Source organism: Lysinibacillus sp. VIII_CA (assembly GCF_049943995.1).
Taxonomy (GTDB): Bacteria; Bacillota; Bacilli; order Bacillales_A; family Planococcaceae; genus Lysinibacillus; species Lysinibacillus pinottii.
Genome location: NZ_JBNFXM010000006.1, coordinates 173,015 through 224,617 on the forward strand (window position 1 = coordinate 173,015; position 51,603 = coordinate 224,617).

Genomic DNA, 51,603 nt, shown 5'->3' on the forward strand with positions numbered 1-51,603 from the left:
GCTCAAAGTTACTAAAATAGTTTAACTCGTTCTTAATAATTTCTCTTACATTGCCTTCGGTTACATTAGATGAGATAATGAACCCTTTTTCACCAAACTGTGAAATGTGGCGCACGACATGCTCTGTTTCCTCTCTTATGTAACCTTGTACGTGAGCCTCTTGTCGAAGTTCTTTGTGGAATAGTGATATTAATTCATTTTTATCCATGAGCGACCCTCCTATATGTATTAAATTTTTTCTATTGAATATTTTTCCATTAATTAATCTATTGATTAGTATCAATTATCGTAAAAACGCAAGTGTTCGGCATCTTACCCAACCAGTCTTATCATTAACTCATAGTCTCTAATAATCACTAATTTCCCTTCAGTGTTTAAAGATGATTTATACGCTCATCCCTTAAAAAAGATGCACCCCGTTAAATTTGTTCGCGATTTTCATAATATACCGCCTCCTTCTCATGAACATTATTTTATCAGATTTTTCCAAAATATACACTGATAAATGACAGATTTCATACACTATAAAATCCCCCAAAAAGAAAAAGTACAATTCTTCTGCAGAACAATACTAAATAACCAGTCGTCAAATAAATTCCGACAACTGGTTAGGTGTATACTTTTTCGACTGTATTCTATCAGCAATTTTCACTTCTACCTGTAAAGGATACTAAACATTAGTTTTCAACAGGACGACTTTATTTCATTAATCCCACTCGTTCATCTACTAGTATTCCTATTTTATTATCAGATTAGCCGTTTCACTTGGATGGTTAAGAGGAAAATGATGACCATATGGAACAAAATCAATCTTACCAAGATGTGAAGGAGCCGAATAGCCTCTGTCATAATCCCCCCAAATAATGTGAAGATTAACCTTTGTTACTTCATTGAAATCACCTTGAACGTTTTTCAATAGTAAACTATTAAGCTGAACCGTAGTATTTAAAATTCTAGGAGAAGTAAAACTGTTACTTAGTTTCTCAATATAATGTTCAGGGATGCTCTCCGTACTTTCAAATAAACCATTACTTAATAAATAACGCTCTATCAAATTAGTAGTTGCCAATTTCAATGTCCATTTGTTCATAAATTGAGGAACATTTATCGATTTAGCATTTTTTTTAGCAACAGGTGGCTGAAGTAAAGTAATTGTATACTTCTTATCTATGTACTTTTGTTCTAATGCTTTCAGCAGAATATACGCACCAAACGAATGGCCAATTAGATGGGCACCACTAGTAGCTTTCTCCAATAACTTTCTCAATACATTCAAATAGATATTTAAAAGATTTTTCTCTCGTTTAAAAGGAGAACGTCCCAAACCTGGAAGGTCCATAATCCATACAGGTCGACCCGTTTTTTCATGAAGCTCTTTCCCTAAAGGAAATAAATCCTCTCCATCACTTAATAAACCATGTAATAAAATAAATGGTTTACCCTCTCCTTGTAATTGGTAAAGGGTATTGTTGTCACATAATGTTCGCTCAAATAAATGATGATGCTCACCATTTTGATACATCAATCGATAATCCAGATCAGCTACTACGGCTGGGAAAAATTTCATTACATTTGTCTCCTTAAACCAATCTTCTCCCATAATCTTTTTCGCTGAACCATTTGAAAATGTTCGATTTGTAATAAAGTTCAGCCCATCAGCAGGAATTTGGGTTATTTTGCTTACGCCACTATTCATTATTGTTTTCATAAGCGGCATGGGAACAGAGATTTTTGGTGCCCTCATATTCATACTTTCCGACATAACACTTAATAATTCAGCAATGTTCGGATCGTTCTCTTTGTCTTCAACAAGTGTATATGTTTGAATAGCCGGCTGCTCCAATTTGAAAACCTGCACAATAAACTTCGCAAACTCATCGTTTGAAATCAGTGGCAACCTATATCCCTTACCACCAGGAATCACTGGCATGAGCCCTCTTCGCATACTTGTCACAAGCAAACCTAATCCTGCTATCTGCTCTGTACTCCCTGTTTTACTACTACCGACCACAGTTGGCGGATTAATGACAGACAGCGGGTAACCTACTGCTGAGGCCTGCTGACGGATATAAAGATCTGCTAAAAATTTTGTTTTCTCATATGGATTTTTTATTTTTAAATAATTGTTTCCTTCTTTAAACACATCAATTGCAATCTTGCTATTTTTATCATCAAAGGGACTCATATAGCCTACAACATGAATAAATTGCTGCAAGCCCTTCAATTGATGAATACTTTTAGCGAATTCACTAATATGTTTGGCGCCATTTAAAAAGACGGAAGATGCCTCTTTGCTTGTCGATTGAATATCCATGGGGCCTCCTGCGTGAATAATTACATCCGTTTTCAATACCAACTCCTTATCTTCAGCACTTAGACCTAAGTCTATTTTTGTCAAATCACCTTCAATAAAGTGCATAACTGCCTCTTTTAAGATGCCTCTTTCTTGATAAATGCGTGTTGCTTTACTTTTCGATCTCACTAATAGAAGAATTTTAACATGCTCTTTGGCTAATTCCTTCACTAATTGCTTTCCTATAAAACCTGTTCCACCCGTTAAAAATACTGTTTTCATAAAAATCCTCCTTGTAGTACTGATCAGTACTAATTTGGTGTAAAAAAAATGCTTCTTTTATCGAAGCAAGTTAAAAAAATGATCTGCTGTTTTCATAATTACAGTTGCATCCTCCAGTGTTTCTGAAATAAATAGCGCTCCTTCAAGATTTGTAATAAAAAGAGATGCAACCTCGTCAATATTAATTGTCTTTCTAAATTCACCATTCTCTACCCCTTGTTTAAGTAATAGAGAAACTTTCGTTTGTAATCCTTGAAAAAAAAGACCTATTTTCTCTTTTACTTTAGTGGCATTTGTTGGACTTTGAATATAGAGCGTAATAAACGGACAGCTCCCCTTATATTCCCTCGTCTGAACCCCTTGTGATAATTGCTTTAAAAACAGTTGGATACGATCTTCAACTAATAATTGGTTTTGAGATAGTAAGTCATCAATTGCAGATTGATACATTTCAATCCAATAATCCACGACCCCTTCCAACAATTCTTCCTTATTAGAAAAGTGATAATACACATTAGACTTTGAAACTTTGCTTACACGAACTAATTCATCCATGCTAGTATAAGCAAACCCTTTTTCTAAAAATAATGTTGCAGCGACTTCAATCACACGTTTTTGATTCATTAATTTTACCTTTGTCATAATTAGTACTGTACAGTACTACAATGCGTATTGCAAGTATTTTTGTTAGTTTAATAAAAAAATTGATTAAAAAAGCTATACTTTAATTGATTTTACTGCTAATAATTTCATTTTTTTGGGGGAAGCTTGTTGTGGAGTTTTATTTAATAGATTTATTATTGGTGACTGTCGCCTTAATTTCTTCAAAAAACAGATTTTGAAAAAGCTGCCGACTGTAAAATACAGACAGCAGCTTTCTTTAATAATTTTTATGACTTTATTGTTCCTTAATACATTAACTTATTTCTACAATGCAACTACCTATAGACGTTGAATTGATAAGATGCATTACCCTGTATTTCAACCAAAGATGTTATTATTTGTCTCATGTTTTTATAATGTAATTTTATTTCGACTTCAGAAAATTCTTTAATACACTAGATAATTAAAATTTGATATCTATTGAATTTTATTAATTACACTTTGGAATATACCTTCTTTTATTTCATCAAGTGAAGCATACCCATAAGATTTCGTATAAACGGCTACAGCCTTTTTATGACTAAGACAATATTGCTTTAACGAACGATGAGACAATGTACTTGTAGAACTCTTCCTCGGTGACGAAGTGAGACTGATATTGCTGGTGAATCAGCTCGCTCATCTGAAAGCCGTAGCACGTCGAGAGAAAAGACATGGCGGCAAGACGCGCATCATGACTGGCTATGATTTTTTTCTTCTGCAGTCGTTCAAAATATTCAACGAGCAAAGAGTGCAGCTTCACTGGTGGTTCTGCCAGCACTCTGTCTAATTCAGGAAATATGCCTTTTTCGCGGATGCCAATCAAAATAATATCCTTATTTTTATGGAAAAACAAGCGGTACTGCTGGCTTACATTCAGCAGATCAACTTCCGGATTATCGGTCGCTTCCTCCATTAACAGCTTCTCAAATTGTGGGATATCCGAATGCCTTTCAATGATGGCTTCCAGTATGCCTTGCTTGCTTCCAAAGTGCCGGAAAATTGTAGATTCATTGACTGTAGCTTCCGCTGCGATGGCTTTAGTGCTTACTCCCCGATAGCCATTCTTTTTTATGAGCCGTGTCGCGGCCTCAATGATTCTGTCTGAAGTATGCATTGTATTACTCCTTTTGCATATGTTAAACCCATTATACAACAAGTTATACATAGACAATAGGGTCGGGGTTCATCATCTTCGTAAACGTTTATTTAAACTCCTCTCTTTTCGCTCATGTGTGTTCTCTTTTCAGCAGATTTACGCCAGCATTTCTCAGATGTCTTGGCGTCATCCCGAAATCAATAAGTGCAGCCGGGTTCGGAATCGGCGGCAGCAGTTTTACCCCTGTAATTGGACAGATTTCATTTTCATTGAATTGATGCGGCTGTCTAACAGCGTATTGCATGAGCTCCTTAGCGGCAGTAGCAAATGTTGTGGATAGCTGTCCATACTTTTCAGACTGTCAACGAATGTCCCTTGCTTTTTCATGATTGCGGCAAAAGACACGACAAATTTCTCATTAATGACAAGCCCAAAAAATCTCCTTTCGAAGTTTCGATTTGAAAGGTTACCAGTTTCATGTTTGTAGCGCCTCCATCCATGTAGTGTGGTGTTGTTCAGTTATTATCATATTACATAATAGAATGAATGCACGCAAGTGCTCGCTTGCTTTTTGTTTTCCATTCTCTATAATAAAGATATAGGGTGACTAACCTCAATAAACATATATGTAAAGGGGAATTGTTATGCAGTATAAAAGTATTATCCAAAAACCTCGGGTTAAATTTTTTGAAGTCGCAGATGGCGTCTTTGCCGGTATTTCGCCGTATCGTGGTATCAGTTGGGCCAATGCTGGGTTTATCAACAAAGGGGAAGGTCTGGTGTATGACACGTTCTTTGATCTGTTCCATGCGCAAGAAATGCGAGAGGCTTTTAAGGAAGTAAGCAATGGCGGCTCTCCCGCCTACGTGGTGAACTCGCACTATAACAGCGACCATACTTGGGGGAACAAAGTGTTTGAAGAAGCCTGCATTATTATGCACAAGGAAGCGGCCAGGGAGCGTCTTTCTGAAAATATAGCTTGGATGGATAGCGTCATCAAAAGAGGGAAACATTCTCCAGAATCGACTCAGGGAGAGCAGTTTTTTGCAGCGGAATTTGAAGGATTCGACCTGGAGGGCGTAGAATGGGTGCACCCGAATATAGAGTTAAAGGACGATATTAACATACGGCTTGGCGATACTGAAGTTATGATTTACAATGTAGCTCCGGCCCACTCTGACAGTGACTTGCTGTTGTGGATGCCAAAAGAAAAAGTGCTGTTCGCCGGCGATGTCGTGTTTAACGGTTGTACGGCATACAGTGAAGAAGGAACCCTCAACTGGATTAAAGTACTTGATCGCATTATTGATGACATTCAACCTGAAATCGTTGTTCCAGGGCATGGCGCCATATGCGGCCTGGATTTCGTGAAGGAACAGAGAGACTACCTCTTGAACGTGATAAGCGAGTTCAACAAGCATTACAATGACGAGATTGATTCCTTGTCCCTAACTAAGGAAATCGATATTTCTCGCTTCCTTCATTGGATTCAGCCAGAACGTTTATATGTTACGGTAGATATTCTCTTAAAAAGCAAACGCGGGTTGCCATCTCTTCCAAATTGGAACGAGGTTCCTACAAAACTGGAAGACATGAAAGCTTTTTTATCCGAGAAATATGGCAATCGAATTAAGCCATGGGACCCTATGAGCGTGTGGCAGGAATAGAGTATACATCTGCAGAGGCGATTGGATTCGTACATCTCTTACCACAACTAATTCAAGGAACTAACTACCTGTCTCACTGTTAGGCATTTCTATAAAGCTTGAAAATTTTTCTGATTACGAGGCAATTACCAGTATGATTAAGATTAAAGGAGGAAGCTTTAGACTTCTCGGAATTACATATAAAAAAGCTATCCCCCTTGGATAGCTTTTTTATATGTAAAATGCAAAACAACACCTAAAGTGGATAGATGTCACTTCTGTTAACTCTCTTGGAATTTCTGCATTCAGGTGTTCCGTAGCAATTACACTTGCAGAAACTGGTTGTACCCCCTCGTCACTAGAGAAGGAACGAATGACCAATGAAATATCTTATGGGCCTGAGGTAAAAAATATCACACTCTCCTAAAAACGTATTAATATCCACCAGAATAATTTGTGGCTTTAGGAGAAAGTTTGATTAGAAAATCTCATAAATCCATATTCCATGATAAATGAAAAGACTCTCTTCTGAAAATAAGTTCACCAAAAGAGAGTCTTATTAAGCAATATCTATGTTGTTCAACAATTGCGCCCGATTGTTGAACATAAGTTCTTCTTTAAACATAAGACCAATTTTAATTTTTTTCTCCTTATAGTTTGAAAGGTGTTCATAAGGGTTATATAACACTGTAGCGAAATACTTAAAATACAAAATAGGAGATGGATAGTATGAGTTTTATTTGGTTTTTAATAATCGGCGGGATTATCGGTTGGCTTGCAGGAATAATTTTAGGAAAAGATATTCCAGGTGGCATTATTGGTAATATTATTGCAGGGATTATCGGTGCTTGGATTGGTGGGATGCTTCTAGGAAGTTGGGGTCCTAAAATTTCTGATTTCTACATCTTCCCTGCTCTCATTGGAGCCATTATACTAGTGTTCATTGTAAGCTTAATAATGAAATCATTGCGTCAAGCGTAGTACGCTAAATTACTTCGTTTAGTTTTTATTTCAAGACGGTTAAATGAATCACATGTAACCGACTATAAATGCTGACTTTGTTTATAATAAAAAGGCGGTCCTCCACAAACTTATCTGTGGAGGACCGTTTTTACTTTGATGCTAATTTATGAATTTGTTCTTTATCACGAACTTCTCCATTTACTATGTGCCTTACCATATAGGATTATTTAGCAAGCTCTCTGAAACACTAATATCATCTTCTGTATAATTAACTAAACTAATCTTTCACTCTCCAACATTTTAACATCCTCGCCTTCTCCAATTAATTATATGGAGAAAATAAAAAATGGAACCTGATTAGTTGATGTATACATATCGTTTCATTTCCGCAAAGTATCCCGCCGGCTATATCAAGGATTAAGAACTTTAAAGCTCCCCTTTCCAACAGATACCTACAGGGGGACTTTCGCTCTTTTTTAACACCAGATTCTTAAAAAGGAGAACCCTAAACAGGCTCTCCCATTCGTTTATATATTTGATTGTAGATGTTGTAATTTTACCATACTCGTTTTCACAACATAGCCCTTACCATGAATGACGGTAAGGGTTTGAAACATTTGGGGTATATTGTAATTAATTATTTGATAAATTTCATTCGCTCTTCAAGCGGTCGGAAATCTTTTTCACCTGGTGTTACCGTTGGGTTACCGAAGGGCATTTGTGCAATAAGTTTCCAATTTTCAGGTATATTCCATTCTTTTTTCACTTCATCATCAATTAGTGGATTATAATGTTGTAAAGAAGCTCCTAATCCCTCTGCTTCCAAACCTGCCCATACGACCAATTGATGCATACCTGATGCTTGATTTGACCAAATTGGAAAGTTCTCAGCATAGGGTGCAAATTGCTCCTGAAGCGATTTAACTACAGCCTGATCTTCAAAGAATAATACTGTGCCATAACCTGCCTTAAAGGAATCCATTTTTTGTTGAGTTCCTGAAAAATCTTGATCGCCTACTACTTTTCTTAATGTTTCAGTAGTGATGTCCCATAATTTATTATGTGCGTCACCAGATAATACAACAATACGAGCTGTTTGGGAATTAAATGCTGACGGAGTATATTTCACAGCAAATTCTACAATTTCTTTAATTCTTTCATCCGATATTTTTACCTCTTTACTAATTCCGTAGTAAGAACGTCTTTCTTTAAGTGTAGTGTAGAAATCTTTTGTCATCATTTTTTCCTCCTGAAATTTAAATTGTACCTGGCGCTTCGAGATTTTTACTTACCAAAACTTTTTTAAAATTTTCAAATGGCCATTTTATTTCTAAGACCTCCACCAAGTAAAACAAACTGGACTTGTCCGTCACTCCTACTTTTAAATCAAAAAAGAATTGAAAGTTATATAATCACGTTTAATGTTCAAAAATATATTACCCAAACAAAAGTAAGACTATTCAGGGGTAAATTGGAGAAAAGATTCAATCATTTTGTTTAATCAAAAATCAACAGTACAATAGATGTTCTGTGAAAGTTGTTACTCCTAGTCCATCTCATCAATAATGATTAATCGTTAAATAACGATAGCTTAAGAAAAGTTAATTTTTTTCGGTATATAAATAAGACCTCAAAGTTTAACTCTGAGGATTAAGTGTTAAAACCATTTCGTTTTATAAAGGAATGTGCGATTACTGATTTACTATATCTCTTAAAGTCTTATTCTAAAATCTATATAACAGCCATAATTTCCTCATCTTTTCCTCAACAAAATCAACTACTTGTTTCGCCTTCTCGTTTTCCAGCATCACCTAATAGTATGTGATGATACTCCGGAATTTACCTTCCTCCTGTTATTGACGAGTACGAAAGGGGAAAAATGGCTCCTGGCTACCAACTAAACCAATAATTAATAAAAATTTAGTAAGACAGGTCCTCCACTTCAATGGCAGCAAAGATATTAGAGTAATGGACATAAAATGTACCTGTACTACTTAAGCCTCTTGCTAAACAGTTAATGTCTCAAACTCCTTTTTCACACTAATTCCACAAATGAAAAAAAGTTTGCAACGTCTATAGTCCGTGATTCCTCACTTCATGACGTTGCAAACTTAATGGATGATGGTTATTGAACCATCCTTTAAACTTATTTTGTAATACGTGTACCTGCTTTTCCATCTAATGCAGCTACTGCTTGATCGATTGAACAAATGATTGACTCTTTCCCTAATTTTGCAAATTCTATAGCTGCTTGCATTTTTGGTAACATACTACCTGCCGGGAATTGTCCTTCTTTAACATACTGTTCAGCTTCTGCCACAGTAATGTGGCTTAGCTTTTGCTCATTTTCTTTACCGAAATTAATATAGACATTTGGTACATCTGTTAGCATCATGAAAACTTCTGCATTCACTTGTTGTGCTAGCTTTAATCCTGAACGGTCTTTGTCAATGACTGCTTCAATACCATGTAATTGACCACTGTCTTCACGATATACAGGTATACCGCCACCACCAGATGAAATAACAATCGTTTCATCAAGTAAACGTTTAATTTCATCGATACCATGAATCACTTTTGGTTCTGGTGAAGGGACAACTCGTCTATATCCTCGCCCAGCATCTTCTGCCATAGTAAAGCCTTGTTCTTCTAAACGATGCGCTTCTTCTTCTGAAAAAAATACACCAATTGGTTTAGTCGGATTTTTAAAAGCTTGATCATCCTTGTCGACTTCAACCATCGTTAGCAATGTCACTACATTTGTAGCTATGCCACGTTCTTTCATATGGTTTTTTAAAGCTGTTTCCATCATATAACCAATGAAACCTTGTGATTCTGCGTTGCAGACATGAATTGGTAGTGGTTCGACTACATTTTTCGCAGCTTCATTTTGGGCAATGATATTCCCCACTTGCGGACCATTACCATGTGTAATGACGATGTTATGACCCGCTTCTCGAATTTCTACCATATGGCCTGTTGCCGACACTACATTTTTGAATTGATTATCATAAGTTGCTTCTTGTTTCGGCTGTAAAATAGCATTACCACCTAAAGCAATAACTACACTTTTCCCCATTTCTTTCACTCCTTAGTTAATGACAAGTAAATGCCATATAACGTATCCATTCCAGATGATGATCCTACTTTTATAAGCCTGTTCATGCTTTCTAAAGATGGATCATGTTGCAATGCTGTAATCTTCGAACTAAATACACCGTCTATAGCACAGGTTAAGAAACGCTTACTGACAATGGTTGTTAAAGGTTCCTTGATTAGAGCTTTTAGTGTTTCTAGATGTTTAGGTTCGATAAAATTTTTAATAAAATGTCCGTACAATATGCCGACTAGTATATCATCACCAGTTGGTGTTAAACCTTGTCCACGCCCAATAAAGTAACGGAATGTCTCGTCAAGATTTTGGGTTGGATCTTGTAATTGATTAATTAAGGATAATACACGTGCTCGTTCAAAATCTGATGATTCATAGGATGTAAATGAAATGTATTTAAAATTTTCTTTCAATTTATTTATATTTGCATGTTCAAAATCCATATATAACGGTAGTATTTTTATATTAAACACCATTTCGAAGCGGTTATGAAAAAGACGATTATTCCGAAATATTAATGTATCGCCTACCTTAATATTGGTTTTTACTGTTTGTCTCGTTTGAGGATCAAGCAAGATCCCGAACGGAAATGTCCCATTTTCATCGGTACCAACAAATATCAATTCTCCATCTTGATCAACCATATTTAAACCTTTTTCAAACATACTGTGCACGGTAAAGGTTTTTCCTTCATTCAATAATTGAAGTGCGATTGAACCAACCGCACTTGCTTGTAAAATCATCCTTTAAATCCTAGCTTTTCAGCATATGCTGTGATAGCTTTCTCAAAACATTCGATTGGCGGATGTACTGTACCGGCACCAATTTGTCCGTACCCCGCAATTTTATGGGCAATACCAGTGTTGATAACTGGTGTGATCCCTGTTTCAACAACTTTCCGTGCATCAATACCTAAACATGCGCCTTTAAAGTCCCAAGTTGGGATGACAAAGTTTGGATTTTCGCTAATACAGATTTCAGTCATTTGATTACTTGTTTCAAGCGCATCATTAAATCCACCCGAACCAACAAAGCGTGTTACGGCAGGTGCTGCAATCATCGCCATACCTCCGACACCAATTGTTTCTGTAATCGCTGAATCACCGATATCTGTGTTGGCATCTTCTGCTGAGTAGCCAGTGAAATATAATCCTTGCGGGGTATTAACAGGACCAGTAAACCATTCGTCTCCCATACCGGCAATACGAATACCAAAGTTTTCACCGTTTCGGCACATTGCGGTAACAACTGTACCGTGTTCGATTGTCCGTGCTGCATCCATCATCGCTTTTCCAGTCGCCATAGCAATATTTAAGAAAAATTGGTCTGTGTCAGCTAAGAATTGGATTACTTCTGTACGTTGATCTTTTTCAACGTCATCTAATGAAGCAATTACTGGAGATAGTTCTTTTAAAAATGCAAGTGAAGCTGCAATATTTCGCTGGTGGAACTCATCTCCCATAGCAATAGCTTTAGCAATCAATACGTTGACGTTCAAGCCTCCATCAATTCTTTTTAAGGCTTTACTTAATACGGGACCTAATACATCTTTCATCCAGTGTAAACGATTGATGACTTGCTCATTATAAGCGCCGAAACGTAATACTGCGCCAATCCCTTCGTTCATTTGACAATACGCTTCGTTACCACTCTCCTTGTTAATAACAACAAGGACTGGCATGTTAGGTGAAGTAATACCACCCATTGGTCCAACCGCATTCACATGATGACATGGAATGAATTTGATTTTATCGTTTTCAAGTAATTCACGTGCATTCTTTTCGTCTTCTGCCCATCCTTCAAAAAGGATGGCGCCAACACAGGAACCTTGCATTGGGTCTGTCATGTTTTCATATTTAATTGGAGGTCCAGCATGTAATAACACGTACTCTTCTAATTCAGGAATCACAGATTTAGCAGGTACAACATCCGTTAAAAATGGTGCTGCTGCTATGATCTTTTGGATAACGGCTTCGTTCGCTTCATTTATTGTTTTGTATCCCATTAGATTGTGCCTCCTTCATAATAGTTTAAGAATTGAAGTACTTTCATTAACTTCTCATCGCCACCAGCAATTGGGCGCCAGTTAAATTGAACACACTCTGAGCCACTGTTTTGAACAGCTTCCGTAAAGCTTTTTAGCCCAATATTGATAACGCTAGGTTTCATATTGATGAAGGACATGATTTTCTCATCCACTACTAAGCTTTCTTCTGTATAGTCAAATTTTTGTACATCAGTAATTGGTTGTTCCACTTTACCACCTACAAGTTGGATAGCTGTGCGGACCATTTGATCATTGGTTTTACAAATAATTGCACCACTCTCTTTTAAAATGGCAATTTGTTTATCGTAACCTTGAATATCCTGTGCTGTACCTACAACCGTTGCAAGCACTGCAAGCTGACGACCTTCTTGACGTGCATTATCCAAAATACGTTTGATGGTTGGTGCTAGCTCACTAGCCATATCTTCATGACCACCGTTACCGATTACGTTATCAATCATAATGACTGCAGTATCAGGGTCATTCATAGATTTTTCAAGCATTTCGATACGTTTTTCAGGGTCAATCATCGGATGTGGTTTACCTTTTGTATAAACATCATCACCTAAATCAATGATTTCATGAGTGTTTGTTTTTAAAACATAGCTTTCGCTTTTCTCTTCAGTCATTGTATCTTTAAAAGCATCTCTCACTAGCATAGCCGCTTCAGATGCTAATGTACCACCTGAATAATAACCTTTAATACCAACTTGTGATTCTTTTAATACAACGTTAACATCAGCTGTTGTCGGTTCAAAATTCGGTTTATCACCATTTGATAATTGGACAGCTACAACTGCTGCTTCTTCAAGTGTATAAGCATGATAGATGTTCTCTTCTTGATAGGAAGGTTTGTCACCTAAAAATAGCGTAACCACTGGTTTATTAATATTTCTTAATAAGTTTAATACTTTGCGTTGTACTTCCTCTGCAGGTGGTTTGGAGATCACTGTAATAACTTTTACTTTTGGATCTTGATTTAACGCTTTGATGCTATCTAACATCGTGATAGCACCAACCTCCGTCGATAAATCACGTCCACCTGTTCCAAGAGCATTTGTAACACCTTTACCATAACGGTCAATAATTGTAGTGACTTCTTGAATCCCTGTTCCTGATGCCCCAACAATACCGATATCGCCTTCGTTGACGTTATTTGTAAAAGCAATGGGGACACCGTGAATAAGGGCAGTACCACAGTCTGGACCCATCACTAATAACCCTTTTTCATGCGCTTTTTGTTTTAGTTTCACTTCGTCTTCTTTCGAAACATTGTCACTAAACATGAACACATGTAAACCTTCGTTCAATGCGTTTTCCGCTTCCATTGCGGCATATTGACCAGGAATTGAAATTAACGCTAAATTTGGATTGTTCGCAAGCTCCATTGCACGTTTCCAGTTATGAGCTTCTTGACCTTTAGACGTATTTTGTGAATCTGAATCACCTTTTAAAGCGATTTCTACTTCTTCTTTCACTTCGTCTACTTTTTCTTCCTGCTCTGTATCTACAACGATGACGATATCATTTGGCTTTGCTTTTTCTAATTCATCCGTGCCTAAGCCAGAAGATTTAAAAATGTCCTTATTCGCTGGTGTTCCCATCATGATCGATACTTTGTTTACACCATCAATTGCAGACAACTTGTTGGATAAAAGCATTAACACGATGGAGTCTTTATAAGTGTTTTCTTTTATAATTGTGTATAACATGATGAACCTCCAATTTTATTATTCTGCAAATCTATTTTTTCCATGATAACGATCGTAATGAACGTCGTCTGACACAAGATAGTTGTAAATGTCGTCTACGATTTCAATACCTTCCTTATCATATTCCTTACTTCTTAATATACCGCGTTCACCTGGATAATAAATTTCTCCATAGCCCTCTGCCGCAGGCTGTGCTTTTAATTCATTGAGCATAGTTGTAATTTGTAGCTTGAAAGCATCCAAATCTGTGAAATAGGCAGGGTTAATGACGATATGAATTTGACCTAAATCGCGTCCTTTAGTTAAGTCTTGATACATAGAAGATACATGGATACCATGTGGGACTCCTAGAAGACTACCTGATAAAATATCTACCATCATCATCAAGCCGTATCCTTTTGGACCTGCAATTGGTAGGAGTGCATGAACATCTCTTGCATTCGTTGTAGGTGCACCAGTAGCATCCACAGCCCATGTGTCTGGAATCGATGCATTTTTACTTCTTGCATCTAAGATTTTGCCCCATGCTTGGACAGTAGTCGCCATATCAAATGTAATGATGCGGTCATCAGCAGATGGTGCACTATAAGCAATCGGGTTTGTCCCAAAATAAGGTTCAGTTCCGCCAAACGGTACGACCATTGGATCTGATTGACACATACTTAGAGCAACCATATCTTGTTCTGCTGCCATTTCAACAAAGTAACCTAAAGCACCACTATGTGAGATATTTTTCATACCAACAACGGCAACACCTGATTTTTTAGCCATTTCAATCGCTTTTTCCATCGCTTGTTTTGCTATTTGGTGACCTGGACCATTATCCCCATTAAAGATCGCAGATGCTGGTCCTGTTTGTTCAAATGTGTAGTTGGGATTGTTTGTAATCCCGCCTTTTGCAATTCGTTCAGAATAGTATTCAACACGTACAGCACCATGTGAATGAATACCTCTATGATCAGCGTATGTTAATACGTCTGCAACATCATGTGCCGCTCCTTCATTTAATCCAGCTTTTATAAACTTTTGCTTCATTAAATTAAATAGTTCTTCTTTAGATACACGCATCTTGTTTACTCCTCATTTAATTAATATTTTGTTTCGCATTCTGAATAATCAGAATTTTATTTTAGAAATTTTTTTGTAACTAAGATGCCTAATTTATCTTTGGTTCACTATCGGAGATAATAGACTCCCTTTTTATAAATCAATATCTCTATTTGCATCTTTAGAATAAATGTATGAGAATGGTTCATCTAAACCAATTGCATAGGTTGCTTGTGGTACATAAGCGCCCATAAAGATATAATCACCTTTATCAACCGGCATCCATTCATTGTCTAAGTTGTACATGCCTCGCCCGCTTAAAACATAAGCGCCGTGTTCTTGAACGTGTGTTTCAATGTAACCATGTGAAGCACCTGGTTTGAATGAAAGAATATGAATGTTCATATCATAGCCAATTTCTTTTGGTAATAAGTCTTGAATTAATACTTCTTTCATACCTTCATATGCCTCTTGTTCGATGTCGTGCACATTACCTGTAACGACTTCTGGCGTAAACCCTTTAAGAGGTTGTCCTTTAAGAGGTTGATAACGTTTTTTGTATAAGAATAAACGGCTATCTTCACCGTTATTATTATTTTCAAAAGTTAACTGTAAGTGTGGAGGCACATATAAATACCCACCTTCAGTTAATTCGTATTTTTTACCATCTGCAAAAGCATTGATTTTGCCATAAACAACGTATACAAAAGATTGAATACCATCACCAGCGAAGCCCGCTTTGTTTCCACCTTGGTTTTTTACTGTTACTAAGTAATCTACAAATCTTGCACCTAAACGCGGGGACCCTAAAATTGTGACGTCACAATCTTTGAAGCCAGGTACAACATTATTAACTAGGCCATCTGGTGTGATTACCGCATAATTGTCTTTTTTAATGACAGAACGTGTTTCTAATAAACCTTCTCTGTATCCTTGAACTTGATTTAAGTAACCCATAAGTATCTGGCTCCTTTTTCATTATTTTTATTCTTTGTATGCTAGTTCATAAAGTACATCACTTAATACTTCAATACCTTTAACAAGGTCTTCTATCTTCGTTTCTTCACTAATGTTGTGACTAATTCCACCAATAGAAGGTACAAATAACATTGCCGTTGGAACATATTGTGCAAAGATTTGTGAGTCATGTCCTGCACCAGATGGCATCACTTTATATTGATTCCCTACATTGTTCTTTGCTGCTTGTTCAATGATTTGAACAATTTTTTTGTCCATCAATGTTGGTGCTTCATCCATCCATAAATTAATGTCATAAGTCATGCTATTTGCTTCAGCGACTAATTTAATTTTGTCTTCGATTTCTACTGCAAAATCATTTAATATTTGCTGATCAATATGACGACAGTCTACTGAGAACGTAATTTCACCAGGAACTACATTTACTGTGTTTGGTACAAGTGTGATATGACCAAACGTTAATACAAGTGGTTCCCCAATTTCTCTAGCACGTTTTGTTAAATTTGAGACAATTTCACTATAGGCAACAACTGTATCGCGACGTAATGACATTGGCGTAGTACCAGCGTGGTTTGCTTCACCTTTTAAATTGATCGTGAAGCGTTTTTGACCAACGATGCCATTAACAACACCGATTGTTTTGTTTTCTGTCTCTAGCACTTTGCCTTGTTCAATATGAATTTCAACAAATGCTTTGATGTCATTACGAACGTCAGTAGTTTTACGATAATCAAAGCCTGATTTACGCATCGCGTCTTCGAACTTAATGCCCTCAGCATCTGCAATTGTGTCAACATCCGATTTTTTAGCTAAGTTAAAGAAGTTTTTGCTACCCCAGAATGTGTAAGGGAATCGACTGCCTTCTTCTTCTGCAAGAGATAATACTTCTAATGAGCGTAGTGGTTGGCCGTGTTTAGCTTTTAAATATTTCACAGCCACTAGTGCAGCTAAGATACCGAATTGGCCATCTAGATGACCGCCTTCAACTACTGTGTCGATATGTGATCCTGTTAAAATGGTTTCTTCCGGATATTTACTGCCAACCAGACGCCCAGTTAAGTTCCCGATATCGTCAAAGCTTGCTTCTAATCCTTCTTCTTTGAATGTTTTTTCCAGTTCACGAACTGCATCATTCCATTCTTGAGAATATAAAAGGCGTGTAATTCCACCTTGTTCTAAGCCACCAAAACCTGTAAATTTCTTATCTAACATTTCAAAAGTTGATTGAATATCCATACCTCTTTCACTCCTTCCTTCTACACTTTTATTATAGGTCCTCCCCCATAACCATTCATTGACACAATGAACAATAATGGATAGTCTTTTTATGCACTTTAGACAAATAGATATGGATAAGGAGCAAGTAGCTGTCGGAGTAAAAAAGAACGCTTTTTGCTATCGATTATGGAAAGGCTTTAAGACGGGGTATGAGTGGAGTAAATCATCCATTCTATCCTTACTAAAAAACAAAAACCACATAGTAAATCTATGTGGTATAGTCCCTATTAAAATGATTAAAGGATAAATCATGAACCTTACAAATAGGAGCAAGCCAGTTATATCGTATTGGCTATTGAAAGGTTTCTGACTCATCCCCGGTTTGATTAACGGCTGCTGCTGCAATCGGGATAGATTGTGGAGAAATCACTTTTGCTTTGCTTCCCCCAGCAGTGTTAGCTGCTATTAGCATAAACGCGAGATGCCAATCTGCTTCCCAGTAGCTGCCTGTAAGCTTTCGAATAGTGCATGATTATTTACAACCGATTCCGTTAGAAAGACACCCATCCATCCAAATACTGGACTAACAAATGGGAAGAATTCATCCGTTTTGGCAGGTCGGGTCCTAGAGAAGTGCTAAGCCCAGAGAAGTCAGAAAGATTGGCAAAAGTCATTACAAGTACGATTGTAAGATTCCGCCTTTACTATTTCGAAATAAAGAATTATACGTATATTAACCTTCAAAAATAGTATACAATCAGAGTGATAGGTTATCCTTGTAGCGTTTTACAAATATATTTCTTATTATTTTGGTCTTTTTCTAACAAATATAAAGGAGATGATCCTTATGACAACATTAAAAGAAATCATGTCTGTCCAACAATTTTCTGATTTAACATTATTAAATGATGAGGGAGATTTAGATAGAGAAGTAGAAATGGTCGATATTACGGAAACACCAGATATTAAAAATTTCACAGCACCTCATTCATTTATCGTCACTACGGGTATGTGTTATCAACACGACCAATCCGGATTAAAGGATCTCATTCTAGAATTAAATGATATACAAGTTGCTGGCATAGGCGTTAAATTATCGCGTTTTTTAGAAAAAATTGATGATGAAGTAATAGAATTTGCAAACAAGTTAAAATTCCCCATTATTAGAATCCCTGATAGTTGGAATCTCGGATCCATTACACATCATATATCATCCTATATCTTGGATGAAGAAACTGAAAAGTTATATTTTGCATTAGATATCCAACAAGAATTAAATACCATGCTGATGAGAGGTTTGAGCTTGGAAATGATGATTGAACGAATGAGCAGACTTCTTAGAGTCCCTGTGATGCTCTTAAATCCTTTTCATCAAATTAAAACGATGAGCCATCACTTCCAAGAACAATCAGAGCAAATTCAAAAAAATCTTAGTTACTTCAAAAGATGTGTTAATTCCAAGCAAATTTCACCTAATAATAAAGCATCTTTCCAAGAGGAGCATATTATATTTGAAGTTCCAGCATTTAAATATTTCCCGTATTATTTGATGGTTTCAAATGTTAATACGCTCACCTATCCATTTAGTTTGCTTGCCATAGAACAAGCCGTCAATACACTCAGTCTCGCCATTTATAAAAACAGTAAAATCAAAGAAGCGGAACAACAAGATGTCAACCGATTTTTCGAAACATTGATGTCTGAGCATCCTGATAATCTTATTTCAGTCAAACAGCACCCTGAGTTTTTAAAAAAGCACCATATTCACCCATCCAATTTCTATCAAGTAATCGTTTGTGCGATTGATCAAGAAAGGGATGTGGAAAATAATATCTATTTGAATGAACGTTATCAAATGACTTTTGAGTGGCTAACACATAAATTTACTGACATTGATCCTTCTATCAGTGTTTATAGGTCTCCAGGTAATCATCGATTTACGATCCTATTACAAACTAAACATCAATATTATTTAGATTACTGCAAATATATCCAAAAAGAGTATCATAAACTTTTTAATAGTACACTGTCATTCGGTATTGGTAATGAAGTGACTGAATTCTCACAGTTACCACTCTCTTATTTTGAAGCGAATGAAGCTTTTGATCATAAGTCTGAAAGTAGTAAAGTGGAATTTATTGAACTCTATAAATCTAAAAGTGTAGAAGAATTGTTACAACTCATTCCAGCCAATAAATTAAAACCGTTTATCACGTATACACTAGGTTCATTAGCCTATCCAAAATCGACGAAAGAAAAAGAACTAAAGCATACATTGAAAATCTATTTGGCGAATCATTGTGATCTGACAAAGACCTCTGAAGATATATTTATTCATCGGAATACAGTAAAATATCGTATTAAAAAATGTGAAGAGATTTTAGGTCAGTCTATCGAATCGCCTGATATTTCATTGGATCTACGATTAGCATTATTTGCCTCAGAGAAAGTAAATTTTTAAACTTAAAAATCCCGCTAAAAAGCTGTTATGAATGCTTTTTAGCGGGATTCTTTTTACCTATTTTACCATTCAATGTAGCAGCTCCTACTCAAGCTATTATCAATAAACCGACACGCTTATTCGATTGAATCCACATTTAAATGAAGCTGCTTTCACAACGGTTCCACGAGCATCGTCGCTTTTAGGCAGCAATAACAAAACTACCTATCAGCGGGAGATGTATTAAATCTCCGCTAATAGGTAGCTTTACTTTATTCATTAGTTAGGGGATGGGTTGCTTTCTTCTCTTTCAACATCACGACCAGGAAGAATAAAATCGCTGCTGCTGCAAGAAGTATTGCTGCAATATAGAATGCTAATACTTTTGAACCAGTGATATCACCAATATAACCTGTAAGAGTTGGCGCAATAACTGATGAAGTCATTCCAAAGAAGTTAAAGATACCTAGTGCTTTGGCCATGCTGTTGGAAGGTACTGAATCCGTTACATATGTGATTAAAACTGGATCAATGGCAAGTTTACCTAATAAACCGTATAAAATTAATGCTGCATAGAGGACAGAAGGGTTAGGTGCAAATACGGTTAAACTAATAGTTACGGCTGCCCCAATTAACAAGAAGATTATTAATTTCTGACGCATATGTGCATTTTTATCAATATACTTAGAAAATATCAATGCACCAGGTACTGCTGTGACTGCAACTAAAGCAGCTACATATCCTACTGAACCTTGTTCAAATCCTTTTTCTCCGACAAGGAATGATGGTAACCATGTCACTATCATGTAATAACCATAACATGTTGCAAAATAGACGAAGTAAATAACTAATTTTTTTATCGAGAATAATTCTACGCCTTGAGATACTGTGGCTTGTGCTGTTATTTTATCTTCGGATGTTTCGTTTGTAGCTTTTTTGTCTTGTTTAACAAATAAGATAAACACAAATGTTACAGCTACTATTAAGACTGCTATCATATAAAGCATGTAATTCCATTGGATTTCAAGGCCACCTACTAACACAGATGAGCCTACTAGACCAATAACCATCCCTAATGCCGAACCACTGTTGATGATCGCATTAGAAAAGCTTTTCTTATCTTTTGGCATATATTTAGCGGATAAAGAGAAGGCCGCACCATAGTATGAGCCAGTCGAAAGACCTGCCATTAAGGCGCCTACATAAACTTGAGTGATTGTCGTGCTTGATCCAATGACGAATGCTGCTAATGCAAATATGATAAACGCAGGGATCAATACTCGTTTTTGTCCAAATTTATCAACGAGTATTCCTGATGGAATTTGCATACCCGTATAGGCAAAGAAATAAATAGAAGCAATAAGTCCTACTTGAGTATCGCTAATATTACCAAGCGATTCTTGAATTTGTGGATATATTGGTGTAAGTATTGTACGATAAATCCAAATAGCTACCCAACCTAAACACAGAGTAAAAATGATTTTTTTGTAATAATTCGGGTCATTCTTAACTGTTTGTCCCATAATATGACACTCCCATTTTTCTTTTTTTTTACTTATGTAGTGCTTAATTTAATTTTAGGTGATGAGTACGTAAATAACATTGTTCACTTTTAACAAAAACAGAACCAGCATTGCACATTTTAGACAAAAGCCAATGTTTGAATTGTTTATAAATGCATGACTTATGGCATTCTTATTTACCGATTCCTACTCAGTGCTTTTGTATCTACAAACTTTTCTCGGCTCGAATAAACAAAAATAAGCCCGACTACCCTATAGGTAATCGGACTGATCGCCATCCTCGTGCAAACATCTTTGCTCAAATCCTATTTTGTAAAATGGAATTTTTCTCATGTGACAATCCTTTGTGATCGCAGAAAAGATTCCACCTTGTAGATAATGGATCATCAAGGAGGAATCTTTTTACTATGAAAACTAGTTAATCAACAGACGTGATCGTTAATTTAATGATGTTTATGCGCAATAAAGCCTATTGGTGTGGGACCTGCGAACCCTAACATGACGAAATCTCTACTAGAATTATTAGTCATTCCGTGCTTTTCTCCTGCACGTGAAACGACAACATCACCAGCTTTAATTTGAACCATTTCACCACATTCTGGATAATAATCAGCTGTCCCTTCAATAACAACCCATATATCATCCGCTTTCTCGTGTGAGTGAAGTGGCAAAGTTTGTCCTGGACGCATACACCATATAGCTCCAACAGTATTAGGTGTTTCATAAAAAATATGTTTTGTCGCTTCTTCTTCTCTAAACTCTTGAATATCAGGCCAATGGAAAATACGATTTTTTAAATCTTCTCTTGCTAATTGTTTTAATGTCATAGTATTTTCTCCTTGTTTCGAATTTCAAACTATACCCACGTCATTTAGCGTTTATTAGAAATTGATTATCTGCGAATAATATTTTGAGGTTTTCCCTCTAAAAAAGCCATGGTGTTATCAAATGCAATTTTAGCACGCAGTTCCATTGCCTCATTTGTAAGGAAGCCTACATGGGGTGTTAAAATAACATTTTTGGCTTGTAATAGTTTATAGTCTCCAGGAATTGGCGGTTCCATATCAAATACGTCAATCCCCGCTCCTGCAATTCGCCCTTCATTTAAAGCATCGGCTAATGCATCATTATCAACAATTGGACCTCGTGCACAGTTGATTAGAATAGCTGATTCTTTCATTAATTCTAATTTTTCTTTAGAGATTAATCCTTTTGTACTTGAAAGTAGTGGTATATGTAATGACACAATATCTGATTGTGCTAATAACTCATCTAATTCCATGTACTCGATACCCAAAGCTTCAGCTTCTGGATTTCTTCTAGATTGGTCTGAAGCTACTATTTTTGCGCCAAATGCTTTAAACAAACGAGCAGTCATCATGCCAATCTTTCCTGTACCAATCAAACCAACTGTTTTCCCTTTAATTTCACTACCTTGGAATGCTCCTGGGAAATGATCGGCATGGATTTCTTTATTACCCTGAGAGATACGGCGGTACACATCTAATACTAAACCAATTGTTAATTCAGCAACTGCTTGATTCGCATATCCAGCTGCATTACATACCATAACATCTTGATTTCTCGCTTGCCCGATACCTACATGATCAACACCTGTAAAGGCTACATTTATTAATTTTAAATTGGCATTTTGATCAATCACTTCTGTAGGATAAGGATTATTAGCAATCATAATCACATCTGCACCTTCACTACGTTTTGCTAATTCTGCACTATCTGTTGTTTTCTTGTTGTAATAAACAAATTCGTGTCCGGCCTGTTTGATTGGCTCCGCTAATTTTTCAATGATCGAATCTGAAACATTTAATGGTTCTAATAATTTGACTAACATTTCAATCAATTCCTTCCTATTATTTTTTTACTAATACGTCTGTTGATTAACTAGTTACCATAGGTTTCTAGAAGAGACATTCGCATCTCTTCAAGACTGTTATTTCACAGCAAGAGGTGGTTGAGATTTTTTGCACATATTGCACAAAAAAATCAGGTATTTTCGTTTTCAATCACTTCCTTTTTTATTTTTTATTATGTTAATTGCTTAATTTAATTGTAGGATAGGAGCATTTAAATAACATTGTTCACTTTAAACAAAAACAGAAACGACATTACATGTTTTTGACTAAAGCTACTATGTAAAATAACTAGAAATACGCTTTATCTAAATCGGAAACTTGCCTCTGATTGAATATTCTTTAGCTGATAGTGTCTTACCTAGATGAAGATTTCATTTATTCAAGTCAATTGACCATAATTCCCTCCTTTCTATTTTTATAACGAAGATTCATTATTAAATCTCCACTATTTATATTTTGCTAGTAAGAGATATTGATTATGGAATTTAGCATAAATATAATTAATATCTCTTTTATCCCTAAATATCCAATTAATTCATATATTTTTAGTAAAATTGACCATAATTATTGCAGATACATTACATGATTAAAAATAATATGTCAGAATCATAGGAAAGTGTTAATCAGTAATATGATTGAAAAATAACTCTTAAGCGTTTCATGATATTCTTACTTTAGTTCAAAAGCGATTGCTTTTTGAAAGGGGTAAGGATTAATTGAAGAAAAAAATATTACTACCGATTTTTGCGTCTTTTATGTTCTTTACAGGAATAGGTATTCACGATGCGCAAGCAGCTACATATACAGATATAACAAATACAGCTAAAGCATATATTGGCACTCCTTATAAATATGGGGGCACAGATATTAAGACAGGTATTGATTGTTCAGCCTATACACAATTAGTATTTTCTAAGGTAGGTATTTCATTAGAACGTACATCGAATGCTCAATATCAACAAGGTACTTCTATCGCAAAAGATAATTTAAAGACTGGCGATCTTGTATTTTTTAATACTTCGGGAAGCGGTGTTTCACACGTTGGCATTTACATAGGTGACAGCAATTTTATTTCGGCTACGACAAGTTCAGGGGTTAAAATGGATAAAATCAATGACCCTTATTATTGGGGATCTCGTTACGTGGGGGCAAAACGTGTTGCAAGCTTCTCGGATTATGGAGAGGTAAAAGATGCTGAAATAGACTTTACTATTTATTCATCACGTGGAGAAGTCGCTCTTAAAATAGCTAAAAAACTACAATTAGATACTAGTCAAACAAATTCAAGTTTTCCTGATGTAAAGCCAGGGTCTAAATATGCAGGTGCTGCTGAAGCCCTAAAAAAAATCGGTGTCTTTACTGGTGATGAAAACGGGAAATTCAATCCAGGTTCACCTATTACACGCGGTCAACTATCAAAAGTTTTAGTAGAAGCATTCCACTTAAAACAACAAGGAGCAACAGAAAACTTTCTAGATGTTCCTGGAGCTCATTGGGCTAACAGCTATGTATCCATCCTTGCATCCAATAAAATTACGGTAGGTAAAGGTGATAATTTATTTGGTGTTAACGATTATGTGACAATCGAACATTTAGATGCTTTTATCCAACGATTAACTCAATAATATGAAATGGTGTTTCACATGGATGAAACGCCATTTTTTTATGTCAAGCTCCCCTTCTCCGCTCGCCCCTCAACCCAAAGCATTTTTAACCGTTTTGTTGCACCATTTTTTTAGAGGGAACCAATCGCGTTAAAATAAAGGCGATAATCGCCTAGATGGTCATGAAATAATAGGTATCACTGGACTAAGATAGAGAACCATTTCAGCCGTAGCATTGAGTGTTTCTACAAATAGGCTTTTCGTTTGTGTTGTAAAAAGGGTAATACAACAGCAGCTCCTATCGCACAAAGCCAGTAGATAACCACTGTATAGTTGTAGCTGATGCCGAGGTTTATTTTCACTAAAAAACGGGTGCTGCTTATCATTAGCAACACCCGTTTTTGACTACTTATTTCACGTCTACTTGTTGTTCAGCATCCTCATGAGTCATCATATTTTCATGATTTGGTTGAACTCTCTTAATAAAGAATGCAAGAATGAGTGCGATTACCGCAATCAATGTTGAAATAAAGAAGGTATAATTAATACCATGAAGCATGGCTTCATTCATGATTTGTTGTTTTAGCTCAGCGGCACCCTGTGTAGATGTCTGTGCATTGGCACTCATATTATTCATAGCGCTAGCAGCTATTTCTTCTGCTTTGGCAGTTGTTTTATTGTTCATGACTGTAATCAATACAGCAGACCCAATAGCACCGGATACTTGCTGAAGTGTATTGTTCATTGCTGTTCCGTGTGGATTATTATACGCTGGTAGCTGATTCAGCCCATTAGTCATAACTGGCATCATGACCATTGACATCCCAAACATCCGTAATGTATACAGAAGAACAAGTGTCGAATAAGCCGTATCCATACTTATTTTACTAAAGTAATAGGATGTGACAATGGTGATGATTAAACCAAATACGGCTAAACTTCTTGCGCCATATTTATCAAAGAGCTTCCCGGTAATTGGAGACATGATTCCCATTACAATTGCACCTGGTAGCATTAATAAACCTGAATCCATTGGTGAAATGCCACGAATTGTTTGCACATAAATAGGCATTAAAATCATTGCAGAGAACATGGCCACCGCAATGACGATGGAAATTGCCGATGATAAGGCGAACATAGGATATTTGAAAATACGAAACTCAAGCATTGGTTCATCCATTCGAAGTTGACGAAGGACAAAGGTAATTAAAGCAATCGTCCCGATGATGATTGTTCCATAGACAAGTATGTCGTCCCAACCTTTTTCCCCTGCTGAACTAAAACCATACAGCAGGCCGCCGAATCCGATACTTGATAAAATGAGTGATATCACATCAAGCTTAATGGCACGTTGTGGTGTCACATCCTTCAATTTAAACGCTGCAAAAATTAATGTCAAAATGGCAATTGGCAGAACAAGATCGAATAACATTCTCCAGCTATAATGTTCAATGATCCAGCCGGAAAGTGTAGGTCCTATTGCGGGAGCAGTAATCATCACGAGACCAAACATCCCCATCGCTGCCCCTCTTTTTTCAACTGGAAATGCAGTAAGCATAACATTCATTAGTAAAGGCATCATTATGGCTGTGCCTGCAGCTTGTATCATACGGGCTGCTAATAATACACCAAATGCTGGTGCAATACTCGCTAGGAACGTACCTAGCGTAAATAAGGCCATGGCGGTAATAAATAGCTTTTTATCCGTAAAGCGTTGAATAAAGAACGCACTCGCAGGTATTAAAATACCGTTAATCAACATATAGCCCGTTGAAAGCCATTGTACGGCAGTGGCTTTTACGTCAAATTCCGTCATAATGGCTGGGAGGGCAATGTTTAATAACGTTTCATTCAAAATCGCTACAAATGCCCCAATAAATAAAATGGCAATCATGCCGTATGGCGTTTTTGTCTGGGCAGACATGGTATTCTCCGACATATAATATCAATCCTACTTTCTTTTATCTTTTTCATTTTCTTGAGAATTTCGATTATCTTTTTAGGTCTCGACTTCTTCGTCAATGAGCTGAGTAGGTTTTCCTCCCATCTGTTGTAGTGCCTTTGCTGATTTCATAGCAACCACTCCTTTAAAAATAAATAATAAAACTGTTGACGAAAGAATAGAGTATATTGTATAATTAAAATAGGGAAAGTGCGTGGTACGTTAATTATACAATGTCTATCTCTATAAATTTACCATAAACCATTGTTGATTTCAATGTGTTGTACATATATTTTTTTGTAAAAAGTCGATTCTTTTCTTACAGAGAATTGACTTTTTTTATTGTTGATTTCTTGATTAAGCCATCATTCGTTAATTCATAAATGGTTGATACAACTTCCTTTAAATATCGGCGGTCATGCGAAACACTAATAATGGTGCCACCATATTGGGCTAACGCATTACACAACAGTACAGGCGTTGTCAAAGGACTAAAATTTCATCTGCATCACCCCGACGTTTGATAAAATCAAAAAATGCTTCTGTTTATAAACAGAAGCATCTTGTGCAATAAAAATAGTTTCCCTATGTATCAATTAGCCCAGAGCTTTCAATCTGTGCACCATTTGATATTTTATGTCAATTGAGTGGCTGTTAATAGACCTTGCACAAGAAACCACCCGTGTTCCAGTCATCCTATAATGACCCCCCTGCATCTTGAAAAACCTTCGTAAAAAATTCCACATCTCCCCTTGTAAATATGTGTTCTAATGTTATTTCACACCTACCTGTACTTCCACCATCATTCCCCTTAGCGAGTAAACAAGAATGAAACTAGGTATTTTCTCAATCTTTCTATAAAAGTAGCCACCTAGCGCGCTGATGGTATTGCGGAGCTAGGTGGCTAAGTGATGTTTTTAACTAGATTTAATTGAATATATAAGGGGTGCCTATATCCCTTCTATATTCTCGTGGGCATAAAAATATAATAAGTAGTGACTGCCTTGATTTTTTTCATCAGCAGCTAAAGCTAAAAATGAGACTGTTCGAACAGGTAAAGCTTTCAGACAACATTAACGATAGGTGTTGTGAATGTTATAACCTCTTTATTAAAAGTGTCTTTCTAGCATTTTTCCCTAAACCTTTGTGAAGCGCAAAACCTACTAGCATTAGTGATCTACCTCATCCCTAATGTCCTCGGCATTGCAGTCAAGGTTCCTCTATCACCTTCCCTATTTACAGATTTCATTACTTGTGCGAATAATTGTGAATCGTTCCACACGTCCATGATTGTTGATAGCTTTGATGGATGTTGGTTATCCATGTTTCTATCATAAATACTTTCCCTACTTTTTTAACCATCCACATCATTGTTAATTTAACCATCCACTTGTCTATAATTGACAAAAATTCATCTTTTTCCATTTAGACAATGCAGTGCTTCTGCAAACCTTTTGATTCCTTCGTCTATTGACTCGGTATCCTCTCTGGCGTACGTAAAACGGACAAATCCCTTTTGTGATCCCATAGTAGAGCCAGGCACATAGATGACCCCACGTTGAATGGATTCTTCTAGTAATTGGGTTTCATTATAATCTTCCATCATTACTTGGCACCAAATATGAATGCCACCCTGTGGCGCGTAAAATGTCACCTCATCCTTTAAGTACGTATGGAGACTTTGGACAATAGTATCTCGGCGTCTTTCCAATTCCTTCACTAAATGCTCGATATGCAGGTTAAAATTGGAGGACTGTAAAAAATCATTCGCTATCCATTGTGTGAAGCTGGAATGGCCAAAGTCAATTTGTTGCTTGGCATCGGATAGTCTTTCAATAACGGATGTAGGACCAATAATCCAGCCGATTCGTAAACCTGAAGCTACGATTTTGGACAAGGAGCTAATGTATAATACATTTCCGTTTGTATCTAATGATTTTAAAGTTGGTCTTTTCTCACCTGAAAAGGCTGTTAAGCTATAGGGATCGTCTTCTACTACCGGAATCCCGAGCTTGGACGATATGTCTAGAATAGCCTCTCGTTTCTTTATATTTAACGAAGATCCAGTTGGATTATGAAAATCTGGGTTTAAAAATATCATTTTAATTCGATGTTTTTTATAAAGGGCTTGCAAATCATCGGGATTAATGCCATCCTTATGAACAGGAAGATAATGGATTTTTAATCCAGCCGATTTAAAAATAGGTAAATTAAAGTTATACGAAGGATCTTCAATCGCGACAGCATCTCCAGGCTTTAACAAGCATTGGACAATTAAATGTAATGCTTGTTGAGCTCCAGACGTAATGAGGATGGAAGAAGGATTTGTATCAATTCCTCTGCTAGTTTTTATATGGTTTGCTAGGGTCGTTCGTAAAATCTCACTTCCTTGAGGATGATCATATCCTAGACTACCAATGAAAGAGCGTGTTGCCGTAATCTCTCTTAATGCGCTTTTAGGAAAAAGATCCTCCGATAATTCTCCAGTTGCTAAATTGATGAGTTTATGATCCACTGCCTCTTTTCTTATTTTTTGCGTAACTGGTAGATTCGGTAAAAAGGAGCCTGCCTCAATATATCGATTCCAGCTCGGAATTCGCTTTCGTGTGATTCCCCAAATATCTTTGCTAATGGTCGTACCGCTTCCTCTATTGCGTTCAATGAGTCCCATTGCTTCTAATTCGTCATAGGCACTAACAACTGTACTTCTGTTTACTTGTAAAGTATTCGCTAAATATCGCTCTGATGGTAATGGTTTATCGGGCGGAAATGTTCCATCAGCAATCCCTTTTTCCATATATTCTGCGAGTTGTTTATAGATAGCTTTTTTTGCATGTCGATCTGGTTTCCAATTCATAGTTTTTCACCTCTATATTGCCTCTTATTTCTAGCTTTGTCTGAAAAGCTAAAAAGTCAATCATAATAGAATGTTAATGATTAATAACCATCCACTTCCTTATTACTTTCACCATCCACTTTTAATTATAACCCCTAGAATTCTACGAGAACCCTTACCTGACGCTTATTCCTCTCGATAATATTATACTAAAATTATTTTTGTTGTTTTAGAACGTTCTGTGTAATCTTGCAAAACACCTTGTCTTTCAAAATATGGACCACTATCATAAAAATCAATTGTGAATCAAAATCCATACAAGCCTATAGTAACCGATAGCACTTCAAAGAATCAGTTAAAGGGGTTTGTTTATGAAAAAAAGTTGGCTCAGATTAATTGGTCTTTTCACTATTGTCACTATGTTAACGGGCTGTGACCCGCTTTTAGTATTAGACCCAAAAGGTCCTCAAGCTCAAGTACAAGCCAAAGATATTATGCTTTCGATAGGGATTATGTCCTTTATCGTGCTAGTCGTTTTTGTAATATTAGCTTATATGTTAATGAAATTTCGCGCTTCCAAGCAAAGTCCCGACTATAAGCCTCCCCATATTAAGGGAAGTACAATGGTTGAAATAATTTGTGTAGGTATCCCTGTGTTAATTGTTGCGTACATGTCTATTATTTCAGTTCAAAGTAATTACAAGGTGGAGTCTACGCCGGAAAAATACAAAGATGAAAAGCCTTTAGTCATTTATGCTGCAACATCTAACTGGAAATGGCATTTTAGTTACCCAGAAGAAAATATTGAAACCGTAAATTATTTGTATATTCCTGCAGAGCGTCCAATCGAATTTAAGCTTTATTCGTATGGACCGATTACTAGCTTCTGGATTCCACAACTTGGGGGTCAAAAATATGCGATGGCCGATATGGTGAATACCTTGCATTTGGCTGCGGATATGCCTGGAGAGTTTATGGGAAGAAATGCAAACTTTAATGGAAAAGGATTTGCGGAAAATACGTTTAATGTTACAGCGGTGACTCATGATGAATTTGATGAATGGGTCAAGGAAGTAAAGGAAACAGCAGATTTATTAACGGAGGAAAAGTTTAATACGTTACTACAACCAGGTCATGTGGGACAATCCACATTCAATGGAACGCATTTAACGTTTCTACCAGCGCCTGAGGGTGAAAATGGCGGACATCAGCATGGCTCTTCCCACGTAAAAGATCATGCCACTCCATAAATTAATGATGAATTTCTCAAACGAAACTAGTTTACGATAAGGTTTATGTCGAAAGGAGACCTAGTCAGATGGATTACTTTGAACGTTTTGCTATACCCCATCCAAGCCCAGCTATTTATGCATCTATGGTCGCTATTGGTCTAACGGTTATAGCGATTATTGTAGGATTAACTTATTTTAAAAAGTGGAGTTATCTTTGGCGGGAATGGTTAACAACAGTGGATCATAAACGCATTGGTATTATGTATTTAATTTCAGCCATTCTTATGCTATTCCGTGGTGGTGCGGATGCTATTATGATGCGAGCGCAAATGGCAGTACCTGATAATAAATTACTAGATGCCCAGCATTATAATGAAATATTTACAACACATGGAACAGTCATGATTATCTTTATGGCGATGCCGTTTATTATGGCCTTTATGAATTACATTGTGCCGCTTCAAATCGGCGCAAGAGACGTGGCCTTCCCACGTTTGAATGCATTAAGCTTTTGGCTATTTTTCATGGGAGCTATGCTATTAAATATTTCCTTTGTTATTGGGGGTTCACCTGATGCTGGCTGGACGAATTATTTCCCTCTTGCTAATAATGAATTTAGTCAATCTGTAGGGGTCAACTATTACTTGTTTGCTCTACAAATTTCAGGGTTAGGTACATTAATTACTGGTATTAATATGATTGTTACCATTCTCAAAATGCGAGCTCCAGGAATGACATTAATGAAAATGCCTATGTTTACGTGGTCTTCATTAGTCGCAAACGTTATAATCGTGTTTGCCTTTCCAGTATTAACGGTTGCACTTGTCATGGGAACATTCGACCGCCTATTTGCTACGAATTTCTTCACAACATCCAATGGTGGTATGGATATGCTATGGGCGAATTTCTTTTGGGTCTGGGGACATCCTGAGGTTTATATTCTCATATTACCTGCCTTTGGGCTTTACAGTGAAATTATTTCGACCTTCTCGGGACGCAATCTCTATGGCTATAAATCGATGGTCGGCTCCATGGTGATTATCTCCTTCCTATCGTTTTTAGTATGGACCCATCATTTCTTTACAATGGGGCAAGGTGCTTTAACAAATAGTATTTTTTCAATAACAACGATGGCGATTGCTGTGCCCACTGGGGTGAAGATTTTTAACTGGTTATTCACCCTGTGGAAAGGAAAAATTGTCTTTACAACGCCGATGCTGTATGCCATGTTGTTTATCCCTACTTTTACAATTGGTGGCGTAACAGGGGTAATGCTAGGTATGTCTGCAGCTGATTACCAGTACCATAATACGATGTTTTTAGTAGCTCACTTTCACATGGTCATTATTCCTGGTGTTGTATTTGCCATGCTAGCAGGGTTACATTACTATTGGCCAAAAATGTTTGGCTTTATGTTAAATGAAAAAATCGGCAAAGTGACGGCTTGGATTATTGCACTTAGCACCTTACTTGCCTTTATGCCGATGTTCTTCTCTGGCTTAGATGGACAAGCACGCCGCATGTATACTTACTCAGCTTCCACAGGTTTTGGTATGTGGAATATGGTTTCCTTTGTCGGCGCTATTGGTCTTACGATTGGCTTTATGTTAATTGTATACAACGTTTATTACAGCATTCGTTATGCACCAAGAAACATTGGCTCAGACCCATGGGACGCACGTACATTAGAATGGGCTACACCAAGTCCAGTGCCGTACTATAATTTTGCAAAAGTACCGCATGTCATTTCAACTGAGGCATTATGGGATGCAAAATATCGCCAGCATGATTTGTTCCCAGAAAAATACGAAAACATTCATATGCCAAATAACAGTGGGATACCATTCATTCTAGGCTGTATATTCTTTGCTTGGGGCTTCTCATTTGTATTTGGTATGTGGATTCCAACTATTGTTACAACTATCGGTATTTTTATTTGCATGGCTCATCGTTCATTGGAAAAAGACCCTGGACACTATGTACCTGTCGTAAAAGTGAAAGAAACGGAATCAAAATTGCGAGGTAGTCAATCATGAAAATCGATCAATCACTCCCTTTAGAATATAGTACACAGCAAAATCAATTGAATATACTAGGCTTTTGGGTTTTTATCGGCGCTGAAATCATGCTCTTTGGAACGCTGTTCGCAGCATATTTTGTGTTAGTGGATCGCACCGGAACTGGCCCTACTGGAGCAGATATTTTTGAAATTACACCTGTTTTATTTGAAACATTTATTCTTCTCACTAGTAGCTTTACGATTGGTCTAGGCATACACGCTATGCGCAAAGGCTATATGAAAGCGATGATTACGTTCTATGTGTTGACGCTATTGCTAGGCGTAGCATTTATTGGATTTGAGGTTTATGAGTTTATTCATTATGTGCATGTTGGTGCAGGCTTACAAACGAGCGCCTTTACAGCTACCCTTTTGACAACATTAGGGACGCATGGTGCCCATGTCACATTTGGTGTGTTTTGGGGGATGTTTATTGTCTACCAATTAATTACGCGTGGATTAACGCCTGAAACAGCCAATAAATCTTTCATCTTCTCCTTATACTGGCACTTTTTAGATGTGGTTTGGATTTTTATCTTCAGCTTCATTTACTTGAAAGGAATGGTGTGAAATGAGTGATTTATTCCCACTAAAACAGGTGATGGGATTTGCCTTGTCGATAATCCTTACCATCATTGCAGCGTGTGTCTATTTTTTTCAGATAGCAATGCCTATTACGATGACAATACTTTTAGTCACAGCATTTATTCAGGCAGGCTTACAGTTAGTTGTCTTTATGCATGCTGGTGAAACGAATGATAAACCCGCCATCTATACCAATATTTATTATGGGTTAGTCATAGCGCTCGTTACCATTTTTGGAACATTACTATGTATGATTTGGGGCTATATTTAATAATACAATGGTGAAAAATCGTCCTTACTTGAACTTAGTAAGGACGATTTTTACGTGAAAATACCGATGTTTGTTTTGAATGAGAGCAAATCTTTCTTTAAAAGATTCAATCTATTTTACTTTGTAACCCTTACCATTCATCCGTGCCTAATTTTTAGGGGACAATCACGGAGTTGTATACGTTAATGACAGCATTAAATGTATTTTTTCATCTGAGTGATTAATATACGTGTGAAGTTCTTCACCCTTGAACTTAATGACATCCCATTGGTTTAACAGATGGGTTTTCTCTCCGACCTTCAGCTCCAATTGCCCATTCAACACAAGCACAACTTCCTCAGAGCCTGCTAAGTGACACTCACTATATTCACTATTAGGATCAAGACGACCTCTATACCATTCAGTTCCATTTGTTTTGAATAAAGGCTCGACAAACCAGTCGTTATTGTGACCTGCAAATTGATATTCCGATCCAAAACGATGAACCTCTACATTTTCTTCAAAAGATAATAAAGAAATTAATGGAATATGAAGCCCTCTACATATTTTCCAAAGGATATTAACAGTTGGATTTGTTTCCCCCCGTTCAATTTTCCCTAATGTTAGCTTACTGACATTACTAACACTCGCGAGCTCTTCGAGACTCATCCTTTTATTTTTTCGAATCTCTCTTAAGTTCATACCTACTTGACTAGATAAATCCATATGCTCCTCCTGCAATAGATGGCACCCCTTCCATTGACTTTGCACCAATAGTATACTATATTATACAAGTCGGTTAATCATAGTTTATTTTTTAAACAAAAAGTTAACTATAGTATATCAAATAATAACTAAAAGAGGTGTTTTCAGTGATGGCGAAATCAAAAAACTTCCCGATTATTTGGAGCGTTTTTTCTTTGTTTATACTTTCCATGAATCTACGAGCTTCGATAACATCTATCTCGCCAGTATTGAAAAATATTCAAGTAGACTTGCAGATGACAAGTGTTGTAGTAAGTTTATTAACGGCACTACCCGTATTTTGTATGGGGATTTTTGCGCCATTGGCTGGCAAGCTAAGTGAACGATGGGGTATTGAGTGGACGATTGGTGGATCCGTTCTATTAATCGGTATATCAACTGCTTTACGGTTAGTGGCAACTTTCCCCTTCCTTTTATTATTAACTGCTATTCTTAGTGGGATAGGGATTGCCATAACAGGTCCACTGATTTCAGGCTATATCAAAAAGGAATTTCCTAAATATTCTTCTACTATGATTGGTGTATATTCTGCGGGTATGGGAATTGGAGCCTCTTTAAGTGCTGGTTTAGTTGTTCCTGCTATGCATGCATTTCATCAATCTTGGAACGCAGCTTTAGCGATATGGTCGGTATTCGCTCTTATAGGTATCATTGTTTGGATTCCTATCATTAAAAAATCAAAGCCATCTCAAGAGTCATTTGAGAAAACTGCAAATCAAAAAAGTCGGTTACCTTGGGGAAACCGATATGTTTGGCTCCTTATGATTATGTTCGGTTTCCAATCAGGTGTTTATTATTCCCTCGCGACATGGCTCGCTCCAAAAGTACAGGATATGGGATATAGTGACGCCTACGCTGCAACGACCGTCACTATTTTTTCTGTCATGCAGATGGTTTGCAGCTTTATCATTCCCATCTTAATAAATAATAGTTCCAAGAGAAAGCCTTGGATGCTACTTTGTGCTTCAAGCTCCTTTATCGGCATTTTCATGTTAATTATGGGTGGAATCTCCCCTATTTTCTGTGCGACATTAACAGGGATTGGTGCTGGTGGTTTATTCCCATTAGCAATGATTTTACCTTTAGATGCAACGACTACACCAAAAGAGGCAAGTGAATGGACAGCAATGATTCAATTCGGTGGTTATATCATTAGTGGTATCATACCAATGCTTGTTGGGATTATCAAAGATATGACAAATACATTTGACGTTGCCCTTTTCACCTTATTAATTATTATCATCGTTATCATGGGGCTGACGTTAAAGGTTAAAACAAAGAAGGAATCAGCTACTATTCGCGTTCTTCCTAGTAGATGAAGGACGGCACCGCGTTTTTGACTGTAGGTAAACTATTTTGGAGAGTTCAGATACTAAAATAGTTCGCCTCTTGTTTTATTGTATATTTATACAACAACGTTTTTACGTAGTTTTTTCTATGCTACAATTCACTATAAATGAGGAAGGAAGATGTCTAATGAACGTAACCGTTTATGTTGCAAGTGCATTTAGCAAGGATCATCAAGGCGGAAATAAAGCAGGAGTAGTATTTGATGAGAATACATTGACCACTACTCAAAAAATGGAAATAGCCAAACAGCTGGGCTATGCGGAAACCGCATTTATATCAAAATCTGAAATGGCTGATTATAAATTTGAGTATTTTACACCAAAAGAAGAAGTTGATTTATGTGGTCATGCTACAATTGGCTCTTTCACGATACTGATGCATTTACACAAACTTTTCAGGGATTGCTATACAATTGAAACGAACAGCGGTGTTCTTACTATTACGATAAAAGATGACATCATTTTCATGGAACAAAACAAACCGATATTCTATGATGTTATATCTTCAAACGAATTCATCAACTGTTTTGATAGTAAAGCTATAGACAATAAATACCCCATTCAAATTGTCTCGACAGGCTTAAAAGATATTTTAATTCCTATAACCAATGAAACACAATTACATGCACTGCAACCTAATTTTGAAAAAATTAAAGAAATGAGCCAGTATTATAATGTTGTTGGGATGCATCTATATACTTTTAATGACAATCGTATTATATGCAGAAATTTTGCTCCCCTATACGACATCAATGAAGAAGCAGCAACTGGAACTTCTAATGGTGCATTAGCTTGCTACCTTTATGAACAGCATCACCTGCAAAAAGAAGTCTATGTATTTGAACAAGGCTATTCTTTACACTCGCCTTCTGAAATTTTAGTTAAATTAGCAACCAATAGCAAGAATGAAATAGAAAAAGTTTATGTTGGCGGCAAAGGGTATTACTGTGAAACTAAGTCTTTAAATATAGAAAAAGGTTAAGAATATCATTTCTCAACCTTAGACTGTAGATTTTCTACGTTTTAATTCCAAACATTGTATTAATTGAACAAGATGTTTGTCTTCTGTCTGAACACGGTTTAGGAATATGCCTAAACCGTGTTTTCATATATTCACTACCTATGATTATTACTCGCTTGTAAAATCTATAGTAAACGTTATTTTTCCATTTGATAGTGCGGACTCCGTTACAAAGTCTAACTGTTCGGCAAGACTTTTCACTGTAGCGAGACCAAGCCCTGTTCCAGAGAAATGTTTATTTCGAGAGCTTTCCCCTACATAAAACGGTTGCCATATTTTAGAAATATCCTGAAGCGTTGTATGATTACTTACTTTCAATATACCCGAATGAAAGGTAATCATTATTTCATTGCCCGAGGTGTATTTTAGTGCATTGCTAACCAAATTTTCTACAATATAATAGACTTTTTCCTGCTCACTATTCAGCATAAAGGTAGTTACGTCAGATTGAAGAACTATCTGCTTATCCCCCTTCAAAGGCTGATAGCTTTGGATGATTTCTTGTAGTAGCTGGAAAAAGTCAAAATGTGATACATTCATAGCATTTTCTTCTGTTCGAGCATAATAAAGCATATCTGTAATGATTTTCTCCATACGATCCACTTGCTGATGAATAACAGTTAAATAGGTGCCATCATCCAACCCATCTTCAATCCCACTTGAGTAAACATTAATGAGGGCGAGAGGCGTTTTCAACTCATGTGTTAAGCCCATCATAAATTGCTTTAAATCTAGATTTCGTTGGGTTAATAATTGCTGTGCTGATTCAAGGGTTAAACTCATTTTATTAATACTTTTTGCTAATTCTTCGATTTCATCACCCGTTTGAATGGTCGTCTGTTGAAAATTCAGTTCCCCAATTTCCTTTGCTACTTGTTGCAATTCATTTAATGGATTGGTTATTTTTCGAGATAGGAGCCCCGTAACTATAATAATGATTAAAATGCTTACTATTAGAAAGGCTAAATTAAAACGATTAATAAAAGAGGCTATATCTGTAAAACGTGCCATAGTGGCTCCAATCATCACAAGCTGATCCTCTTCTTTCGCATAATGCACAATAAAGCTAGACTTTTGCTTCCCCTGATCATAGAGCTTTCCTACAACTTTATCTTCCGAGATAGTTTGAAGTACTTCCTCGGAAACCCAAAATTTATTTAGAGCTATATGCTTTCTCGCCAGTTGAAGTCTTAAATTTTCATTCAGATCATTGAGGGAATCCTCCAATGGAACTGCTATAATCGTGACATCAAATTGACGCTCCACCAACTCTACATCCTCTAAAACTTGATAAGTCTCAAAGGCTTCTGATACTTTTTTATTCAGCTGATAAAGATAAAATTTAGGGAGAAAAAACTGGCTTACACCAAGGGATATAGAAAATGTAAGTATGACTACTAAAGTAATATAAATGGTTAATTTTGTGCCGATTTTCTGTTTCATTCGCTTGTACTATACCCAATACCTCTATGTGTTTGGATAATGTTCTCCCCTATTTTTTCTCGCAATCGTCGTATATGTGTGTCCACTGTTCGAGCATCTCCCATATAGTCCAATCCCCACACTAAATCCAGGAGCTGATCTCTCGTCAAGATTTGTCTCCGATTTTGGCTAAAAATTCGTAACAGCTCAAATTCCGTTTTCGTTAACTCTATTTCTATCCCTGCTCGCCAAACACGTTTACTTGTCACATCGAAGGACACATTCTGTAGCTGTTGTATAGCTTCGATTTGCAGTAATTTTTTCGCCCTCATAATGAGTACCTTAGGATAAAAGGGTTTATTGACATAATCGTCAGCCCCCTCTGCTAACGCTTGAAATTCATCCTCACCAGTGTCTCTTGCTGTTAGCAGTAAGACCTTTATCTTTTGTGTTTGTTTCATTTCACGACAGACCATCAACCCATCTTTTTTAGGCATCATCCAATCTAAAATGGCCAAATCAATTTTTTCTTGATAAAAAATGGCAAGTGCTTCCTCTCCATTTGTTGCGGTAAAGACCGTGAACCCCTCTCTTTGAAAATAGTTTTGTAAAATCTTTAACATAGCTAATTCATCATCTGCAATGAGTATATTCATTTTATGAAACTCCTAATGATCATATTTTTCCAGATTATATTGTTCGATAATAGCCATTAATTTTTCGGGATATAAAGGATCCGTCGAATAATTGCTTTTTTTCAAGGCATAGGCAGCTTCTTGATAGGTTGACGCTGCCAAAACCTCTTCGTATTGATGTGCATTCCAACTGGTACCCTCTAATAATAGCTGACGATGGTCCTTTAATGCACTATTCCAATCGGGGTAAGCTCGAAATTCTGCTTCCGTTGTATAGCTTTTATTATGTTCATATTCAACTGTCGGCATTTTAACGGATTTACCATGATACCTGCCCTTCATCCCAAACAAGTTATTTGCGTTAACAGCTAATTCACTTTTACCATAATTCGATTCCAATATAGCCTGTGCAATAATTATGCTTGGCAATATTTCTTGACCTTGCTGATTTAATGTCACCGCTATTGGTGCGATTTCATCAATAAATGCTACTTCGTCGTTATGACCCTGTCCAAATAGCTTGGCCATGTATAGGGCTAAAATAACTGTAAGTAATAGCATGCTGATTTTTTTCATTGTGTTTTACCTCATTTCCATTAAGCTGATGGTTGTATCGTAAAACAGCAATGTTACAGTTATTTGACAAAACATGAAAAGTGGCAAAAAAAGCCCGCACTTTTTAAAGTACGAGCTTTTGTATAGAGTCCATCCTATTGCAATTAACAATGCGATGTGAAAGGGAACATAAAATTCCCTTGCACAAACGTTTTTTTCGAAAGCACGAATAAAGCGTCGTCATCATTTGGCAGGATGGTTGCATTCATGCCTTCCATCATAAACTCTGGTGTAAAATGAAACACTACTTTTTTGGTTGTTTTCTTGACAATACTTGCTAGCAAATCCTCTACATTGATAGCATGCAAAGAGATGATATCATAAATATTTAGTACCCCTTCTTCTTCCTCCATTAATACTATTGTTTCTGATTCTTCTAAATAGTAAATAGCATGCGGGAAAACTAACGTAAAATAAAACATTAATAAGCTTTCATTTTGCTCCACAGCAATCACAGTTGAATGGGTATAACGATTTTTCGCATAAGCTTCAAGAAGGGCTAGATTTTGATCAATGGTCAGCAGTTGGACGCTAGTCTGCTTTCGTTGTATAGGTCTTGTAGTAAGGTCTAAGCTGAATTCACTTTCATGGATACGCGTAAAGCCAAACTTTGGATAAAAATCGAGTACTGTTTCATTGGCAAAGAGATACATGAAATCACAGGCTTCTTCGTACTCCTTCATGATATGTAGCATCAATTGCTTTGCCAAACCTTGATGACGATGATGTTCATCGGTCATCACCGTCCCAATCTGAATTCCCTTTAATTGCTCGCCATTTATGCAAATCGACATTTTGTAAACAGAAGCATTGGCGATCACTTTTCCTTCATGTATAAATGAATAAGGAATATATTGGTCATTCCAATATCCTTTGTTATACCAGCCTCGAAAATCCAAACCAAATGTTTTTATGGCTAAATCATTAAAACTATCCTTTAATTGATCATCATGACGATAATCACACACCAATTCGTACTTCTCCATGTTTTTTCCCTCCGATTATATATAGGAATACATCTTTATTAGTGGAATCCTCACCTCCTAAAAACAGAAAAAGACCCTATGAGAAAACCTCATAAAGTCCTTTGTTGATACACAGAAAACAATGCTCACCACTTTAGTGGCTACTAAAGTATCTGTTTATTTGAATCAGACAAGATTATGCTTCTCTTCGTTATCGCAAAAGGGCCATACTAAATAAATCTATAATTTTCTAACATTATAGAATAGCCCTTCTATTAAATTCATAGGAATTTAAATCGCGATAATAAGTTTTAGCATAAATGTCTAATTTCCCTTCTGTTTTTAAGAATACTCTAATCTTACCACTTTCTGCTAAATGCTGTCTAGATGAATTCCCTGATGTATCGACCATGTTAGTTAGACTGAAAAAGAATAGTATAAGTATAGAATATCCTGCAAATGTTCAATCTATAAAGAAGTTAACCATGAAGGGAGCCTACAATTAAGCATGAAATTTAAACTAGCTTTCAACAAAAAACAACTACCCTCCGTTGAACAGCCACCAAAAGAAAATCTTGTAAGGGTCGCCCCGACAACTGATCATTTTATTCAGTCGATTCAAAATGCAACGAATAACCCAGCTGATTTAATAATGAAGGCCATCCCACATAATATTACGCTTATTTATATAGATAATTTAGTCGATAATCAGACATTGAACAATGACATTATTGCAAATTTGCTTAATAATCCTCAAGAAACACTAGAAGGCATTGAGGTAAGTCTTTCTATCCCCGAAATTGTAAAATCCAATCTACTACAGGAAACAGTAGAATCGATGGTCAATGGATCTGTCGTTATTCATATAGACGGCTGCTCCCAAGTTCTAATTGGCAATATCGCTACGCGAGAATCCCGATCATTATCGGCACCAGAAAATGAATCACAGGTCATTGGAACACAGGTTGGGTTTAATGAAAGCTTAACTACAAATATTTCTTTAATCCGTCGCTACATAGTAAGTCCTAACCTTTGTAATGAAAAACTGAAAATCGGCACGCGTACCAATACCTCTGTCTCACTGCTATATATGAATGGCATTGCTAATGTGCAAATGGTCCATACAATGCGCCAACGAATAACGGATTTATATGTCGATGAGCTACTTGATAGTGCCGTTTTGGCAGAAATGATTGATGATAATTCATTGTCAGTATTCCCTCAAATGCTGCTAACGGAAAGGCCAGATAGATTTTGTGATGCGTTATTAGATGGAAAAATAGGTGTTTTAGTTGATGGTAGCTCGATGGCTATTATTTGCCCGCAAGCCTTTACGGAATTTTTTCAAAGCCAGGAAGATCAAAACTTAAGATGGCAAATTGCTACCTTTCTTCGTTTATTACGACTATCTGCCTTCTTTTTATCCGTCTATTTAACACCCTTTTACGTGGCCGCTTTAACCTTTCATTACGAGGTCATTCCACAAGCCTTTTTAGTGCCATTAAGTGAGTCCAGAGCCTTAGTTCCTTTCCCACCTATATTCGAAGCGTTATTATTAGAGTTTATTATTGAATTACTACGAGAAGCTGGGGCAAGACTACCAACAAAAATTGGACAAACCATCGGTATCGTTGGCGGTATCGTAATAGGTACAGCAGCCGTACAGGCAGGTATTACGAGTAATATTTTATTGATTATCATTGCTTTAAGTGCTCTCGCTTCCTTCACTTCTCCGAGTTATATGATGGGCAACGTGATTCGTTTGATTCGTTTCCCCATCATTATCCTTGCAGGCTTTTGGGGTTTTTATGGCATTATGCTAGCTTTTTGTTTTATTCTTATTCATCTTTTACGTCAATCAAGTTTGGGTGCTCCGTATTTGTCTCCTTTCTATCCACCAAGGTTGAAAGAAATGCGGGATAGTATTATCAGAATGCCTATTCCTTATACAGCGAAAAGACCTGCGTTAACAAGACCAAAAGACACCAATAAATTCGAGCCTGAGCCAATAAAACCGGAAAAAAGTTGAACTGAAGGTGAAATAAATGAACAATCCTACACAACTTAACCCAAAAGAGATGATTAACGCTTATTTGCTCTTTTTTGTCGTGCACAGCGCTCAAATTGGGGTCGGTATACAGGGATTTCAACGCATTATCTATCAAGATGCAAGGCAGGATGCATGGATTTCAGTTCTGATAGCAGGCATTGCCACCCATATAGTCACATTTTGCATGATTAAAACATTAGACATATACGGCTCCCATGATTTATATGGCATCCAACAAGATATTTTTGGAAAATGGACGGGCAATTTTTTAAATGCGTTGTATGTTACTTATTGCTCTGTCGCCTTTTTTTCTGTTTTGCGAAATTATATTGAAGTGATTCACGCATGGATTTTCCCTAGTATTGGGACATGGTTTCTGTCCGCTACGTTATTAGTCATTATTATTTATGCCTTTACAGGTGGGCTTCGAGTAATAGTCGGTGTATCCTTTTTCAGTATCATACTTTCCTTATGGATACTACCCATGCTAGCCTTTCCAATAAAGTATGCCTCAGCGGAAAGTTTATTTCCTATTTTAGAAAACGACATTCGCTCCATTTTAAAGGGCGCCCATTCCATGACCTTTACCATTATCGGCTTCGAAATCTTAAATGTTATTTATCCCTTTGTAAAAGACAAAAAAAATATTCGCAAGCCCGTTCATTTAGGATTATTGTTTACGACATTGATTTATCTAGTAGTCATGATGGTGTCCATTGCTTATTACAGTGAGGGAAAATTACTAAAAACCATTTGGGCAACATTGACATTGTTTAGCTTTATCAGCTTCCCTTTTATAGAACGTTTTGAATTTATAGCCGTTTGTTTTTGGATGCTCATTATTATACCGAATTTATGTCTGTATTTATGGGCCGCATATCGCGGAGCCATTCGATTAGTCAAAATACGCGCCACGACATTTGTTTGGCTTTTTTCCTTCATCGTTTTCATTTTCACAATGATCATTCAAACCCGTACAGAAATCAATACGATTAACACCGTATTTGGACATATAGCATTTTATGTTATATATATTTACCCTATTTTGCTATGGATTTTGGCCCTATTAAAAAAGAAGATTTCATCAAAGAAGGTGACCAAAAATGAACAAGCTTAGATGCTCTTTTATTGTGCTGCTCTCATTGGTTTTTTTATATGGATGTGCTCAAACCAATGTTTTAGATAAAGTAGGATTAACCACATTAGTTGGCTACGATGTAGGGACAGAAAGCAAAATAGCTGCGACAGCTGTTATTCGTGAAGTCAATCCAGAGTTCCAAAGTAAAGTGGAAATTTTGACAACAGAAAATGACACGAGTAAAGGAAATCGAATGGAAGCGAACAGAAAGCTTTCAAAAAAAATAATGGTTGGTCAAATGAGGGTTATTTTGTTTGGTGAAGAATTGGCGAAAGAAGATTTACGTTATTATATTGATACTAGTCTAGAAAACGCCAGCGTCAGCAACGGTATTTATATGGCCGTAGTGGAAGGTAAAGCAGCCCCATTTTTGAAATACGAATACCAAAATATTGAGGATATTGGTCAGCATGTTTTCAGATTAATCGAGCAAAATGTGAAACAGGAATATATGATTTCGGCGACTCTTCACCAGATTGCTCATGATTATTATTCCATTGGACAGGATTTAGCTATGCCTACCATCAAAAGAGATGGTGAATTTGTGGAGCTAAGTGGTGTAGCTCTCTTTAAAGGTGGCAAAATGGTTAGTACACTTCCTGCAAAGGATAGCTTTTATGTAAAAATTGTCAGAGATACGTTTAAAGTAGGTTTATATGAAACCATTTTGGAGCAAGAAGATATTCCTCCTAAATTACTCCATAAACCTGCGGATAAAATAACGGTCGCTTTCGACGCCATCCACTCGACAAGAGAGATGAAATTACTGGATGCAAAAACACCTGCGTTTGATTTAAACATTAAAATCAAATCAAGGGTATTAGAAGTATTTCCAGATATTAATCAGGGTGACCGAGACAGCGTGATTGCCCTTGAAAAAGCCATTGAAAAAAAATTGTCGAAGGAAATAGCAAGAGTCATTGCTCATAGTCAGAAAGTGGAATCCGATATTTTTGGCTTTGGTGAGAAATATAGAAGCGTTGTGAGATATTCCCATTTAACAAAGGACAAATGGCATGAAATGTATAAGGATATGAAAGTAAATGTAAATGTTGATTTTGTGGTCTTAAGAGACGGTGTTTTTGAATAATTTATTGCCAATCATGGCCGGCCATAATAGATATAAAGTGATGGAAGAATATATCATAGTGGATATCAAATGCAATGCGATGTCTTTTTTTACCACTATTTATATTTTCAAACGGTCGTGTTTCGGCAATGCTCTGCCCTCTAGCAGGTCCATCTAATTTATCAACAACCATCACAGGATATGACTCATAGATGAACATCTCAGGATAAATTGCTGCCATTAGCGTTAAAGCATCATGGACGGGGCTACCTAGTAGTGATGGGTCCCGTTCTTGATAAAATTTTGTATAGTATTCCATCAATGGTTTAAGGATTTTCGTCTTTCCAAATGAGTCTATATAATTAACCATTCCTGGTGTAACAATTGCCTTCTGTGTAGCATTCAATGGAATAATTGTGACATTTTTTGCATAGGTGAGCACAATATTAACCGCAAATGGATCCCCGTGAAAGTTTGCTTCCGCTACGGTCGTAACATTGCCCGGCACCCAAAACGCCCCACCCATAATATAAATTTCCTTCACATGTTGCATGAGCTGATTATAAAGAATAAACATGGTCGCTAAGGATGTAAGACGCCCAATATTGACAATGATTAGTTCATCATTCTTGTGTTTCTCGATAATATTAACAATTTCCAAAAAGTTTTCGATTTTTATGTCATGATCTTCGTTCGGGATAATCGGACCAAGTCCATGTTCTCCATGTATTTCTGGATAATACGTTGGCTGTTCGCCGGTTAGTGGGATCTCTGCACCTAAAATAACGGGAATTCCCTCGGGAAAATCAAATAATTTCATAACATAATAAATATTAGCTACCGCATCCTTTCTTGATACATTGCCATAATCGGCAATTAACCCGACAATTTCGATTTCTTTGTGTAATCTTGCATAAATCAATGCTATCGTATCGTCGATGCCAATGTCACCGAATAACAATACTTTTTTCTTCAAACAAAGGCCTCCCTTGTACTGCCGATTTACCTATCCTTATAGTACGGTTCATACAACCAAGACGCCACTGATTGTTTACTTTTTTGGAAAAATTAGTGATACATAAAAAAACCCACTTGCAATTGGCAAATGGGCTTCGAACGTAGGATTTTAACGGTTCTGTTCAAGGTACTGATAAACCGCCATCATCTCTTGTTTATTTAACTCTCTAATACGATTGAAAATAGGAATTTTCCCCACTACCCCCAACTGGTTTACTTCCTTTACAACATCACTGACCGTACCCGTTAGCCATGTATGCACGTCAATACCTTCGATAATTGCCTTTTGGCCCTCATCATTAATACCGGTTGCACCACAGCTGACGCATGGAACCGTTAATTTATAGACACCGTCATGTAGCCCATCTTCCGTCAGAACCTTTTTCCCCTTACAGAATGGACATGGATGACTCCCTTTAACTTTATTGATTTGCGTCACAATTTTTTTGTAGCCTAAAGCTTCATAAACATACGTTAATTTTTTATATTGACCATTTGTAAAATATTGATCAATAATTGTGTCTCTCGTTTCATAAATAGAAGCGAAATCACAAATTGTAACCTCGTTTTTACGGCTGATGGAAGCAATATTATCTTTAATTTTATCCCAGAATGGCAATGTATTTTGTAGAACAATTTCATAGCCCACAAAGCTGGCAAGCTCTATTTCCAGCATTTTCAGTGCTACTTGCATTTCCCTTGGCAATAATGAGACATCCTGAATGAGTGACATATCACTGCCTACAATCGCTTGGATTTTTTCAAGTGGTGGTAAATTGCCTACTATTTTGATGACCTCATCAATCGGTTGATGGATGATTTCTCGAATATCTATGTCACCAAAACGTAATTTCTTTTGGTGATTAAGAACCGAACCATGACAAATTGGGCAAGGGACCATCTTTCTTGTTTCCTTCATCTGCTCTTTGATAATGGATTTAGAAATGACGATATAACGGCCTATAATAAAATTGAAGCCTTCCCATTTTTTCGAGGATTTTGTTGCTTTATCATAAAATGACTTGTCCCAATAACCATATAAAAATGTATGCTTTTCTTCTTCTGTCATATCAGTATAGCTTTTACTAATATCTTGCCCCAGTTCATTTTGTATCTCTTCAAAAAGGAATGCCAATTTTGAATGCTGATAGTATTTTAGAACCTCCATCACATCTGGATGCAATAAGCCGTCCCAGAATGGCACTGTTTTATCTTGGATGACTACATCAAAATCGAATTCTTCTATTTGTAATCGACCTGAACAGCTCGGACAATGGTTTTCTTGGCTAAAGAAATCAAAGCTTCTTGTATCCTTATTGGTCGGATGGGCCGCGACAATATGATTGATAAGACCAGCTATTTCATATAAAAAGCTATATTGGCTGTATAAATGCCTCTCAAGATCAATCGCAATGACAGGGGCTATCTTATTCGATTCATATTCACCGTAAATGAGGCGGGCCATGGATGATAGGCTTTTTAAAATGCCACCTTTGTATATATTTTCTGCATTTTTAAAATAGCTAATAGGATGGTCTTGTAAATAATGAATACCCTTTTTCGATGCTAAAGTAGATGTGATTTGTAGGTCAGAGGTGCTTTTCGTAAGGTGCGATTGTTTAAAATATGCTTCATGCTCCACTACATCAAGATGTGTCACTGGCCCCTGCTGTCTTTTACCAAAGTCAACGATATAATCAGAGCTTTCAAGCATGTAGGCATTATGCTCAATCATAACAATGGAAATCGAATCATCTTTCAGAATATCCCTCACACTATCAATAAATTGGTTTAATATATTTTGGGATAATCCTTTGGAAGGCTCGTCAAAAATAAACAGTGTGTGAGGATTTCGAGAATTGGCAAACAGCTCTGACACTAAATGCACACATTGAAATTCACCCGTGGATAGTGTTTGTGTTTTTCTTTCCAGCGTTAAATAGCCTAGGCCAAGTTTGATGAGCAAGCTTAACCGTTTATGAGCAATATCTTCCTTTGGGAGCTCCACGATAATATCTTCAATCGAGCGTTGAAAAATATCATCGATTTCCTCACTATATTTCGTTAACTTCTTTTTAATATCGAGAAATGTCGCAACAGTGGATCGACTTGTAATCGATTGATTTCGATCTTGCCCTACCATCACTAATTTATCTTTTGGGTAACGTTTTACAAAATCCTTTGCGATACACTCATTCACCAATGTTGATTTTCCACAGCCCGACTCTCCTGTGAAGGTGACAAGCTGATTTTGTGGAATTTCTATTTCGTCCATTTGGATATTGCGGCAATATAGGTCACGGAATTGATAGAAGGTCTTAGGTCTTACCTGACTTCGTTCCCAGTAAATGGGCTGTGGTCGAGGGGATTCTTCCACGATTTTTCCTCCGTATTTTCCACTACCTGGTCCAAAGAATAGATGTTTATCTGCTGTATTTAAAACTGTATCCGAATGATCAATTAGCCAAATTTGATTTTTAGAGCCTAGTCGTTGAATTTGCTCTAAAATTTTCAGGAGTGTGTCATGATCTAGACCTACAGAGATTTCATCAACAATAATCACTGTATTCTCACTCGTTGCCATAAACTCAGCCAAATACAGTCTTGTTAATTCTCCCCCTGATAATGTCCCCATAATGCGGTTTAATGTTAAATAACCAATATTCATTTGAATAATATTTTGAAGAATATGTTGCTTCTCTTCACTAATCTTTAATTCCGTTGCTAAGGAATAGATCGTTTCCACACTTAATTGATGAATATCGGAAATACTATACAGTTCACCTCTTAATGGTAGCTGATGACGTTCTACCTCCTCACTGTAGCGCTTCCCCTGACATTTTTTACATTCAACATTTTTCGTAGTACCACGTCCTTTACATGTCGGACACCAGCCTAGCGCATTATTAAAGGAAAAAACTTCTGGAGATAATTGAAACTCTTCTGCTAAACGATCACGTATTTCCTTAAATACACCTGTATGCGTACCGATAGTTGAACGTGGATTTGTAGATATGGATGATTTCCCTAGAAAAAGAACTAATGGCATATCCTCCATTTTAATAGCACTAAAATTTGTTTCCATAATCGCAGGAAATAAATATTGATATTCAGCTTTAGGTAATAAAGAAACAAGACGCTTTTTGGACTCTTCCCCTATTGTTTGACAAAAGGTGGTTTTCCCTGACCCAGACAAGCCTGCAATGCCAAGGGATAAGTCTTCTGGTAAGTCGACATGTAAACGGTTAATATTATTAGCAATTAGTTGATTAATCTTCATTCTGTTTTCCTTCCGTGTTTACTATTTTCACAAGGATACTTTATTTACCTATGAAGAACGACCTTCGGAAAATGAAAGAACACAATTCATTTGAAGGAATTGCGCTCTTTTTCATAAAGGCTGATTCAATTACTAGGCTAATACTTTTTCGAGCTGACTACCCATGTTAGTCCAAGCGTATTTAGCGCCTTCAATTGCTCCTTGACGAGCTTTTGTTTCTTCACTAAATCCACCCTGATCGAGATGTAACTGAGTTGTACCATCAGCTGCTTGTGTCAAAGTCCACGTTACTGTTGTAGTTTCTCCTGCACTTCTCCATGTGTAAGATAGTTTATGAGGCTCTTCAATTTCAAGTACCTCACAATCGACAATGCCATCCCACCATTCGTTTGGCTCAGCACGGAATTGAAATTTATGACCTACAACCGGCTTAAAATCATTGTTCCAAATCCATTTTGCAAGTGTATCCGAATCCGTTAAGGCATGCCATACTTGCTCGATAGAACTTGTAAATTTAAAATCTAATGCTACATCTGGTTTCATTTGTCTTCCCCCAATAATAAATGTAATTTTGAAATTCTTGCTTTCCAAAAGTCTTCGTAAATCGATATCCAATCTTGTATTTCTTTCAACGGGGCGGCATTGAGCCTATATCTTGTTTCTCTACCCTCTTTTCGAGCGATCACAAGTCCTGCGTCTTTCAGAATCGTTAAATGCTTAGACACAGCAGTACGTCCCATTTCAAAATGAGCTGTTAATTCGTGCAGCGGTAACTCATCTGCCTTTGCTAATAAATTAATCAATTGGCGTCTTGTAGGGTCAGCAATGGCCACATACACATCACGCTCTTGATGATTATTATTCAAAACCACCACCCTTTCTAATTGGACACTAAATGGTGTCCTAATTATATGACACCGTTTAGTGTCTAGTCAATTATTATTTTGGACATTTTGTTATGGATTTTATACTTATAAATACAAAAAGCACAAAGGTGATCACCTTTGTGCTCATTTTTTATGATTGGTTTTGGATGTGATGCTTTTGTAACCTCATGTAGCATACGCCATTAAACAGGCATCCATCGTTGTGATTAGGTTATGTTTAAGCAAGTTCTAATGGTAAAAATGCATATTCCCCATCTCGAATAATAGAACATTTACGAACCTTGATGGGATATCGGAAAAGAGGTCCATCCAAAACTGTCGTATGGAATTCTCCCCCTTCTCCGCAAGGGTCAATATTACGCTCTTCCAGCTCTTTGATATAATCAGGGGTAAGTATTCGTCCTAAATCCTCTTCTGTCATCCCTAACGATACATTCACTGTCACCACTATCGTGACAAACCCTAAGTGAATAAATTCATCAACAGCATCCCGATGATTCATCTCCCATAATGGCATGCCAAGCTTTAATCCAACCTTCTTCGTAACCTCATCATGCCAGCAGCCGTGCTGAGGCATATCTAAATCACCCGTAACTAACACCTCTGCCCCTTGATTTCTCGCATTTTTTAAAAGATCGATAAATACATGTTCATATTCCGTCCAACTAGCAGCAGCTGTATACACTGGCAATCCAATAGAATCGGCTTGAGCCTGTATAAGCTCAGGTGGCATACCGTGAGATCGAGAGCGCTTCCCTTCCTCCTCCAGCATGACAATGAGACCAATTGCTCGCCCCACCTGTGATGCTTTATATAAAGCTAAAACACTATCCTTTCCCCCACTGAATGAAGCGATGAATGGATGATTACGCGCATTATTTTTCCAGCCAGTTGTTTCTGTCATTTCTATTTCTCCTTTTAAACTGACTTTCTTTGTAATTTTTTTGAGACCTATACAACCTTCTATCGCATTGCATAGTCAAGTTCCTTGATTTTAGGAAACCACCCTTTTATTTTATCACAATCATACGATGAGTCTGGATATTTATGTTAAGGTGTACTTAACGGTTGATGGGAAAAGGAGGAATGTTATGAGTGATTATGTAAAAGCACTAAGACAACAGGTTGGGACAATGCCCCTTATTTTAGTAGGCTCGACGGTGATTGTCTTTAATGAGGAGAAACAAATTCTTCTACAGCTACGCTCTGATATAAGAATGTGGGGGTTACCTGGTGGAGCGATGGAACCTGGCGAAAGCTTAGAGGATACAGCTAGACGTGAATTATTAGAGGAAACTGGGCTACAGACTTCCCAACTTCGTTTTATAACCATGCTATCTGGTCAACAGGACTATTATCTATATCCAAACGGAGATGAGGTTTATGGAGTAACCGCCGTCTTTATAGCTGAACAAATAGAGGGGCAGCTAACAATGCTTGACGATGAGAGTTTACAGCTAGCCTATTTTTCTTTAGATGCATTGCCATCTAATATGGTTAAGAAAGCGATAGATATTATCGATACCTTTTTATTAAAGGACGTCACTGATTGGATGAAAGGTCGTGACTTAGTTGAACGGTTGTAAAGCTATGTTATTTGATTTAGATAACACCTTACTGAATCGAGATGAAGCAGTAGATAAATTATTTCTTAGGCTAGTAAAAATGTGTTATGTGGATGACGAGCATGCGATAAAAAATGAAATGCGACAAAAATTTAGGGAATATGATGAAAAATACTTTGGTAAAAGTGATAAAACGGATGTGGTAGCCTCTTTTTTTGATGACTTTCCGCCTCAATATGGCATGCCAAAACATGCTATTCAAGACTTTTGGAACCATCACTTTCCTCAATGCTTTTCTGTCAGTGAAGATACATTAACGATTATTCATCGGATAAAGCAGCAAATGAAAGTGGGTATTATCACAAACGGTAACAAATTCTTTATAAATTGTTACAAATTAAATAATGTTTGTAATGTTATATAGAAAGCCGTGCGTGTCGG

Annotated in this window: 42 protein-coding genes and 1 pseudogene (1 of these 43 running past the window's edge); 15 read left to right on the forward strand and 28 right to left on the reverse strand. The window is 36.8% G+C overall.

Annotated features, from left to right (window positions below):
• From ACP3VS_RS11085 to ACP3VS_RS11100, 4 genes are all read right to left on the reverse strand, one after another.
• Positions 1-208, reverse strand: partial view of a GNAT family N-acetyltransferase gene (locus ACP3VS_RS11085; protein WP_031415939.1) — the start only. Its footprint begins 569 nt before the window's first position; 208 of the gene's 777 nt are visible here — the first part of the coding sequence; its start codon is at positions 206-208; its stop codon lies off the left edge, out of view.
• Positions 209-736: 528 nt separating this feature from the next.
• The gene (locus tag ACP3VS_RS11090; protein WP_099805842.1) at positions 737-2,575 is read right to left on the reverse strand and encodes an alpha/beta fold hydrolase; all 1,839 of its coding nucleotides are present in this window, start codon (positions 2,573-2,575) and stop codon (positions 737-739) included.
• Between the two features lie 57 nt (positions 2,576-2,632).
• Positions 2,633-3,199: a TetR/AcrR family transcriptional regulator gene (locus ACP3VS_RS11095; RefSeq protein ID WP_036161706.1), complete on the reverse strand. Its 567-nt coding sequence runs from the start codon at positions 3,197-3,199 to the stop codon at positions 2,633-2,635.
• Between the two features lie 559 nt (positions 3,200-3,758).
• Positions 3,759-4,334 carry a TetR/AcrR family transcriptional regulator gene (locus ACP3VS_RS11100; protein ID WP_031415937.1) on the reverse strand — a complete coding sequence of 192 codons (576 nt, stop codon included), beginning with the start codon at positions 4,332-4,334 and terminating at the stop codon, positions 3,759-3,761.
• A gap of 626 nt (positions 4,335-4,960) precedes the next feature.
• On the opposite strand from ACP3VS_RS11100, the gene ACP3VS_RS11105 reads away from it, so the two are divergent.
• Together ACP3VS_RS11105 and ACP3VS_RS11110 are read left to right on the forward strand one after the other, a co-directional pair.
• Positions 4,961-5,983 (forward strand): MBL fold metallo-hydrolase, encoded by a 1,023-nt coding sequence (locus tag ACP3VS_RS11105; RefSeq protein WP_036168332.1) that lies wholly within the window; start codon positions 4,961-4,963, stop codon positions 5,981-5,983.
• 708 nt (positions 5,984-6,691) lie between these two features.
• Positions 6,692-6,943 carry a GlsB/YeaQ/YmgE family stress response membrane protein gene (locus ACP3VS_RS11110; protein WP_036161700.1) on the forward strand — a complete coding sequence of 84 codons (252 nt, stop codon included), beginning with the start codon at positions 6,692-6,694 and terminating at the stop codon, positions 6,941-6,943.
• Positions 6,944-7,562: 619 nt separating this feature from the next.
• Here the strand turns inward: ACP3VS_RS11110 and ACP3VS_RS11115 are convergent.
• The 9 genes and pseudogenes from ACP3VS_RS11115 to ACP3VS_RS11155 form a co-directional block, all read right to left on the reverse strand.
• Positions 7,563-8,162: a nitroreductase family protein gene (locus tag ACP3VS_RS11115; RefSeq protein ID WP_036216265.1), complete on the reverse strand. Its 600-nt coding sequence runs from the start codon at positions 8,160-8,162 to the stop codon at positions 7,563-7,565.
• Between the two features lie 909 nt (positions 8,163-9,071).
• Positions 9,072-10,004 carry a carbamate kinase gene (gene arcC, locus ACP3VS_RS11120; protein ID WP_036161696.1) on the reverse strand — a complete coding sequence of 311 codons (933 nt, stop codon included), beginning with the start codon at positions 10,002-10,004 and terminating at the stop codon, positions 9,072-9,074.
• A gap of 5 nt (positions 10,005-10,009) precedes the next feature.
• A complete protein-coding gene (locus ACP3VS_RS11125; RefSeq protein WP_012294516.1) occupies positions 10,010-10,780 on the reverse strand; it encodes a DUF2877 domain-containing protein in 771 nt (256 codons plus the stop codon).
• The gene (locus ACP3VS_RS11130; protein WP_012294515.1) at positions 10,777-12,042 is read right to left on the reverse strand and encodes a DUF1116 domain-containing protein; all 1,266 of its coding nucleotides are present in this window, start codon (positions 12,040-12,042) and stop codon (positions 10,777-10,779) included. Before ACP3VS_RS11130 ends, ACP3VS_RS11125 begins: the two co-directional genes overlap by 4 nt.
• Positions 12,042-13,796 carry an acyl-CoA synthetase FdrA gene (locus ACP3VS_RS11135; protein WP_325881454.1) on the reverse strand — a complete coding sequence of 585 codons (1,755 nt, stop codon included), beginning with the start codon at positions 13,794-13,796 and terminating at the stop codon, positions 12,042-12,044. The genes ACP3VS_RS11130 and ACP3VS_RS11135 overlap by 1 nt, the downstream gene beginning before the upstream one ends.
• Before the next feature lie 18 nt (positions 13,797-13,814).
• Entirely contained in the window at positions 13,815-14,864 is a 1,050-nt protein-coding gene (gene allD / locus ACP3VS_RS11140) for an ureidoglycolate dehydrogenase (RefSeq protein WP_012294513.1), read from the reverse strand.
• Between the two features lie 132 nt (positions 14,865-14,996).
• Positions 14,997-15,800, reverse strand: coding sequence for a (S)-ureidoglycine aminohydrolase (gene allE / locus ACP3VS_RS11145; RefSeq protein WP_012294512.1), 804 nt, complete (start codon positions 15,798-15,800; stop codon positions 14,997-14,999).
• A 27-nt stretch (positions 15,801-15,827) separates the two neighbouring features.
• Positions 15,828-17,057 (reverse strand): allantoate deiminase, encoded by a 1,230-nt coding sequence (allC, locus tag ACP3VS_RS11150; protein WP_012294511.1) that lies wholly within the window; start codon positions 17,055-17,057, stop codon positions 15,828-15,830.
• 337 nt (positions 17,058-17,394) lie between these two features.
• Positions 17,395-17,731: pseudogene (locus ACP3VS_RS11155) on the reverse strand (L-lactate permease); the annotation flags it as partial.
• Between the two features lie 155 nt (positions 17,732-17,886).
• Between ACP3VS_RS11155 and ACP3VS_RS11160 the strand changes: the two are divergent.
• Entirely contained in the window at positions 17,887-19,500 is a 1,614-nt protein-coding gene (locus ACP3VS_RS11160; RefSeq protein ID WP_012294509.1) for a PucR family transcriptional regulator, read from the forward strand.
• Positions 19,501-19,751: 251 nt separating this feature from the next.
• On the opposite strand, the gene ACP3VS_RS11165 is transcribed toward ACP3VS_RS11160, so the two are convergent.
• The 3 genes from ACP3VS_RS11165 to ACP3VS_RS11175 form a co-directional block, all read right to left on the reverse strand.
• A complete protein-coding gene (locus ACP3VS_RS11165; protein ID WP_012294508.1) occupies positions 19,752-21,002 on the reverse strand; it encodes an MFS transporter in 1,251 nt (416 codons plus the stop codon).
• 443 nt (positions 21,003-21,445) lie between these two features.
• The gene (locus ACP3VS_RS11170) at positions 21,446-21,829 is read right to left on the reverse strand and encodes a cupin domain-containing protein (protein WP_012294507.1); all 384 of its coding nucleotides are present in this window, start codon (positions 21,827-21,829) and stop codon (positions 21,446-21,448) included.
• A gap of 65 nt (positions 21,830-21,894) precedes the next feature.
• The gene (locus ACP3VS_RS11175; RefSeq protein WP_012294506.1) at positions 21,895-22,854 is read right to left on the reverse strand and encodes a 2-hydroxyacid dehydrogenase; all 960 of its coding nucleotides are present in this window, start codon (positions 22,852-22,854) and stop codon (positions 21,895-21,897) included.
• A gap of 738 nt (positions 22,855-23,592) precedes the next feature.
• Between ACP3VS_RS11175 and ACP3VS_RS11180 the strand changes: the two genes are divergently transcribed.
• Positions 23,593-24,501, forward strand: a complete 909-nt coding sequence (locus tag ACP3VS_RS11180) for a C40 family peptidase (protein ID WP_012294505.1) — start codon at positions 23,593-23,595, stop codon at positions 24,499-24,501.
• Positions 24,502-24,889: 388 nt separating this feature from the next.
• Here the strand turns inward: ACP3VS_RS11180 and ACP3VS_RS11185 are convergent, their stop codons facing one another.
• Entirely contained in the window at positions 24,890-26,419 is a 1,530-nt protein-coding gene (locus ACP3VS_RS11185) for a DHA2 family efflux MFS transporter permease subunit (RefSeq protein ID WP_426388726.1), read from the reverse strand.
• A gap of 1,414 nt (positions 26,420-27,833) precedes the next feature.
• Positions 27,834-29,279 carry a PLP-dependent aminotransferase family protein gene (locus tag ACP3VS_RS11190; protein ID WP_012294502.1) on the reverse strand — a complete coding sequence of 482 codons (1,446 nt, stop codon included), beginning with the start codon at positions 29,277-29,279 and terminating at the stop codon, positions 27,834-27,836.
• A gap of 350 nt (positions 29,280-29,629) precedes the next feature.
• Between ACP3VS_RS11190 and qoxA the strand changes: the two genes are divergently transcribed.
• The 4 genes from qoxA (at position 29,630) to qoxD (ending at position 33,405) form a co-directional block, all read left to right on the forward strand.
• A complete protein-coding gene (gene qoxA / locus ACP3VS_RS11195) occupies positions 29,630-30,508 on the forward strand; it encodes a cytochrome aa3 quinol oxidase subunit II (protein ID WP_036168314.1) in 879 nt (292 codons plus the stop codon).
• A 68-nt stretch (positions 30,509-30,576) separates the two neighbouring features.
• On the forward strand, positions 30,577-32,526 hold the full coding sequence (gene qoxB, locus ACP3VS_RS11200; RefSeq protein WP_426388729.1) for a cytochrome aa3 quinol oxidase subunit I: 1,950 nt from the start codon (positions 30,577-30,579) through the stop codon (positions 32,524-32,526).
• Positions 32,523-33,119 (forward strand): cytochrome aa3 quinol oxidase subunit III, encoded by a 597-nt coding sequence (gene qoxC / locus ACP3VS_RS11205; RefSeq protein ID WP_012294499.1) that lies wholly within the window; start codon positions 32,523-32,525, stop codon positions 33,117-33,119. Before qoxB ends, qoxC begins: the two co-directional genes overlap by 4 nt.
• 1 nt (position 33,120) lies before the next feature.
• Positions 33,121-33,405: a cytochrome aa3 quinol oxidase subunit IV gene (gene qoxD, locus ACP3VS_RS11210; protein WP_031415917.1), complete on the forward strand. Its 285-nt coding sequence runs from the start codon at positions 33,121-33,123 to the stop codon at positions 33,403-33,405.
• 165 nt (positions 33,406-33,570) lie between these two features.
• Here qoxD and ACP3VS_RS11215 read toward each other — a convergent pair whose 3' ends face one another.
• A complete protein-coding gene (locus ACP3VS_RS11215) occupies positions 33,571-34,110 on the reverse strand; it encodes a helix-turn-helix domain-containing protein (protein WP_031415915.1) in 540 nt (179 codons plus the stop codon).
• Positions 34,111-34,259: 149 nt separating this feature from the next.
• On the opposite strand from ACP3VS_RS11215, the gene ACP3VS_RS11220 reads away from it, so the two are divergent.
• Together ACP3VS_RS11220 and ACP3VS_RS11225 are read left to right on the forward strand one after the other, a co-directional pair.
• The gene (locus tag ACP3VS_RS11220; protein WP_031415913.1) at positions 34,260-35,468 is read left to right on the forward strand and encodes a CynX/NimT family MFS transporter; all 1,209 of its coding nucleotides are present in this window, start codon (positions 34,260-34,262) and stop codon (positions 35,466-35,468) included.
• Positions 35,469-35,625: 157 nt separating this feature from the next.
• Entirely contained in the window at positions 35,626-36,480 is an 855-nt protein-coding gene (locus ACP3VS_RS11225) for a PhzF family phenazine biosynthesis protein (RefSeq protein ID WP_036216252.1), read from the forward strand.
• A gap of 147 nt (positions 36,481-36,627) precedes the next feature.
• Here ACP3VS_RS11225 and ACP3VS_RS11230 read toward each other — a convergent pair whose 3' ends face one another.
• The 4 genes from ACP3VS_RS11230 to ACP3VS_RS11245 form a co-directional block, all read right to left on the reverse strand.
• Complete coding sequence (locus ACP3VS_RS11230) at positions 36,628-37,962, reverse strand: sensor histidine kinase (RefSeq protein WP_031415909.1); 1,335 nt, start codon at positions 37,960-37,962, stop codon at positions 36,628-36,630.
• Entirely contained in the window at positions 37,959-38,597 is a 639-nt protein-coding gene (locus ACP3VS_RS11235) for a response regulator transcription factor (protein WP_012294492.1), read from the reverse strand. The genes ACP3VS_RS11230 and ACP3VS_RS11235 overlap by 4 nt, the downstream gene beginning before the upstream one ends.
• A gap of 12 nt (positions 38,598-38,609) precedes the next feature.
• On the reverse strand, positions 38,610-39,152 hold the full coding sequence (locus ACP3VS_RS11240; protein ID WP_036216250.1) for a glycoside hydrolase family 73 protein: 543 nt from the start codon (positions 39,150-39,152) through the stop codon (positions 38,610-38,612).
• 143 nt (positions 39,153-39,295) lie between these two features.
• The gene (locus ACP3VS_RS11245; protein WP_426388734.1) at positions 39,296-40,177 is read right to left on the reverse strand and encodes a GNAT family N-acetyltransferase; all 882 of its coding nucleotides are present in this window, start codon (positions 40,175-40,177) and stop codon (positions 39,296-39,298) included.
• A 487-nt stretch (positions 40,178-40,664) separates the two neighbouring features.
• Here ACP3VS_RS11245 and ACP3VS_RS11250 point away from each other — a divergent pair, with 487 nt between their 5' ends.
• The 3 genes from ACP3VS_RS11250 to ACP3VS_RS11260 are packed head-to-tail and all read left to right on the forward strand — an operon-like array spanning position 40,665 to position 44,434.
• Positions 40,665-42,185: a spore germination protein gene (locus ACP3VS_RS11250; RefSeq protein ID WP_036216246.1), complete on the forward strand. Its 1,521-nt coding sequence runs from the start codon at positions 40,665-40,667 to the stop codon at positions 42,183-42,185.
• A 16-nt stretch (positions 42,186-42,201) separates the two neighbouring features.
• Positions 42,202-43,323 carry a GerAB/ArcD/ProY family transporter gene (locus ACP3VS_RS11255; protein WP_426388736.1) on the forward strand — a complete coding sequence of 374 codons (1,122 nt, stop codon included), beginning with the start codon at positions 42,202-42,204 and terminating at the stop codon, positions 43,321-43,323.
• Positions 43,310-44,434: a Ger(x)C family spore germination protein gene (locus ACP3VS_RS11260; protein ID WP_426388738.1), complete on the forward strand. Its 1,125-nt coding sequence runs from the start codon at positions 43,310-43,312 to the stop codon at positions 44,432-44,434. The genes ACP3VS_RS11255 and ACP3VS_RS11260 overlap by 14 nt, the downstream gene beginning before the upstream one ends.
• A gap of 1 nt (position 44,435) precedes the next feature.
• Here ACP3VS_RS11260 and ACP3VS_RS11265 read toward each other — a convergent pair whose 3' ends face one another.
• The 5 genes from ACP3VS_RS11265 to ACP3VS_RS11285 all read right to left on the reverse strand — a co-directional run bounded on the left by ACP3VS_RS11265 (position 44,436) and on the right by ACP3VS_RS11285 (position 50,501).
• The gene (locus ACP3VS_RS11265) at positions 44,436-45,389 is read right to left on the reverse strand and encodes a nucleoside hydrolase (RefSeq protein ID WP_031415901.1); all 954 of its coding nucleotides are present in this window, start codon (positions 45,387-45,389) and stop codon (positions 44,436-44,438) included.
• Positions 45,390-45,539: 150 nt separating this feature from the next.
• A complete protein-coding gene (locus ACP3VS_RS11270; protein ID WP_426388740.1) occupies positions 45,540-48,710 on the reverse strand; it encodes an ATP-binding cassette domain-containing protein in 3,171 nt (1,056 codons plus the stop codon).
• Positions 48,711-48,842: 132 nt separating this feature from the next.
• On the reverse strand, positions 48,843-49,253 hold the full coding sequence (locus ACP3VS_RS11275; RefSeq protein WP_031415899.1) for an SRPBCC family protein: 411 nt from the start codon (positions 49,251-49,253) through the stop codon (positions 48,843-48,845).
• Entirely contained in the window at positions 49,250-49,576 is a 327-nt protein-coding gene (locus ACP3VS_RS11280) for an ArsR/SmtB family transcription factor (RefSeq protein WP_031415897.1), read from the reverse strand. The genes ACP3VS_RS11275 and ACP3VS_RS11280 overlap by 4 nt, the downstream gene beginning before the upstream one ends.
• Before the next feature lie 238 nt (positions 49,577-49,814).
• The gene (locus ACP3VS_RS11285; protein ID WP_197148631.1) at positions 49,815-50,501 is read right to left on the reverse strand and encodes a diphthine--ammonia ligase; all 687 of its coding nucleotides are present in this window, start codon (positions 50,499-50,501) and stop codon (positions 49,815-49,817) included.
• 187 nt (positions 50,502-50,688) lie between these two features.
• Here ACP3VS_RS11285 and ACP3VS_RS11290 point away from each other — a divergent pair, with 187 nt between their 5' ends.
• Positions 50,689-51,183: an NUDIX hydrolase gene (locus ACP3VS_RS11290; RefSeq protein WP_031415895.1), complete on the forward strand. Its 495-nt coding sequence runs from the start codon at positions 50,689-50,691 to the stop codon at positions 51,181-51,183.
• Between the two features lie 4 nt (positions 51,184-51,187).
• A complete protein-coding gene (locus tag ACP3VS_RS11295; protein ID WP_012294479.1) occupies positions 51,188-51,586 on the forward strand; it encodes an HAD family hydrolase in 399 nt (132 codons plus the stop codon).
• Positions 51,587-51,603 lie beyond the last annotated feature (17 nt).

Excerpts from the sequence above, each read along its gene's own strand:
- arcC (WP_036161696.1), bottom strand. The coding sequence starts at position 10,004 with ATGGGGAAAAGTGTAGTTATTGCTTTAGGTGGTAATGCTATTTTACAG.
- qoxA (WP_036168314.1), top strand. The coding sequence starts at position 29,630 with ATGAAAAAAAGTTGGCTCAGATTAATTGGTCTTTTCACTATTGTCACT.
- qoxC (WP_012294499.1), top strand. The coding sequence starts at position 32,523 with ATGAAAATCGATCAATCACTCCCTTTAGAATATAGTACACAGCAAAAT.
- ACP3VS_RS11245 (WP_426388734.1), bottom strand. The coding sequence starts at position 40,177 with ATGGAGAAGTACGAATTGGTGTGTGATTATCGTCATGATGATCAATTA.
- ACP3VS_RS11115 (WP_036216265.1), bottom strand. The coding sequence starts at position 8,162 with ATGACAAAAGATTTCTACACTACACTTAAAGAAAGACGTTCTTACTAC.
- ACP3VS_RS11175 (WP_012294506.1), bottom strand. The coding sequence starts at position 22,854 with ATGTTAGTCAAATTATTAGAACCATTAAATGTTTCAGATTCGATCATT.
- ACP3VS_RS11255 (WP_426388736.1), top strand. The coding sequence starts at position 42,202 with ATGAACAATCCTACACAACTTAACCCAAAAGAGATGATTAACGCTTAT.
- ACP3VS_RS11125 (WP_012294516.1), bottom strand. The coding sequence starts at position 10,780 with ATGATTTTACAAGCAAGTGCGGTTGGTTCAATCGCACTTCAATTATTG.
- qoxD (WP_031415917.1), top strand. The coding sequence starts at position 33,121 with ATGAGTGATTTATTCCCACTAAAACAGGTGATGGGATTTGCCTTGTCG.
- ACP3VS_RS11110 (WP_036161700.1), top strand. The coding sequence starts at position 6,692 with ATGAGTTTTATTTGGTTTTTAATAATCGGCGGGATTATCGGTTGGCTT.
- ACP3VS_RS11240 (WP_036216250.1), bottom strand. The coding sequence starts at position 39,152 with ATGAAAAAAATCAGCATGCTATTACTTACAGTTATTTTAGCCCTATAC.
- ACP3VS_RS11135 (WP_325881454.1), bottom strand. The coding sequence starts at position 13,796 with ATGTTATACACAATTATAAAAGAAAACACTTATAAAGACTCCATCGTG.
- ACP3VS_RS11190 (WP_012294502.1), bottom strand. The coding sequence starts at position 29,279 with ATGAATTGGAAACCAGATCGACATGCAAAAAAAGCTATCTATAAACAA.
- allC (WP_012294511.1), bottom strand. The coding sequence starts at position 17,057 with ATGGATATTCAATCAACTTTTGAAATGTTAGATAAGAAATTTACAGGT.
- ACP3VS_RS11105 (WP_036168332.1), top strand. The coding sequence starts at position 4,961 with ATGCAGTATAAAAGTATTATCCAAAAACCTCGGGTTAAATTTTTTGAA.
- qoxB (WP_426388729.1), top strand. The coding sequence starts at position 30,577 with ATGGATTACTTTGAACGTTTTGCTATACCCCATCCAAGCCCAGCTATT.
- ACP3VS_RS11225 (WP_036216252.1), top strand. The coding sequence starts at position 35,626 with ATGAACGTAACCGTTTATGTTGCAAGTGCATTTAGCAAGGATCATCAA.
- allD (WP_012294513.1), bottom strand. The coding sequence starts at position 14,864 with ATGCGTGTATCTAAAGAAGAACTATTTAATTTAATGAAGCAAAAGTTT.
- ACP3VS_RS11130 (WP_012294515.1), bottom strand. The coding sequence starts at position 12,042 with ATGGGATACAAAACAATAAATGAAGCGAACGAAGCCGTTATCCAAAAG.
- allE (WP_012294512.1), bottom strand. The coding sequence starts at position 15,800 with ATGGGTTACTTAAATCAAGTTCAAGGATACAGAGAAGGTTTATTAGAA.
- ACP3VS_RS11295 (WP_012294479.1), top strand. The coding sequence starts at position 51,188 with ATGTTATTTGATTTAGATAACACCTTACTGAATCGAGATGAAGCAGTA.
- ACP3VS_RS11170 (WP_012294507.1), bottom strand. The coding sequence starts at position 21,829 with ATGACATTAAAACAATTAGCAAGAGAAGATTTAAAAAATCGTATTTTC.
- ACP3VS_RS11235 (WP_012294492.1), bottom strand. The coding sequence starts at position 38,597 with ATGAATATACTCATTGCAGATGATGAATTAGCTATGTTAAAGATTTTA.
- ACP3VS_RS11285 (WP_197148631.1), bottom strand. The coding sequence starts at position 50,501 with ATGACAGAAACAACTGGCTGGAAAAATAATGCGCGTAATCATCCATTC.
- ACP3VS_RS11230 (WP_031415909.1), bottom strand. The coding sequence starts at position 37,962 with ATGAAACAGAAAATCGGCACAAAATTAACCATTTATATTACTTTAGTA.
- ACP3VS_RS11090 (WP_099805842.1), bottom strand. The coding sequence starts at position 2,575 with ATGAAAACAGTATTTTTAACGGGTGGAACAGGTTTTATAGGAAAGCAA.
- ACP3VS_RS11160 (WP_012294509.1), top strand. The coding sequence starts at position 17,887 with ATGACAACATTAAAAGAAATCATGTCTGTCCAACAATTTTCTGATTTA.
- ACP3VS_RS11165 (WP_012294508.1), bottom strand. The coding sequence starts at position 21,002 with ATGGGACAAACAGTTAAGAATGACCCGAATTATTACAAAAAAATCATT.
- ACP3VS_RS11185 (WP_426388726.1), bottom strand. The coding sequence starts at position 26,419 with ATGTCGGAGAATACCATGTCTGCCCAGACAAAAACGCCATACGGCATG.
- ACP3VS_RS11290 (WP_031415895.1), top strand. The coding sequence starts at position 50,689 with ATGAGTGATTATGTAAAAGCACTAAGACAACAGGTTGGGACAATGCCC.
- ACP3VS_RS11215 (WP_031415915.1), bottom strand. The coding sequence starts at position 34,110 with ATGGATTTATCTAGTCAAGTAGGTATGAACTTAAGAGAGATTCGAAAA.
- ACP3VS_RS11275 (WP_031415899.1), bottom strand. The coding sequence starts at position 49,253 with ATGAAACCAGATGTAGCATTAGATTTTAAATTTACAAGTTCTATCGAG.
- ACP3VS_RS11220 (WP_031415913.1), top strand. The coding sequence starts at position 34,260 with ATGGCGAAATCAAAAAACTTCCCGATTATTTGGAGCGTTTTTTCTTTG.
- ACP3VS_RS11250 (WP_036216246.1), top strand. The coding sequence starts at position 40,665 with ATGAAATTTAAACTAGCTTTCAACAAAAAACAACTACCCTCCGTTGAA.
- ACP3VS_RS11260 (WP_426388738.1), top strand. The coding sequence starts at position 43,310 with ATGAACAAGCTTAGATGCTCTTTTATTGTGCTGCTCTCATTGGTTTTT.
- ACP3VS_RS11095 (WP_036161706.1), bottom strand. The coding sequence starts at position 3,199 with ATGAATCAAAAACGTGTGATTGAAGTCGCTGCAACATTATTTTTAGAA.
- ACP3VS_RS11270 (WP_426388740.1), bottom strand. The coding sequence starts at position 48,710 with ATGAAGATTAATCAACTAATTGCTAATAATATTAACCGTTTACATGTC.
- ACP3VS_RS11100 (WP_031415937.1), bottom strand. The coding sequence starts at position 4,334 with ATGCATACTTCAGACAGAATCATTGAGGCCGCGACACGGCTCATAAAA.